The following is a 47,814-nucleotide window of genomic DNA, read 5'->3' as shown; positions in this document are numbered from 1 at the left end:
GGCGAGCCGGTCGACGAGATCTTCGAGTCCCTCGTCGGCCCGCTGGTCGAAAAGGCGGTCCCGGAATGGCAGACCACCCTGGACGCCCTCCTTGCGCTGCCCGAGATCGGCGGCCCGGTCGGGTACTCAGGGTGAACCGCCGTCGGCATTCGGCTGACGGTGGTCGAGCCGCGCATCGCGGCCGCCGGTTTCTTCGCCGGGGGTTACGTGCCCCGCGCCCAGCGCGAGGAGGCCCGGCAGGTCACCATTCCGCTGCTGTTCCTGCTGCAGTGGGACGACGAGGGGAACCCCCGGCAACGGGCCCTGGACCTGTTCGACGCCTTCGGCAGCAAGGAGAAGACGCTGCACGCCAATATGGGCGGGCACACCGGCACCCCGTGGTTCGAGGTGGACGACGGGAACCGGTTCTTCGCCCGGCACCTGAAGTGAGGCCGGGCCGTCAGGCCGGCAGCAGACCGTAGGCGATGCCGGCCAGGATGCCGCTCAACGAGGACAGGTCTCGGCCCTCCTCGATGACGGCGCCCGGCAGACGCACAACCGCCCCGATCGCGGCGGTACCGGCCGTCGGCGGTACCGGCCGGTCGGGGCGGCGCGTCTCCAGATTGACGTCGGTGAAGGTCCCGCTGGTGTTGGTGTCATGATCCGTTCCAGGAGCCGACGGCTGGTTGGCCGAGGTGGATCGGCTCTCGCTGCACGACGCATCTCCTCCACCAACACCACCTTCAGGAAGACGGCCCCCACGGGACCCAGAGATGGTGCAGTCAACAGGACTGGACACAAGAACTCGACAGGGAACGGAACGGTCCGCACGAAGTGGTCGCGTGAGGGCTCCGCCTTCCGCCTCAAGACCACCGTCCCGGCCGGGACGACCGCCGAGATACGCGTACCGGTCCGCTCCGGCACGGTCCGCGCCGACGGCGATGCGCGTCTGCTGCGTATGGAGAACGGAACGGCCGTGTACGAAGTCGGTTCCGGTATGTGGACGTTCGTCTCGACGTTCGCGCCGGACAGGGTCCGAACACCAGCGGGAGCTGAGTGCCCGCGGCCGGCCAGAGCGTGTTTCCCAGACGTGGCGGCGGAGCAGCCCGTAGACCGTCTGCCACGGCCCGTACTCCACCGGCAGGTCCCGCCATGGGGCGCCAGGCCGCACCCGCTGGCGGATCCCGTCGATCAGCCTCCGTCGGCCCGCTGACGGCCTGCCGACCTGCGCGACAGGCAACAGCGGTTCCAGCACTGCCCACTGTTCATCCGAGAGATCCCCACGTCCCACACCGAGATCATCACGGCATCAGGCGCGACAACAAGCCAGCCTCGCGGCCCGCGGCTGACCGAGTCCGGCCGCGCTCGTGTTCGCTGCGGTCAGCCGGTCAGCCGGTCAGCCGGTCAGCCGGTCAGCCGGTCAGCCGGTCGGCACGGTGTGGCGGGAGCGGTTCAGCGCCCGGCGGCCGAGGATCATGGCGATCAGTCCCAACGGGATGGCCGCGATGGCTCCGACGATCCCGTTGCCGGTTCCGGGACCGCCGCTGGAGGTGGCCAGATGCAGCACCGCTAGGACCGTGCCGGCCAGCCCCACCGCCATGGCCGACACGGCGCCGGTGCGCGCGTTGCCGGTGGTGATACGGCCGGCGACGCGGGCCAGGGTCAGCCAACCGATGGCCACGCCGACCAGCCCTGCCCCGAGGGCCAGGTTGGCCCCGGTCCGCCCGTCGCCGATGACTCCGCCCTCGGCAGCCACCATCAAGGCTTCTGCTGCGCTCATGCCGCTGTCCTCCTTTGTACAGAGAAATTCCGAGGTTTCGATGTGACTCGAGCGTGCCTGCCGACCGCACCGCCGGTCGTCCCACAGCCGCAGGCACTTTGCGCTGCCGCCGATGCCGCAGGCTCCTGCTGCGGATGCGGCAGGCGCCGCGCAGATACTGCGGGCGCGGTAGCCGACTGCTCGTCCACGAGCGGGACTTGCCCGCAGCTGCACCCGGCTATGGTGCGCGCATGGACAGAGGACGGTTCCGTGTCCCGGCCGGTGTCGGAGACTGGACGATCGCCGTCGGCGTGGCGGCGCTGCTGCTGGGCACCGGGCTGTCCGGGGAGCAGCCCGACACGGACCCCGGCGTGCTCGGCTACACGCTGCTGGCGGCCGGCGGCCTCGCGTTGGCCGCGCGCCGCCGTGCTCCGCTGGCCGTCCTGGCCGTCACCGGGCTGTGCGCGGTGGGGTATCAGGCGGCCGGCTTCGACGCGCTCGCCGTCTCGTACCTGGTCGCGGTGTACGCAGCCGTGAGGGCCGGGCACCGCGCCCTCACGGTGGCGGCGTCCGTGACCTTGCTCGCCGGTCTTCACCTCACTGCCCTGCTCTTCCGCGACGGGCCTGCGGGCGAGGCGTTGGCACAGGCCCGGCACGTCCTCGAGATGGCCTGGCTGATCGCCGCGTTTGCCGCGGGGGAGGCGCTGCGGCAGGCCGAGCGGCGGGCGGACGAAGCCGAGCGCACCCGGGAGGAGACCGCGCGGCGCCGCGCCGACGAGGAGCGGCTGCACATCGCGCGGGAACTGCACGATTCACTCACCCACCAGATCTCGATCATCAAGGTGCAGGCGGAAGTCGCCGTCCACGTGGCCCGCAGGCGGGGCGAACAGGTACCCGAGGCCCTGCTGGCCATACAGGAAGCCGGCCGAGAGGCGACCCGGGAACTGCGCGCCACCCTGGACGCGCTGCGCGATGACGACACCACCCCGCCCCGCGGCCTCGACCACATCCCGGAGCTGGTGGAGCAGGCGAGCAGGGCCGGCCTTGAGGCGACGCTGACGATCGAAGGACAGCGGCCCGACGTGCCGGCGGCGGTGGGCCGGACCGCCTACCGAATCGTTCAGGAGTCACTGACCAACATCGCCCGGCACGCCTGCGCCGCGACCGCGTCGGTCCGCATCGACTACCGGGCCGGCTCACTCGCCATCCAGGTCGAAGATGACGGCAAGGCCACGCCGGACACAGTACCGACGCCTGGCCTGGGGCTGCTCGGCATGCGGGAACGCGTCACCGCGCTCGGGGGCCGGCTGCGCGCCGGGCCGCGCAGCGAGCGCGGCTTCACCGTCCAAGCCGAACTCCCCGTGGAGCGAGCGTCATGATCCGTGTCCTGCTCGTCGACGACCAGCCGCTCATCCGCAGTGGATTCCGCGCACTCCTCGACCTCGAAGACGACATCGAGGTGGTGGCCGAGGCCGCCGACGGCGAGGCGGGCCTGACGCTCACCAAGCAGCACCTGCCTGACATCGTGCTGATCGACATCCAGATGCCGGTCGTCGACGGCATCGAGGCCACCAGGCGCATCGCCGCGGACCCGGCCCTGGTCCAGGTGCACGTCGTCATCCTGACCAACTACGGCATGGACGAGTACGTCCTCGACGCCCTGCGTGCCGGCGCCGCAGGATTCCTCGTCAAGGACATCGTGCCGGAAGACCTGGTGCACGCCGTACGCGTCGCCGCCCGCGGCGATGCCCTGCTCGCCCCGTCCATCACCCGCAAGCTGATCAACCGGTACCTCACCCAGCCGCTCCCCACCGTCGCCGGCACCGGGCTGGACGAGCTGACCGGCCGTGAACGCGAGGCCGTCACCCTGGTCGCGCAGGGCCTGTCGAACGACCAGATCGCCGACCGCATGGTGATCAGCCCGCTGACCGCGAAGACCCACATCAACCGGGCCATGACCAAACTCCACGCCCGCGACCGCGCCCAACTCGTGGTCTTTGCCTACGAATCCGGCATGGTGACTCCGCGCAACTCCTGACCTCCCAAAGGCCGTCTACCAGCGCGCCCCGATGATCCCCTCGTCTCCGCCCGCATCGTGCCCGCCTGACGCAGCAGTCGCCGCCGTAGGCCGTAGCGCCGTGCGACGCGCCGGTTCGCCAAGGGCGCGAGCTGCGCAAGCTGAGCACCTGTCTCCACTCCCGGTCCCGGAACCGGGGCTGTAGGTGCATCGTGTTCGTCCCGGCTGACCAGTGCTGCAAGCCGAAAGGCCAGGGACGCCGGCCAACAGGGCCCAGCCCACCCTCGACCGAAAGCCCTGTCCTCCTACCGCCCAGGCGGGCCCGGCTCATCGAGCAACAGACCACCCGCCCGGGAGGATGCCTCCCCCCTGCTTCCGGCGCACCGCCGTCTTCGCCGCGACGCGCTCACCGTCTGCGCGGAGCGGCACGTCACCGACTGACGGCCCGTCGAATCCGGTCCCACACCCCACACCCCGGGACAGCCCGTCGAGCTCGCGCGCAGGAGGCGCACGGGCCCGGCCGGGGCTGCCAAGTCCCTTCGACACGGGGCCTGTCGGCTCGCCGGCCCGGAGGAACCGTTCCCCGCGCAGACGAGTGGCGGGCCGCGGAGACGGCCGGGGAGCGGCGGCGCATAGGGTGATCGCATGTCTGCACCTTTGAGCCCTGCGAGAACCCGTGCCGCACTCCGTGCCTCGGCGCGCATATCGGCGGAGCTGCTGCTGGTCCTCGTGGGGACTGCGGTCGTGCTCTGGCTTCTGGGCCGGATGTGGTCGGTCGTCTGGCCGCTTGTCATCGGCTTGCTCCTCACCACACTGACCTGGCCCTTCGCCCGGTTCCTGCGCCGTCACGGATGGCCGCCCGCCCTTGCCGCTTCGGTGGTGACCGTGCTGTTCCTCGTGGTCGCCGCCGGCGCCGTGGCACTCATCGCCGTCCCGGTGGCCTCTCAGTCCGGTGAGCTGACCGACGGAGTGGTCGATGGCATCCAGCGGGTACGAGAGTGGACCGCGGGCCCGCCGCTGAACATCGGCGACGACCAGATCACCACCGCCCTGGACACCGCGACCGACCGTCTCCAGAACAGCGTCGGCAGCATGCTCACCACTCTCGCCACCGGCGTGGGCACCGTGGTCAACGGAGTGGTGACGGCCGTCCTCGCCCTCTTCCTGATGTTCTTCTTCCTCAAGGACGGGCCGCGGTTCCTGCCCTGGCTCGCCCGCCAGCTGCCCGGGCGCCTCGCGGCCGACGTCCCCGCCGTGGCCGAGCGCGGCTGGGACACCCTGGGGGCCTTCGTGCGCTCCCAGGCGGCGGTCGGTCTGCTGGACGCCGTCCTCATCGGCATCGGACTGGCCGTCCTGGACGTCCCGTTGGTCCTCCCGCTGGCCGTGCTCACCTTCGTCTGCGCGTTCGTGCCGATTGTCGGCGCCCTGTTCGCAGGCTTCGTCGCCGTGCTCATCGCCCTGGTGTCGAACGGGCTGACGGACGCCCTGATCGTGCTGGCCGTCATCGTCGTGGTCCAGCAACTGGAGGGCAATGTCTTCCAGCCCATGATCCAGAGCCGGGGACTCGGCCTGCACGCGGCGGTCGTCCTGCTGGCGGTGACCCTGGGCGGCAGCCTGGCGGGCATCGTAGGCAGCCTGCTCGCCGTACCGACCGCCGCACTGATCGCGGTCGTCTGGAACTACGTGCGCGAGCAGCTCTCCGAGCCGCCGCGGGACCCGGAGGGGACCCCAGGCCCCGGCCACGGGACCGACCCGGAGCCCGCAGCCGCTCCGCTCGCTTCCTGACGGGCCTCGCCCGCCCGCTCGGCGGGCGGGCGACCCGATACCCAGGCGCCGGCATGTCCCTGGGGCCTGACTGCTGGACCCCGCGGCAACGCCGTTCAGCCCTGAAGGCAAGGGCCTACGGGTGCACACGATCAACCGTCACATACGGAGCAGCGGAAATTACTCCCAGGGAAGCGCCTGGTGGAAGCTTCGTCGCTGGAGGAACTTCGAGGGATTCTCGGTCCGGGTGCGGTCGTTCCGGCGTCAGGAGCCGCTCGATTCCGGCTCGTGGAGGGTGATCGCCCAGGAGATCAGTGACGGGCTGCGCCTGCAAAGCCAGGCAGCTTCCATCCGAGCGCCCAGGTGATTTTGCCGATGGTCATTGAGAACTTCTGACCATGCAGGCGCCCGGAGTCCCGGCTATTCGACCTCGACCCAGTCGAGGCTGCGTTCCACGGCCTTCTTCCAGCCCGCATAGCCCTTCTCCCGCTGCTCGTCGCTCCACTGCGGCTCCCACCGCTTCGACTCGTGCCAGTGCAGGCGGAGCTCGTCGGTGCTCTCCCAGAAGCCGGTGGCGAGCCCTGCCGCGTAGGCGGCGCCGAGCGCGGTGGTCTCGGCGACGACCGGGCGGCTGACCGGTACGCCGAGGATGTCGGCCTGGATCTGCATGCACAGGTCGTTGGCGGTGACGCCACCGTCGACCCGCAGCACGTCGAGTGTCACCCCGGAGTCCTGCTCCATCGCCTCGGCCACGTCGCGGCTCTGGTAGCAGATGGCCTCCAGGGTCGCCCTGGCGAGGTGTGCGTTCGTGTGGAACCTGGCGAGACCGACGATCGCCCCCCGGGCGTCGGAGCGCCAGTAGGGTGCGAACAGACCGGAGAAGGCCGGTACGAAGTAGATGCCGCCACTGTCCTCCACCTGCCGAGCCAGTGTCTCGACCTCGGCGGAGGAGGAGATGATCCGCATCTGGTCGCGGAGCCACTGCACGGCGGACCCGGTGACCGCCATGGACCCCTCCAGCGCGTACACCGCCGGGGCGTCTCCGAACTGGTAGGCCAGCGTGGTCAGCAGACCCGTGCTGGACCGGACGATCTCCGTGCCCGTGTTGAGGACCAGGAAGTTGCCGGTGCCGTAGGTGTTCTTCGCCTCGCCCGGGCGGAAGCAGACCTGGCCGACGGTGGCCGCCTGCTGGTCCCCGAGGACGCCGGTGATGGGTACGGCAGTCCGCAGCGGACGGGTCGTGCGGGTGGTCCCGAACGCCTCCGGGTGCGAGGACGGGTTGATGGTCGGGAGCATGGCGCGCGGGATGCCGAAGATGTCGAGCAGCTCGTCGTCCCAGTCGAGGGTCTCCAGGTTCATCAGCATGGTGCGGCTGGCATTGGTGACGTCCGTGGCGTGGATGCCGCCGTTCGGACCGCCGGTGAGATTCCACAGCACCCAGGCGTCCGTGTTCCCGAAGACGGCCCGGCCGTCCTCGGCGGCCTCTCGGACACCGTCGACGTTCTCCAGGATCCACTTGATCTTGCCGCCGGAGAAGTACGTCGCCGGTGGCAGGCCCGTCTTGCGCCGGATGAGGTCGCCGTGCTCCCGCTCCAGCGCCGCGGCGATCGAGTCGGTGCGGGTGTCCTGCCAGACGATCGCGTTGTAGTACGGCTGACCGGTGCTGGGGTCCCAGATGACCGTGGTCTCCCGCTGGTTGGTGATCCCGATGGCCGCCAAGTCGGCGGCGGACAGGTCGCCCAGGCGGAGGGCGTTCTGCATCGTGGAGTTCGTACGTTCCCAGATCTCCACGGGGTCGTGCTCGACCCAGCCGGAGCGGGGAAAGATCTGCTCGTGTTCGAGCTGGTGGCGTGCGACCTCGTTGCCGTCGTGGTCGAAGATCATGAAGCGGGTGCTGGTGGTTCCTTGGTCCACCGCGCCAACGAATTCAGGCATGGTCCTCCCTCTCACTCGTCCGGCGCGGGCACCCGGCCGGGCTCCTGCTCGGCGACCGGCAGGTGGGGGCTGATCAACAGGCGGTAGAGCAACGCCCCGACCAGGCCGCCGATCAGGGGTCCGGCGATCGGCACCCAGAAGTAGAGGTCGCCGTACTGATCACGCCAAGCACCTCCGTAGCCCGTGAGGAACGCCGCCAGTCTGGGGCCGAGGTCACGGGCCGGGTTGATCGCGTAGCCGGCGTTGGTTCCCCACGCCATGCCGATGACGACGACGATCAGGCCGATGATGAACGGGGCCATGTTCGCGCCCGGCGGCGTGTTCAGCAGGTCGGTGACCGCGAAGATCAGCAGCACCAGCAGGGCAGTGCCGATGATCTGGTCACGGAAGGCCCCGAACTGGCTGATCGGGAGACCGCCGTTGCCTGGCAGGGTGGAGAAGACGATCTCCGTCTTGTCGGTGTGGCCGGGGTCGGCCTTCGCCAGCACCTCGCTGTAGTTCCAGCGCACCAGCAGGGCAGCGACGAAGGCGCCCGCCGTCTGGGCCAGCGCATACGGCAGGACCTTGCTCCACGGGAAGCCCTTGAAGGCCGCGAGCGCGAGGGTGACCGCGGGGTTGATGTGGGCGCCGCTGACCCGCGCCGCCACATAGACACCGAAGACGACGCCGAGACCCCAGCCCCAGGCGATGCTGTCGTGGTCACCCAACCCACCGTCGGTCAGCGCGCCACCGGCGACGACCTGCGCGACGACACCGCATCCGAAGAGAATGAGGATCATGGTGCCGGCGAACTCGGCGGAGAGTTCGCCGACGAGGCGTGCTTTGGACATAGGTTCCGGCATGTTCAGATCGTCCGCAGCGCGGGCGCGATCGGCCTCCGCAGGCGGGCCAATCGGGTGAACCGGCACCCGGAGCCCGGCGTCCGGAGGTGGAACGGCCGGTCAGGCTTCGGAGGCGCGCAGTCGTCGCCTCCTTGTTCGCGGCGGTTGTCCAGCCAGTGGCTGTGCCGGGCGCAACACCTGCCCGGTCGCGCCGCCGGCCAACGACAATCCGTCAAGGAAGTCCTGAGACCTCGCCCTGACAGCTGAGTCGCTGGGCCCGCGGGCTCGCCGTGCCGCACCGTCACGGGCCATCAGGCAACAGCAGTCCGAACAAATCCCTGCCGTCGGGCGGGCTACGGGGCGCCTGTTCGCACGGTGGCGTCACCGGGGCGGATGTCCACGTCGACCAATCAGTGCGAGCCTGCGGACGATAGGACACTGATGCGCAGCAGCACGGGGTGATCGGCTGGGCGGCGATCCCACTCCTCTTGGTGCCACAGCAGGGCGCGAGTGCGCTCCACTTGGAAGGTGTCGTGCTCTCCCGGATTCAAGGTCGTTTGCTGGACCCGTCGTTCGCGTTCCGTCCAGTGGCTTACGAACTGAGCGGGCCGACGGTGGGCGCCGCTGGGCGGGAAGCTGACTGAAGCGCAAGGCTGCGTGAGATCGTGCGATCATCGCGGATCCGGACCGTGATCGTGAATGGTCCGTCGCGGTCCGCGACGCCTGCATCCTGAGAAATAGCATCTGGAGCGCACCGCCTGCGGCCTCGAGTTTCAAGATGAGTCGAGGGACCTGCTCCGCCGCCCACCGCTGTTTCTCAATCATGGCGACAGACTTCGCCAGGGTCGTTGCCGCTATCCGCTGGACCGTTTGCCTTCACGGCGACCCCAGCCCCGAGCGTTACCCAGCGCTACATGTCCGTCCGTCGTAGCTCTGCGAGAACCGGGCCTCGACCCCCGCGAGTTCGCGAAAACTGAAGATGGTTGAACGGGAACCTACGGGTCGGATGTGTCGGTTTCCGCTCCTGGGCCCGCGGGTTCTCGTGAATACACGGTTGGCTGCCCTGCTCAGGGCAGGGTCGGAATGCGGGGGGACCTCCTCGGTGATGGCGACGGTGTGCTCGATGTGGGCTGCTCGCGTAGCGGATGGCGGTCTTCTCGTCGATGCCGAAGACGAGCGCGAGGTGGAGCGAGTCGGCGCCGTGGATGAGGGCCTCTTCGAGTCGGCGGTCAACGCGGAGCCGTTCGAGGGTGGCGGTGAGGTTGCGGGTGGCCCGGGTGGTCCAGAGCTTGCGCTACAGCTGCGGGAGCACCTCACCGGCGATGAGTTCCAGGTGGTCGAGGTCGGTGAAGTCGATCAGTCGGAGATGGATACGGCTTGCGCCGATCGCGGCGAACTCGCCGAGCCGCTCCACGAGCTGGGCCGGTGATCCGACCACCGGATCCTCCGGCGGCAGCGCGCTCTTGACGTGCAGCGGGGCGGCCCGCCGTTGCGCCTCCGCGTCGGTGCGGCCGATTGCGACCACGACACCGGCCGAGAGCACCAGCGGTGCCTGACCGGCTTCGGCCCGGCCGGTCCGGTCGCATGCCTCGGCAACCCGTTGGTACGCCCGGGCAGTCTCTGCCACCGACTTGAAGGGCATGTTGAACTCGTCGGCATACCGAGCGGCCAGCTCCGGGGTGCGCTTGGGGCCGCGGCCCCCGACGATGATCGGCGGCGTCGGTACCTGTACTGGCTTCGGCAGGGCGGGCGCGTCGACCAGCTGGTAGTGGTCGCCGCGGTAGCTGAAGCTCTCGCCGACCGGTGTCCGCCACAGCCCGGTGATCACCGCCAGCTGCTCCTCCAGCCGGTCGAAGCGCTCCGGGGCGGACGGGAACGGGATGCCGTACGAAATGTGCTCCCGTTCGTACCAGCCGGCGCCGATGCCGAGCTCGACCCGCCCGCCGCTCATCCGGTCGACCTGCGCCACCATCACGGCCAGTGGGCCTGGCAGCCGGAAGGTGGCCGAGGTGACCAGGGTGCCCAACCGGATCCGGGAGGTCTCCCGGGCGAGCGCGCCCAGCGTGAGCCACGCGTCGGTGGGGCCGGGCAGCCCGGGATCGGCGCCCATCGCCTGGTAGTGATCGGCCCGGAAGAAGCCCTCGAACCCGCCGGCTTCGACGAGTCGCACAAAGCGCAGCTGATCCTCGTAGTCCGCGCCGCGGTGCGGCTCGGTGAAGACGCAGATCCGCAGGGTCATCGCCCCTCCGTTTCGGCCGACGTGGACACGTCCCGTTCCATCAGCAGCTCGTGCAGATCGGCACTGCACCGGGCCACTTCGCCGAGGTGCGCAGTTCGGCCCAGCTTCCTCGGCCGGGGAATGGCGATGTCGACGATCTTGCGGATCCGGCCCGGGCGCGGGCTGAGCACCACCACCCGGTCGGCGAGCAGCACGGCCTCGTCTGTCGAGTGGGTGACAAAGACGACTGTGGCCGAGTTCTCGATGTGGATGCGTTGCAGCTCCACCGCGAGGTCCGCGCGGGTCAGCGCGTCGAGTGCGGAGAACGGCTCGTCCATGAGCAGCACCCGGGGCTCGCCCATCAGCGACCGGCACAGTGCGACACGTTGCTGCATGCCGCCGGAGAGCTCGTGCGGCCGGTGCTTCTCGAAGCCGCTCAGTCCGGCCGTCTCCAGCAGCCGGTACGCCCGGTCGCGGTGCTCGGCCTTGCTCCAGCCGAAGATCTCCACGGGCAGCATGACGTTGTCGAGGACGGACCGCCAGGGCAGCAGGGCCGGCCGCTGGAACAGCATGGCGACATCCCGCCGGGCTCCGGTGACCCGCTCGCCGCCGATGGTGATCTCGCCCTCGGTGACCGGCAGCAGCCCGGCGATCAGCCGGAGCAGTGTGGACTTGCCGCACCCGGACCGGCCCACCACCGCCACGAACTCACCGTCGGCGATGTGAAGGCCGATGTCCTGGAGCGCCGTCGTCGAACCGGACCGGCTGGTGAAGCTCCGGGACACACCGGTGAGTCTGATCATCCGGCGGTCTCCCCATCCACTGGCGATCGCCATGTCGGCCGGTTCGTGACGCCCGGTCAGGTTACTGGAGCGATCTGCTCAGCGGTACCTGTCGTGCTGCCGGTGAATTCCCCACACCTGGCCCCACAACTGCCCGGTTCTCGTACGCTGTTGCCCGCACCAAAGTGTCATGCCCTCGGCGGTTCCGTCACGCCGTTCTGTCTCGACGCTCCTCCGTCGGCGCAGCCGGCGGGCGGAAAGGACAACACTGTGCGCATGAACAGGTTCGCCCGTACGGTCGCCGCGGTGGCCCTGGCCACAGCACTGGCGTTGGTGTCGGGGTGTGGCGGCTCGGATTCCGAAGCAGGTGCCGATGCGGACGCCAAGGCACTGGAGAAGGTGACCTACCTGACCTCGTTCGGCAACTTCGGTCGGGACGCCTACGCCTGGGTCGCGAAGGACAAGGGGTTCTTCGAAGAGGCCGGCTTCGAGGTGGAGATCAAGCCGGGCCAGGGCACCGGCGGCGTGATTCCGGCCGTCGTGGGTGGCCGGGCGCAGTTCGGCCCGATCGACCTGACGGGAGGTCTGCTGCACATGGGCAGTGGCCAGGCGAAGGACTTCGTCGCGGTGGCCGCTATCCAGCAGCGCACCATGGCCGCCATCGCCACCACCGAGGGCAACGGCATCGCTGCACCGAAGGACATCGAGGGCAAACGGCTCGCTGACACGCCCGGCTCCGTCGTGCGCAACCTCTTCCCGACGTACGCTCGACTGGCCGGAGTGGACGCCGACAAGGTGACCTGGGTCAACGGCGATGCACAGACCCTGATGGGCACGCTTGCCAGCGGCTCGGTGGACGGCATCGGCCAGTTCGTGGTGGGTAAGCCGACCATCGAGGCGGTGACCAAGAAGAAGGCCGTCCTGCTGCCGTACAGCGACGTGATGCCCGATCTCTACGGAAACGTGCTGATCACGTCGAGGAAGATCGCCGAGCAGGAGCCGGAGATGGTGAAGCGGTTCACCACCGCGCTGCTCAAGGGCTTGGAGTACAGCCTCGCCAACTCGAAGGAGGCCGCCGAGATCCTGAAGCGGAACGTGGACGCCACGAATCCGGCGGCTGCGGCCGCCGAGTTGGAGTTGATGGCCGCGTACGTCAGGCCAGGCGGTTCCGGCACGGCGATCGGGACGCTGGACTCCGGACGGGTCGCGAAGAGCATCGCGATCCTCGACGGCGCGGGTGCGCTGCCGCAACGAATGACCCCTGAGCAGATCATCGACTTCGACCTCGTACCGAAAGCCTGATCGCGCTGGTTGCCCGAACGTCCACTCCCCGCCGGCGGTCGGGCGGGGAGCACCGGCACTGCCGCCCGACTCCGCGCTGAGTGACCTGAGCACAAGGAAGAGCTGGGCGGCCCGAGGAGGATGGGATGACCGAACTCTCGCAGCCGCAGCAGGCCCCGGCGGCGGCCCCGAAGTCGGGGGCCGTGCCGCGAGTGGGCCTCCAGCGCGGGGCGGGTACCGGCGCCGTACTGCTGCCCTCGGCCGGGCTGCTGGTCGCGCTCGGCGTGTGGTGGTTTCTCACGTCGGTGCTGGAGGTGGTCCACCCGGTGGTGCTGCCTCCGCCCGGTGCCGTTCTCTCGGCGTTCACCGCAGCCCCGGCCCAGTTCCTGGAGCACACCGGCGACACCGCGGTGGAGACGGTTGTCGGGTTCGTGCTCTCCAGTGCCTGCGGAGTTCTGATCGGACTGTCACTGGCCGCCTCGCGGGTACTGGAGCGGATGTTCACGCCCCTGCTGGTCGCCGTCAACGCAGTTCCGAAGATCGCGCTCGGGCCGCTGCTGGTGGGTGCTTTCGGCTGGGGGCAGAAGCCGGTCCTGATCATGGTGTTTCTGCTCTGCTTCTTCCCGATCGTGCTGTCCACCGCGACCGGTCTCACGTCGACCCCGGCGGACCTGGCCGAGTTGGCGCGCTCGCTGGACGCCTCACGCTGGCAGGCGTTCCGGAAGGTCCGGCTGCCGGCCGCGCTGCCGCAGATCTTCGTCGGGCTGAAGGTGGCCATGCCGCTCGCCGCGATCGGCGCCGTCATCGGTGAGTTCCAGGCCGGTGAGTCCGGACTGGGCTATCTGATCGTGCAGGCCGGCGGGGTCGGCGACACCGCCACCGCCTGGGCGGCGATCATCCTGATCGGGCTGATGAGCATCCTGCTCTACTTCGCTTTGGTGCTGATGGAGCGGTTCGCGCTTCCCTGGGTCAGGGAAACCACCTCGCGCGGCTGAACTGTGGGACTCTGTCGCCCGATTCTCAGAGAATCCGGCTGGAAGCGGACCTTCCCATCCGCCCCTCGGTGCGGCACCGGGCGCCGGCGGACCTACGCCTCAGCGGGGAGTCGGGAAGGTGGAAGGGTGCAGCCACGCGACCGGGCGCGGTTACTGTTCCAAGTGAGGTTTTCTCAGCGAAATGATCTCTGCGGCGTTGTGCGGTTCGCTCAGCGGGCGGTGCTGGGCTGTCGGCAGGCGTGAAGCCCCTGGTAGGACAGGTCTCACCACAAGATCTTGTCTGCTGAACCAGAGGCTTCACGTTGGTGACCTACGCTGCCACGCTCGACGTCCCGCGCCACATCGTCGAGTTCCTCTCCCGTCTCCTGGCCAGGCACCGCCGCCGCTTGCGGACCCCGCGCGGGTCTCGGGTGCTGGGCCCGTTCCGGCAGACCGTCCTGGTGCTGCGCTGGTTCCGGGAGCACGGCTGTGTCCACTGCCTGGCCCGCGATGCCGGCATCTCGCAGGCCACCGGATACCGCTACCTGCACGAGGGCATCGACGTCCTCGCCGACCAGGCGCTCGCCCTGCACGAGGTCCTGACGCACTGTCAGGCGTCTGGGGATGACGCACGTGGTCCTCGACGGCACACTCATCGAGTGCGACCGCGTCGCCGGAGCGCGCGAAAACGGCAATGACTGGCGGTTCAGCCAGAAGCACAAGGTGTTCGGTGGCAATGTGCAGTTCCTGTCCGCGCCGGATGGCACCCCGCTGTGGGTCTCCGAGGTCGAACCGGGGTCCGTCCCGGACATCACCGCGGCCCGGCTCCATGCCCTGCCTGCCTTGTACAAGGCGGCCACCAAGGGCCTTCCCACCCTCGCGGACAAGGGCTACATCGGCGCCGCCCTCGTCCTCAACGGCCAGTGGAAATGATCTCCGTTGAGAAAACCTTACTGGCTGTCCCGTTCTTCCTAAGGCTCGGCGGACGAGCCGGCTAGCGCGCCACACGGTAGCGGAGGTAGACGACTCTCGAGCTGAAGGTGCGGGTCTCGACGAGTTCGAGATCCACCCGGCGCTCGCGCTGGGGAAAGAACGGAATGCCACCGCCAACCAGCACCGGGTAGACCCTGGCCCGGTACTCGTCGATCAGACCCAATGCGGCCGCCTCGGCGGCGAGAGTCGCGCCGCCGATCGCGATGTCGCCCTCTTCCGGCTCGGCTCGCAACCGCTCGATCTCCTCCGCCAGGCCGCCGGAGGCCAGGCGGGCATTGCCCTGCACCGCCGACAGCGTGGTGGAGAACACCACCTTCGGGAGCGGCTTCCAGATCGCGGCCCACTCGAGCATTGAGTCGTCGAGCGAGGGATCCTGGTCGGCGGTCTCCCAGTACAGCATCGTCTCGTACAGCCGTCGTCCCAACAGGTGGACGCCGACCTCTCGGATCTCGTCGATCCAGGAGCGAAAGATCTCCTCGTCGGGCGCCGTCCAGTCGAAGCCGCCGTCCGGCCCGACGATGTAGCCGTCAAGTGAGACGCTCATCGAATAGGTCACGCTGCGCATCAGAAGTCCTCCTCTGTAACGGGTTCGACAGTACGACCGCCGGACGCCGCAGGACTCATCGCGGCTCGCGGGATCCCCTGGGCCGAGTCACCTCACGAGATCGTTTCGTTGAGAAAACCTCACTGAGCCCGGTTGCTGGTTTGCTGACATGCTGTTGTCCCCTTCACCTTTCGGATCCAGGTAAGTCATCAGGCCCAGAAACCTCCTTCCGAGTCCCTCCCGGCTGAGCCGGGGATACAAACAGAGCGCCTCGTGGCGCACATGGTGCGTTCAATCGTCCACCTGTGTCGGCCGAGTCGTTTGACATCCTCCCCCTCTTAAAAGAGGGGGATTCCAACCCGGTTGGGTTGAGGTTCACGGACGCTCGACCGCTGTGTGGGCGGTGTCGTCCCTCCGGCACCGGCTGAGCGCCGGGGGCGGGGGATTCCGCCCTGTCCTGCCGCGACGTTGTTGGCTGCGTTCTTGTCCGCGTTGCAGGTGAAGCCGCAGGACACGCAGATGAACTCGGCTTGGCTCTTGCGCGAGTTCTTCTCGATCCATCCGCAGGCGCTGCACCGCAGACTTGTGTACGGGGCGGGGACGTCCTCTACGCGGCCGGGGGCCTTCTCCTCGGTCCTGCGCCTGAGGATGCCCCAGCCCTGGGCGAGAATCGCCCGGTTCAGCCCGGCCTTCTGCCGGACGTTCTTGCCCGGCGCCTCCATGGTTCCCTTCGCGGAGGCGGTCATGTTCTTGATGTTCAGCTTCTCGAACCGCACCAGGTCATACGACCTGGCCAGCATGGTCGAGGTCTTCTCGCACCAGTCCTTGCGCCGGTCCGATTCCCGGGCCTTGAGCTTGGCGACCTTGGCGTACTCGGCGGTCTTGGCCTCGCTGCCCTTGGACGCGCGGGCGGCCCGGCGCTGGTGCTTGCGGATCTGGGTACGTTCCTTGACGGTGAGCTGCGGGCAGTTCAGTGTGCGGCCGTCCGACAGCGCTGCGGTGATCTTCACACCCCGGTCGATACCGATGACCTCCCCAGTGCCGGGTGTGTCAATCGGGACAGGGACGACGGCGAACGCGATATGCCATTGCCGGTTGCGGTAGGTGACACGGAACGTCTTCGCCGCCGGGAGTTCCGGCCGGGTGAGGCGGAAGCGCACCCAGCCACAGCCGGGCACCTTCACCTGCGCCCACTTGCGGTTCAGCTTCTGCACCACGGCCGAGCGGCCCATGACCTGCTTGCCGGTCTTCTGGTTCAGCTTCGGCGCCCCGTCCGCCTCGAATTCAGGAATCCGATCGGTACCGATGACCCGGAAGCCCTCGTGCCGGTATTTCTTGCGCCACGTCGGCTCACCGAAGCCGGAGGTGAACTTGGCGTTCTTGGCCTTGGCGAAGTCCTTCAGCGCCTGCTGCTGCACGTCTACGTTGCCGGCCCGCAGCCACTCGTGGTCATGCCGGGCCTCGGTGAGTTGGCGGCACTGCTCGGCGAACCCGGGCGCGGACTTACGTCCGGGCTTCCAGTGCGCGTGCTGCTCGACGGCGAGGTTCCACACATACCGTGCGTGCGCGCAGTGCAGTGTGGATTTCAGCGTTAGGTGTCACCGACGTCGCTGGCTGACCTGGGATGCCCTGTTGAGATCTCAGCGGTATTCGTCACCGAATGCGCGAGCTTGTTGTCACCAGTCGCGTGTTCGCAGCCGAGTTGTCACCGTGTGTGCCGTGTGGAGGCACAATGCGGGGTCATGGGTGAGCAGGACACGAGCATCAAGACGACCAAGGCTGTCCGAGATCGGCTGAGGGTTCTGGCTGCGGAGCGGGGCGTCAGCATGAATGAGGTCCTGGAGGAGCTGGTGAACCGGGAGCTCACGATGGCGGAGAGGGAAGAGCGGGGGCGGTACGCCATGGAGGAGATCCGTCGGATGACCGGCGTGACCGTCTCCGAGGAGGCGCGGGCCAGGGCACGGGCCTTTCTGCGGGGACTCGGAGGGGATGGCAGTGCTGCGTGAGACGGTGATCGTGGTTCTCTGTTCCGGGCAGTAATTTCCGATGCGGCCTGCCACTGCTGCGTGGTGGGATGCGCCACATGAGTGACTCACTGCGTGCCCATATCGAGCACCGCGCGGCATACATCGCCGAGTACGGCGAACCCGCGTAGTCACTCGTCGTCGGCGGCGACTGACGCGGGTCTCGGTCACCGGGCGGTTGTGGCCGCCACCGAGTGGGCGATGTCGCGATGAGCCTCGTGTTCGGCGAGCCGGCCGGTGAGGGCAGCGCGGACGTCTTCGTAGGTGTCGGGGCCGAGCGGGAGGCGGAGCGGGGTCGCGCCGGAGTCAACGAGGTCGATCATCGCGTCAGTGAGCTTCTCCGCGCTGTTGGGCACCGGGAAGTGCCCGCCGAGGAACGCCTGCCGGGTCTGGGCCGCGGGGGTGTTCTCGTACTCGGGCAGGGGCGGTGCGATGTCGAGCGACGTGCCGAAGTTGGTGGGGGTCGCACCCGGCTCGATGATGGTCAGGGCCAGGCCGAACGGCGCGATCTCGTGGGCGACGGTCTCGCAGAACCCCTCGATGCCCCACTTGGAGGCGTGGTAGTAGCTGAGGCTGGGGTAGGTGGTCTGACCGCCCGCGGTGGATACCTGCAGGATGCGGCCTCGGCCCTGGGTGCGCAGGTGCGGGAGGGCGGCACGGATGACCTGGATCGAGCCGAGCAGGTTGGTGTCGATGACGCGTCGGATCTGCTCGTCGGATGCCTCCTCGACGGAGGCGAGGACGCCGTAGCCGGCGTTGTTGACGACGACGTCGATCGTGCCGAGGGTCTTGAACGCCTCGGTGACGACGCGACGCACTTGCTCGGTGTCGGTGACATCGAGCTGGGCGGTCCAGAGCCGGTCGCCGTGCTCGGCGCGGAGGTCGTCGAGAGCCTCGGGCCGGCGGAGCGTGGCGGCGACGCGGTCGCCACGGGCCAGGAGGCGTTCGGTGAGCAGTCGCCCGAAGCCTGAGGAGGTGCCGGTGATGAACCAGGTGGTGGTCATGGTGTGTCCTTCGCTGTGTGGTGCGCGTAGCTGGTCGCGGTGTCGCTGATGCGGGCAGGGGTCATCGATGCGACGGCCTGGGCCTGGGCATGAGTCGGCCGAGCTGCTCGCGCTGCCGTGAGGCAACTCGGCCGGACTCGTGAAGGGGTGCCGTCGTCAGCGGGTGCCCGCCTCGGCGCGCGCGTAGAACGCGGCGAGCTCGTGGGGGTTCTTGGTGTAGACGTCGATCTTGCGCACCGTTCCGTCCTCGACCTGGTGGATCTCGACCATGGTCAGCGGGAATTCCTCACCGGTGGTGTGGGCCGTGAGCGTTCCGGTGAGCGTTCCGATGACGCCGGCCGGGCCTTCGAACACCTCGGCATCAGTGATGGCGACGTTGGCGTAGCCCATCATCGCGCCCAGGATCGACTGCACGAACACCTCGCGGCCCTGGTGCACGCCGCCGTAGGGGAGCTGGGTCGGCTCGTCGACGATCACCTCAGGGTCGAGCTTGGCCAGGACACCCGGCACGTCGCCCTTGCTCAGCGCGTCATACAGCCCTCGCACGACATCCGCGGGGCTCTCCGTCACCGTCTCGATCTGGTTACTCATCTCGCGTGCCCTTCAGGTTTGTTCCGGTACTGGGAAGGTCGGCCGGCCAGGGGGCGCATACGTCCTCCCACCGGTCGGGCCCCGGGAATCGGGGCACGCACCATGCAACGGCAGACGGCCGTGACGGGGGAGTTTCTGCTGTGAGGGGTACTGGCAGGGACCCCCACCCCTCGCGCGGCCTGCCTACCCTGGTCGGCATGGACAACCGGGACGCAGTCAGCTCATTCCTCCGCTCCCGACGCGAGAGGATCACCCCCGAGCAGGCAGGTCTGCCGACGTATGGTCAGCGGCGGGTGCCCGGACTGCGCAGGGGCGAGGTCGCCACGCTCGCCGGGGTGAGCGTCGAGTACTACACGCGCCTGGAGCGCGGAAACCTCCGAGGCGTCTCCGACAGCGTGCTGGACGCCCTCGCCCAGGCCCTGCGGCTGGATGCCACCGAGCGCATGTACCTGTACGACCTCGCCCGCGCCGCCGGACCGGCGCCCGGGGCGCGGGCACGGAAGCGGGAGGTGCGGCCGGCGGTGCGGCCGAGCGTGGCCCGGATCGTCGAGGGCATGTCGGGGATGGCGGCGTTCGTGATGAACAACCGCCTCGATGCGCTGGCCGCCAACCCGCTGGGCCGGGCCCTGTACTCGGAGATGTACGCCGATGCGACATGCGGGGCGAACGTCGCCCGGTTCGCGTTCTTCAGTCCGGCGGCCAGGCGGTTCTACACCGACTGGGAGCGCATGGCCCGCTTCGCCGTGGGTGCGCTGCGCGTCGAGGCGGGGAAGAGCCCTTACGACCGGGAACTGTCGAATCTGATCGGTGAACTGTCCACCCGCAGCGACGCCTTCCGCGTGATGTGGGGATCCCACGACGTGCATGTCTTCCGCGACAGCACCAAACGCCTCAACCACCCGCTCGTCGGCGACCTGGAACTCGACCAGGAGACTATGAGCCTGCCGGACGAAAGCGGCCTGAGCGTGGTCGTCTACAGCGCGCCCCCCGAAACCGCCGCCGAGGACGGCCTGAAACTGCTCGCCAGCTGGTCCGCCACGACCGGACAGGAACAGCACGCGCAATCCACGAGCAAACCGTCGACCCGGCAGCCCTGACGGGCGACACCTGCCCAAAGAACCACTCCAACCACCTGCGGCCACCTGCGAAGTCCCATGTCGCCCAGCCCCGGTGACCGGGGCTGGGGAATTCCAGGCTCTGTCGGAGATCTCGTTATGCGCACCGCCGGACGTACCTCCTGGCCATAGCTCCAGGGTCCTCCCATTCGGCGGCGCGGGACCGGGTCATTCCTCGTCGGTGGCATCCGGATCGCGCAGCGGACGCAGGCCTCCGGGCAGGTCGGGAAGCTGGAAGGAGTACCGGCCGAGCATGTTGACGTGATGCCGCACGAACGGCGAGAGGCGGGCCACGTCCTCGTCACGGACGTCGAAGCCGTCCGCACGCAGCTGGTTCACCGCGGCGTCCATGTACCGCGTGTTGAACAGCACCAAGGCGTTGAGGACCAGGCCCAGGGCGCCGATCTGGTCTTCCATGCCGTCCTGGTAGCGCTGGTAGAGCTGCCCGGACCGGCCATGGAAGATCTTCCGGGCGAGGGAGTGGCGACCCTCCTGGAGGTTCGCCTGGCTCTTGATCTGCCGCCGGTAGCCGGGCTCGTCGGCCAGGCGCAGGATGTGCAGGGTCTTGGCGATCCGCCCGTAGTGGGCGATCGCGTCGCCGAGCGGGGTGGGGCGGCCGTCGCGGGACAGCATCCGGATCACGTCGTACGCGCGCACGGCGCCGGTGTGGATGGAGCCGATGATCCGAAGGATGTCCTCCCAGTGCCGTTCGATCCTGGCGAGGTCGACCCGGCCGCGGGCCGCGTCCTGGAAGGCGCCGTAATCGGCGGCGCGGTCGATGCGCCACATCTTCTGATCCGGCAGGTCAGCGAGCTGCGGCGCGTACGCGAACCCCGCCAAGGTGAGCAGCCCGAAGACAATGTCGCTGTAGCTCGCAGTGTCGGTGACGATCATTTCGGGACGCTTGCCGCCGTCCCGGTCGTAGAGGACGTCCAGCACGTACAGCGAGTCGCGCGGGGTGCCAGCCACGACCTTCCCGCCCAGCCCCGCCGCCTGGTCGTTGATCATGTTCAGCCAGGTCGCCCCGCCCCGGCGCCCGAAGTACTTCCGGTTCGGCCGCGCGTACACCGACGGCACGGGGACGATGAACCGCATGCCGTCCACGGAGGCGACCAGGCCGCCGCCCCACGCCTGCGCGAGCGGGATGGCCGCCTGGTAGTCATCAGCGTGGCGTTCGCGGCCCGGTACGTCGCCAGCCGCAGATACGTCTGGTCGACATGGGACAGGCGCGCGTACTTCAGGGCGTCCGCGGCCCCGATGACCGGGGTGTAGCCGACGTTGCAGCTATGCGCGACCAAGAGCGCGGCGATCGTCACGTTCAGGTCCTTCAGCCGGGCCTCGCCGCCGGTGACCGAGGTGAACGCCTGGTCGGCGCCGGTCCAGAAGAACACCTCCAGCAGGGCCTCCGGCAGGTCGACCCGGGGCAGCATCGCCTCCACTGCCTCGCGCAGCTGGCGCAGGGAAGCGGGTTCGGGCTCCGGCTCCAGGGCGGCGAAGTGCAGCCGGCCGTCGTCGTCGAACACGATCTGGGAGTTCGCCGGCACCCGCGCGGCGACCTCGCGGTAGGTGCCGTCCAGCAGCGCGGCCCGCGCTGCCAGGTGCTCGCCCGCCTCCGCGGGCAGGTTGAGCGAGGCGAGCACGGTCGGCTTTGCCTGCTCCCACACCTCCCCGTCCAGCAGCTTCGCCCTCGGGTCACTCCACTTGGAGGAGCTCTTCGCGAACACCTGCTTGCTTCGGAGCATCCGGTGCACCTGCTCCAGCACGCAGAACGCGTACGCCTTCCAGTCGACCGTGCCCGGCTCCAGGTGCGGCGCGGACAGCACCAGCCGCCGCCACGACCCGGTGAGCAGGCCGGTGTCGATCTCCGCCGGGCCGACCTTCTTGCGTCCCATCAGGTCCGGCAGCGACTTCAACGCCTTCAGGACCGGCAGGCCCTCCGGGGTGGCGCCGAAGTCGACCACCGTCACCAGGAGCTTCAGGAACGGCCGCACGGTGCCAAACCGGGTGACCAGCTGGGCCCGCCATGCCTCGTCCGCGTCCGAGTCGAGCGGCGGCGTCAGCTCGAACAGCGCAGCCATCGCCGCCGCCAGCTCGTGCCGGGGCACGACCTGCTCGATCCGCTCCCACATCGCCTCCAGCGTCTCCACCTCCAGCGGGCTGATCTCCCCAGTGTCGGTGTCGACCTGCTCGCTGGTGGTGTCGAGAGCATGATCGACAGAGGGCTCAACGGGAGGCAGATCTGGACAGATCTCCTGGACCAGCACGACTGCTTGATCACATACGGCGCCATCCGCCACTACATCAGATACGCACGATCCCGAACGGCGCCAGCACGAGCAGACAATCAGGAGGCCAACGGATCAGCATCTCCTTGACATCCAACCCAGTCAGCCCAGATCAGCGCACTTCATACGACTGACTTCGCCGCCGAAGGACAGCTCGGCGTAGGGCGGGTCATACCGGATCGTGCGGTCCCGTGCCGATGCAGCCGATCAGCTACCTCTAGACGACTGGTCTACTCGACTGCTATGGTTTCACCCATGCCGGTCACCACACGGAACACAGACACCCGTCGGATCATCCTCGACACCGCCCAGCGGATCATGGCCCGCAAGGGCTACTCGGCTGTCGGTATCAATGAGGTGCTCGCGGAGGCCGGCGTACCGAAGGGGTCCTTCTATCACTACTTCGCCTCGAAGGACGCCTTCGGTGAAGCGATCCTGCAGAGCTACTTCGCGGACTACGTCACGGACATGGACACTGTCCTTGCCCGCCCCGGTCGGTCGGCGGCCGAGCGGCTGATGGCCTACTGGCAGCAGTGGCGTCAGGCGCAGAGCGTCGAGGAGTGCCAGGGCAAGTGCCTGGCCGTGAAACTCGGCGCCGAGGTCGCGGACTTGTCCGAGTCGATGCGCCTGGCTCTGAAGGAAGGCACGAGTGCCATCGTCGACCGCATCGAGCGGACGATCACCGAAGGCTTGGAGGACGGCTCTCTCTCGGTCGACGGTGAGGCTCGCGATGTCGCACAGGCCCTGTACGACATGTGGCTCGGGGCAAGTGTCATGGCCAAGATCCACCGCAGCCTGGCCCCTTTGGACACCGTCACAGCGACAACTCGCAGGCTGCTGCACCTGTAGAAGCCCCGCGCCCCATGACCGGTCCGGTCATGGGGACCCCTTTCACCCATTGATAGTAGACTGGTCTACTCACTCACCAAGGAGTGTGTCATGAAGGTTCTGATCGTTCTCACCTCGCACGACGAGCTGGGCAACACCGGCCGCAAGACCGGGTTCTGGCTGGAGGAGCTGGCGGCGCCGTACTACCGCTTCAAGGAGGCCGGCTGGGAGATCACGCTGGCCTCGCCCAAGGGCGGCCGACCGCCGCTGGACCCCAAGAGCAACGAGCCCGGCTTCCAGACCGACGACACCCGCCGCTTCGAGGCCGACGCGGAGGCGACCCAGGCACTGGCCAACACCGTGCGCCTCAAGGCGGTCTCGGCCGGCGACTTCGACACGGTGTTCTACCCCGGCGGGCACGGACCGCTGTGGGACCTGGCCGAGGACGCCGACTCCGCGCGGCTGATCGAAACGACCCTGCGCTCCGGCAAGCCGGTCGGACTGGTGTGCCACGCCCCCGGCGTGCTGCGGCACGTCGTCAACGAGGGCGGCACCCCGCTGGTGCAGGGCAAGAACGTCACCGGCTTTGCCAACTCCGAGGAGGATGCCGTCCAGCTCACCGACGTCGTCCCCTTCCTGGTCGAGGACGAACTCACCAAGCTCGGAGGCGTCTACTCCAAGGCCGGCGACTGGCAGCCCTATGTCCTGCAGGACGGTCTGCTGATCACCGGGCAGAACCCGGCCTCCTCGGCCCCCGCGGCCGACGCCCTGATCGAGCTGGTCACCAAGGCCAGCTGATGAGCGCCTACGTCGTCATGCTCCGCGAGCGCGTGACCGACCCGGACGAGCTGGCCCTCTACGCCAGCTCGGCCCGGGCGGCCCGGGCCGGCCACGACTTGACACCCGTCGTGGGGTACGGGGCGATCGAAACTCTGGAAGGCACCGCGTTCGAGGGAGTGCTCATCCACCGCTTCCCCAGCGCCCAGGACGCGCGGGCCTGGTACGAGAGCCCGGCCTACCAGGCAGCACTGCCCCACCGCCAAGCCGGCGCCGACTACCGCGTCTTCATCGTCGAAGGACTCGACGACACCCAAGGCCGCTGAGACTGCTCGGCCAGAGGTGCCGGTCTGCACCGCAGTGCGGCGCAGACCGGCACCGTCGAGCCTCAGGCACCGCACAAGTCAGCGGCGACCTGATCACCAACTCCAGCACCGGCCTCACCCGGCTGATCATGAGGCACAGCACTCTGCTCGACACGCACCACACCAGCCTCATCACCGCTGGATCGGCGGTCGAGTACGGCGATGTGCCCCGTGGCGACGCCGCCGCGTTCATCGCTGCCGGGCCGCACCAGCCCCTCCCTCAACCGCGTGATGGTCGAAGTTCCTCGACGGTGACACCCCCGTCACCGGAGCCGTCACCCCACAGATGACGCCGTGACCTGAATGTCAGAGATCCCAGCTCTCAACCCTGCTTCAGGCCACCCATGGGCCGCGAAGGGTCTTTCGTGGCGATGCCGCCGCGGACCTGGCGCCGAAGATGCCGCCGCCCGATCCGGCCGCACAGTGCCAGGACTACGAGAAAGACAGGACTCTCCGTGACTCTCACCCTTGAACGAGCTTCGGCCGAACGCCTGCTTATTGGACCCGCACCCTGGGTCATAGCCGCCCAGGGGGCTGCTGCGCTGGCCGCCAGTACCGGGGTCGGCCGCTTCGTCTACACCCCGATCCTGCCGCTGATGCACGACCAGGCCGGCCTCTCCGCCACGAGCGGGGCGAACCTGGCGACGGCCAACTATGTCGGCTACCTGGCCGGCGCGCTGGCCGGCAGCTTCGCACCCCGACTGGTCCGCTCGCGCCTGGCGATGCGTGCCTCGCTGATCGTGATGGCTGCTTCTCTCGCCCTGATGCCGCTAACCCAGGACGTCACCCTCTGGTCGGGGTTGCGCCTCATCGCCGGGTTCACCAGCGCGCTCGCCTTCGTCTACGCGGTCGGCGCACTGCTGTCCGGACTGCGCCGATCGGCCCCGCATCTGATCGGCTGGGGATTCGGCGGTATCGGTGCGGGAATCGTGCTTTCGGGAGTGCTGGTCCTGGCCGTCCGCGAAATCTCGACCTGGCGTACGGCGTGGTGGATCGCGACCGTCCTCACGCTGCTGCTGACCGCAGCCTCCTGGAAACTCGACCCGCCCGCCCCGCAGGCCCCGCAGACAGCAGGCGGCCCGGCGAAGACCCGCCCCCGTACACACCGGTGGTTCACCGCACTGGCGCTCAGCTACACCCTCGAAGGCATCGGCTACATCATCGCCGGCACCTTCCTCGTCGCCTCGATCACCCAGGACGCCCCCGGCTGGGTCGGCGCAGGAGCGTGGGTCGTCGTCGGACTGGCCGCGATCCCCGGTTCGGCACTGTGGACGTCCCTGGCCCGACGCTGGAGCCGCCCCACCCTGCTGGCCTCCGCCTTGATGCTCCAGGCCGCGGGTATCGCCCTCACCGCACTCATTCCCGGCAGCGTCAGCGCGCTCGTCGCAGCGGCCGCCTTCGGCGGCACATTCGTGGGCATCGTCTCCCTGGCACTGGCCCTCGGTGAACACCTCCAAGTCCCGCGCGCGATCGCACTGCTGACGGCCGGATATGGAATCGGGCAGATCATCGGCCCCCTGATCTCCCAGCCTCTGCTGGGAACCGGCTACTCAGCCTCCCTGCTGCTGGCAAGCGTCATCCTGGCAGCCGCGACCGCGGCGGCCGCAGCGCTCAGGGTCCGCTACCCCCACCGGCTGGGCCACATGACCGAACCCTCCCGCCTGACACACAAGCTGCCCACGCCGCGCCCCTCACACACTCATGCTCCCCGCGCCCTCCAAAACCGGAGCAACTGAGGAGGAAGCACAGCTCTGGCCGAATCCAGGAAGTCCCATCAACGCGGAGAGGGTTGCCCACGGCGTGCAGCCCGACCTGCTCTGGGGCGATCTGCGCCCGCTTGTCCTTGAGGAAGTCTCCGAGCTCAACTCACGCCCTTAAGTGTCACATCCGGCCAGTGCGGGGTTCCTGGGGCTGCCCCCCAAGGAACGTTGCGGCCAGCCACCGCATGCAACGACTCACCCCAACGAAAGGATTCACTTTGTCTACTATCACCCTGGATATCGCAACTCGCCTCGCTGCCGCCGGTCAGAGTGCAGCTGAGGAGATAGGAACCGCGATGAACATCGCCATTGTCGATGCCGGCGGCCACCTGCTGCACTTCACGAGGATGGACGACGCCTGGCTCGGCTCGATCGACCTGGCCCTGAAGAAGGCCAAGACCTCGATACTCTTCTCGAGGCCCAGCGGAGCCGTGGGGGAGATCTCGCAGCCCGGCGGTCCTGTCTACGGTATCGAGCACAGCAACGGCGGTCTGATCTCTTTCGGTGGCGGGGTGCCGATCGTGGACGCGGACGGCCGCGTGGCCGGGGCTGTCGGCGTCTCCGGCGGCACCGTCGACCAGGACGTCCGCGTTGCCGAAGCCGCCGTCCAGGCGTACTGACCCGTCCACCTTCCAGGGCCCGGGCCCTGGAACGGCGGCTACGCCCGCCGGTCCTTGCTTCGGCCGCATGCGCGGTGACTCAATGTCCGCCAACCGGAACGCTCAGAAGCCGCATCTCAACCGATCATGGAACGTGCGGGTCGAACAGGTCTCCCGCCGGGGTGATCTTCTCGTTCGACTGCACCATCGTATAAGTGCCTCGCGCACGTGTAAGGCAACGCGGCCGATCATCCCGATCGGGTGCGCCGGTACCCAGTCGGACATGACGGACGGTGTCCGTCCAGGCGTAACATGACGCGCTGGTTCGCCAGTTCGTATCCGATCGTCACCGCGACCTTGCCGAGGCTCGCGATGCCGCTCTGGTCGACCTTGCGGTCGACCTCGATCACCGTGCCCGGCTCCAGCCGCCCCAGCCGGCCTGCAGCCGGGGTGGCCGGTGGAGGCCCCAGACCCTCGTAGCCTGCGAAAGGTGCCACCAAGACATCCACGCGGGACGGAGTGCAGCAGCCGCTGCCAGTGGATGCGTACTGATTGACATTTCTGGGCGGTTCGCGGTCCTGCTGTCACCAACTCTGGACAACCGCTTCCTCTTCGCCGTGTTGCCGATTATCTGGTCGTGTGGGCGAAGTACGTGCTGGTGGGCAAGGGTCTGCCGGTTCCGCGGCCCTGGGTGGGGCCTTGTGGTCGCACCGCTGCCGGTGGGACGAGTTGCTTGTTCCTGTGTCGGTGGCCGCGGGACGGGATGCCTTGGTTCTGGGACCGGGGTGGTCCCGCCGCTGGACGGCAACGTTGCGGACGGCGGGCGAGGAGGTGTCGTGCGCAATCCGGGATCTGGCGCAGGCGGCGATGGTGCCGGGCGGAAGCCCGATGCGTGGATTCTCGTGGCGCCGGGCTCAGCGCCATCGCCCCGGCCTGCATTTCCTGGTGAGCACGGGGCGCCATCATGGGGCTGAGAGCCTGGAAGAGGCGCGTGTGCTGCTGGCGATGGACTTCGCGGCCGACCTGGTGGACGTCGTCTCGCAGCCCATGCGACTGCGGTTCGATACCGAGACCGGTCGGCGGGCGCACATCCCGGACTTCCTGGCGGTGACCCGGACAGGCATGTGGCTGGTCGACGTCCGGCCGCAGCCGCTCATCGGACCGGACGATCTGGTGGCGTTTGCCGCGGCCGCCGAGGTCGCGCTGGCCTGCGGCTGGCGCTATGTGGTCGCGGCTGGCTGGAGGGAACACGTCGCCGCCGCGGTGGATGTGTACTCCTCTCAACGGCGGCCGCTGTCAGATCCGTTCGGGTTGCGTCCGGTTCTGCTGGCGGCCGCCTGCGGCGGCGGGACGTTCGGTGAACTCGCGGAGGCCGCGCCGTTTCCCCCGCTGGGCCGGGCCCAGCTGCTGCACCTGCTTTGGCACCGCACGCTCGGAGCCGATCTGAGCCGGCCGTTCGGCGACCGCTCGATGGTGATCAACCCTGCGGGACGGACGCGGTGAGGGCGGCCGCGGTCCTGGACCTGTCGCCCGGGGCCGTACTGGTGCTGGACGGCGCTCAGTGGACGGTCGAGCACCGGGAGCCGGAGCTGGGCCGGGTTCAGCTCGTCGGGGAGGATGGCAACCGGCAGCGGGTGAGTTTCCGGTTCCTGGCCAACCACCCCGGCTGCCGCCCCGCTTCGACAACGGCGGCTCGTGGCGCCGACCGGGGCCGTCAGCCGAAGACGTTGCGGGATCTGGAACCCGGGCAGCGGGAGATCGCCGCCTTGCGGCTGGCTCATCTGCTGGAGGTGGAGACCGGCTTCCGCAGCGGGGACCCGCTTCGGCCTGCCCCGGGTGAGCCGAAGCCGCAGTACGACCCGGCCACTACGACCCTGACCGCCCGGCGGAAGGCCAAGGCTGTCGAACTGGCCGCCATGGATCGGCAGCAGGCCCGGTTGCTGGGCCTGGACCGGGTCGGCTATCGCACGCTGATCCGCTGGGACGCCCGCCGGCGGGAGGCGGGTGTGGTGGGCTGCGCGGACGAGCGGTGGCTGCGTGAGAGCGGTGGGCACCCCAGTGTCACCGAGGAGATCCGGGAGGCGGTCTTCGCGGTCCGCGCGGAGACCCTGCACCGATCGAGGGTGACCATGCGGACCCGCGAACGCATGATCCACCAGCACGTACGCGAAACCTTCCCCGACCGCGATGTCACCGTCCCCAGCTACAACACCCTGCGCACGGTATGGCGCGAGTGGTTCGGCCCGGGCGGATCCCGCCAGCGTTATGCGCGCTCGGCCGAACTGCCGGTGAAGAACGGGCATGTGCTCGTCCACCGGCCCGGCCAGGTGGTCGCGCTCGACACCACGGTGCTGCCGGTGATGGTCCGGGAGAGCGTGTTCGGTGACCCGGTCAAGGTCCACCTGACCCTGGCCATGGACGTCCACACGCACTCGCTCTGCGCCTTCCGGCTCACCCTCGTCTCCGACACGTCGGTGGACGTCGCGATGCTGCTGCGGGACGTGATGCTGCCGCTGCCCATGCGGCCCGACTGGGGCGCGGACCTGGAATGGCCCTATCCCGGCCTGCCCGCCGCGGTGGTCGCCGAGTTTGCCGGGCACAGGGTCGCCGGCCTGCCGTTCTTCGCCCCGGAGACGGTGACCACCGATCACGGCTCGGTCTACCGCAACCACCATCTGGTCGACGCCCAGCGAGTCCTGGGCTGCAACGTCCTGCCCTCGCGGATCCTGCGGCCGACCGACAAGGCCGCAGTCGAGCGCGCCTTCGGCGCGGTCAGGACGCTGCTGTTCGAGCAGCTGCCTGGCTACACCGGCATCGATCCCGCCGACCGCGGCGCCGACCCGGACGGCGACGCGGTGCTGACCATCGACGAGATGGAACACCTCATCGCCACCTGGATCGTGTCCGTCTGGCAGCGCCGCAGGCTGGGCCAGTACGCACCCAGCTGGGACCCCGGCGGCGACCACAGCCCGAACTCACTGTTCGCGGCCTCGTTCGCCCAGGCCGGTTTCGCCATGGAGATCCCCTCGCCGGAGCTCTTCTACGAACTGCTGCCCGTCCACTACGTTCAGAAGATCGATCCCCGGCGCGGGGTGAAGATCCGCGGACTTTGGTATGACGGACCGGCCCTGGACCCCTACCGCGGCCAGCGCTCCGCACGCGGCGGCCGGCGCAAGGGCTCCTGGGTCGTCCGCCGGGACCCCAGGGACCGCCGCACCGTGTTCTTCCAGGACCCGCTCAGCCACGACTGGCACCCCCTGCCCTGGACCGGGCTGCCGCCCGGAGGACAAGCACCCGCCTTCGGTGACGCACGAGTACGCGAACTGCTCCAACAGGCCGAAGCCAGTGGCCTCAGGCCCCGCACGGACGACGAACTCCTCCCCGTCCTCATGGAGTTGCTCGGCTCCCGCATCCCGGTGAGCCAGTGGAAGACGCAGATGCCGAAGTCCGCACGGACCGAGCACGCCCGCGAGGTCACCCAGGCCAGCGCCGCCCAGGCCGACCGCCCCCACAGCACGGCCCGCCCATCCCCGGCCGGGGCGGTGGTGACCCCGCTGCGCTGGCCGGAACGCGCCCGGGAGGCGGACGCCAGCATCGCCGGCGCCCGGCGCCACCGCCGGGAACAGGCCGTCCGGGCAAGGCCCACGCCGCCGCCTTCCCTTGGCGCGTCCTTGCGCGCGCGTGACCTGTTCCTGCTGCCCGAGGACGACGAGGAGGAGCCGCCCGATGGCGGATGCACCAGATGAGAGCGGCATCGTCCCCTTCCTGCGGGCCGGGCCACCGCCGGACCGCACCCACTACGAGGGCTGGCGTCAGTGGCGCGACCAACGGGACCAGTTCATCCCGGCCCCCAGACTCTCGGTCGAGGAATACACCGCCCTCAGCCCGCGTCGGCAGGCCCTGCACGACCTGCACCGCACCGCCACCCACATGAACATCGGGCTGCTGGAAACACCGATGAGCGCCAAGGTCACCCGGCTCATGCGGACCGGCTGCGGAACAACGCGCTGAACTTCGAGCCCGGCACCCGCGACGGCCTGATGATCAGCGGCGGTGGTTACCTCGGCAAGACCGAAACCGCCTGCGCCGCCGCGGCCGCCTTCGAGGACGTCTGGCGTGATCTGCATCGCCAGCTCCTGCCTCCGCCCGTCGAGGGCACCCGCGACCTGTTCGTCCCCGTTGCCTACTGCCGCACCCCGGTTCGGGCCACTCCCAAAGGGCTCTGCACGGCCGTCCTCGACTACTTCGGCGCCCCGCACCCCAAGACCCTCAACGGCATGATCCGCGCCGTCCGCGACTCCCTGCGCGACCACCGCACCACCGCCCTGTTGCTGGACGACATCACCCGCCTGCGCCTCCACCGCGAGGACGACCAGGACACCCTTGATCTCATCCGCGAACTGATGGACCTGAACGTCACCCTGGTTCTCGTCGGTGTCGACATCCCCAGCTCCGGTCTAATCAGGGGAGGTTATCCAGACCCCCGGACCGGCCAGCTGATCATCCCGCCGGTCAGGTCCGGCAAGAGCTTCAACCCCACGGCCGCCACGCAGACCGAGCGCCGCTTCGACCTCGTCGATCTCGACCCCTTCGACTACGACACCACCGAAGGCATGACCGCCTTCCTCGACCACCTGGCCGGGATCGAAGACCGGCTCCGGCTGTTCCGTTCCTGGGCCGGCATGCTCACCGATGGCGAGATGCCCGAGTACCTCTACGACCGCACCCGCGGCATCGTCGGCCTGCTCAAACGGCTCATCGAGGACGGCTGCGCCGACGCGATCGAGTCCGGCGCCGAGCAACTCACACCCGAGCAACTGGCCACGATCCCCATCCGGCTGGGCAACCTCGCCGACCGTGACCCGGACGCCGGCGAAGTCCCCGAGATCCCCAAGGACGTGTCCCCTCCTCAAACGCCGAAGAAGCCCTCAAGGGGCCGCAACAAGGCCTTCGACGACCAGGGCACACCACCAGCAGCCGACGCATGAGTACACCTCACAACGAGCCCCGGCCACTGCCCCGCAGCCTCGCACCACTCCACGACGAATCGGTGGCCGGCTACCTGCTGCGGCTCGCGCACCGGCTGGGCACCTCGCCCGGCCAGATCACCAAAAGGACCGGACTTCTCCCCTCCGGGAGCGGCCATGCTCCCGCGTACCCCGGCCGCAGCCTGCCGATTAACCTCCTCTATCGCCCTGGCGAGGACCGCATCCGCACCTTCGCCCGGGTCACCCGGCTCACGCCGGACGAGGCCGACCAACTGTTCCTCGCGGCCCTGGGGCGGCACTACGGCCCACTCAACGAGGACCTCACCCGCCGCGGCAACTCCGCCAGGATGCTCCACAACAATCCAGGGCTCTACTCCCGCTGGACCCGATACTGCCCGCAATGCCTCCGCGGCGACGACAACAGCCCCATCCAGCAGCGGCACGGAGGAAGCTGGAGACGCTCCTGGAGACTCCCGCCCGTCTTCGCCTGCGTGGAACACCAGCGGCTCCTGATCAACCACTGCCCCGCCTGCGGCCAGGCCGCGCTCGGCGGCAGCAGATTCAGCTTCATCCCCAGCCCCGGGGAGGAAGGCATCCACCCCGCCCAGTGCCGAGCATCCCGAATCGGCACCGGCCCGAACGACCGCCCCCTCCTCTGCGGCGCCGACCTCGCACAACCCGCGCGTCTCACGGCAGCTCACGACGAGCAGACCATGAAGGAACTGCTCGGCCTGCAGCAGCAGATACTCGACCTCCTCGACCCCCACCGCACACAGAGCATCGGCTGGCTCGTGCCCACCGTCCACTACTTCATGGACCTCCGCGTCATGAGCGCACTGGTCCTGCTGTCCTGGCCGGCCACCCAGGACCTCGCCGCCACCGCGGAGATGAAGAACGCCGTCGACCAGGCCGCCACAGACTGCCGCACCACTTGCAACGAGCTACGGGCCAGAGGAGGCAAGCGCCACACATCCCGCGCCTTCAGCACCCTCCCGGATGACCCATTCGCCGCAGGGGCGGTGCTGCATATCGCCGATCGCCTCCTCGCCACGGAAGACGACGACGTCTTCGACGCCATCCGACCGGTCTTCCAAGCAGCACAGACTAGAGAGCCCGAAATGGCAGGCACGCTCCGAAACTCACCGGCCATGCCCCTGTCGCAGCCACTGCGACGCCTTCTGGCCGTCCGCGACAAACCAAGATGGAGAGGGAGCAGGACCTACATCGCGAGCGCCACAGACCTCGTCCACGTCACAGGGAAGACGATCTGGTGACAACCAGCACTGCGAAGTGACAACTATCGCGAGCAGTCACATGCAGCAGCATCTGCTGCTCCTGCTCATGCGTGGGGTACATCCGAAACCTGGACATGGCCCCATTGTGGGGCCATACTTGACGTGTGATCAAGTTCAACTTCCGCATGCCCGACGACCTGTACGAGAGCGCCAAGGTTGCTGCCGCCGCTGATGACCGCTCCCTGAATTCCTGGCTGGTCGCCGTCGTGCGACGCGCCGTCCAGTCGGGCGAGACGCCGAATCGCCCTGAAGGTGATTCGGCTACTCCTGCCCCGCTACGCGGGAGCGGGAATTCCCCCCGGCCCTGAAGGACCGGGCTCCCTGCCCGGAAAGACCGGCGGAGCCGCGGCCGGCCGGGCCGGGCAGAACGGTGTGGTTCGAGTGCCTGGGACAGGCCGAGGGCACGGGGTGAGGGTGTCAGTTCAGCGCGCTCTTGGCCCGCCATTCCTCCCACGGCACGTTCCACGCGCCGTAGCCGTTGCCTGGTGCCACCGTCCCCTTCGTGTCCGCGCCGCTGACCTCGAACGGGTCGCCCGGCCGCAGTTGCCCGTAGAGCCAGGCCGCGTCGGCGTCGCTCATACCGATGCAGCCCGAGCCGCGGTTGGCCGTGCCGAAGTACCGCGCGTTCCACGGCGCTGCGTGCGCGTACATCCCGGACCAGGTCAGCCGCATCGAGTAGTCGACCATCTTGTCGTAGGCATCGCCGAGGCCGACCGTCTCGGAGTTCATCCGGATCGTGCCCTCCTTCGCCATCAGCACGGCCGTGCCCCGCCAGGAGCGCTTGTCGCCGCCGGGCGTGCCGCCGGAGACCGGGATGTCCCGTACCGCCGTGCCGTTGCGCTCCAGCGTGAGCCGGTGGCGGTCGAGGTCGACCTTGACGATCTGCCGCGCGCCGACGGCGAACGAGGCCGTGTAGTCGCGGACGAACCAGCCGCCGTCCGGGCCCGAGTCCGTGCCGTTCAGCTCGGCGTGCAGTCTCACGCGGGTGCCCGGCTTCCAGTACTCCTTGGGCCGCCAGTCCACTCTGTCCCTGCCGGACCAGTCCTTGAGCCAGCCCCACGAGCCCTCGGTGCCGTCGGACGTGGTGACCTTCAGCTGCTTCTCCACCTCGGCCTTGTTCGCCACCGGGTTGTCGAAGACGAGCGAGACCGGCTGGGCGACGCCGACCGTCGTGCCGGTGCCGGGCCGCCAGTCGACCTTGTTGACCGTGCGAGCCTCGGCCGTCGTGAACGACGCGTGTGTCGAGGAGGCCCTGCCGCCCTTGGTACGGGTCGCCGCCGTGACCGCGTACGTGGTGCCGGGCACCGCCTTGCGGTACGAGGTCCATGCCGTGCCGCCCTGCGACATCCGGCCGGCGAGCGGACGGCCGTCGGCGTCCGTGACCGTGACCGAGGTGAGGCTGCCGCCCGATGCGGTGACCCTGACCGGCTCGCCCGCCCTGGCGCGCTTCCCGTTCGGTGTGACGGAGACGGTCACAGGGCGGTCGTCGCGGTCGGCGACCGCCTGCGCGTCGTCCGTGCGCGCGGGGCCCTCGGTGGAGGGGGAGCAGGCGGCGAGCGAGGCCAGCACAATCGCCGCGGCCACCGCACGTACATGTATCCGGTGCACAACAAACCTCCGTCGAAAGCAGGGGAGTTGCCGCGACTCTAGGACCGGGGAACCGGCAGGTGAGCGCCATAACGGCCATGTGACGGCGACTGGAGCGGCACGGTCATGGTCCGGTCACATTCGCCGCGCTGGACGGTCACGTGCGGCTGTAAGCATCCTCCGCGTTCCCCAGAGAGAGGCTCACACCGTGTCAGCGCTGCTTGTGACGGACGCCGGTCGCGGCCAGGACACACGGCTGGCTGTCATCACCGCCGTGACCTACCGCGCCTTCCTGAACTCCCCCGCCGGATCCGCACTCGGCGCCGGATTCCTCCAATACCCGTCCTGGGCCCGGGTCAAGGAGGGCTGGCGGGCCCAGCTGCTGGGCTGGGGCCCGGACCCGCAGGCCGGGCGGCTGTCCGGGGTTGCGCTCGCCTTGCTGCGCCAACTCCCCGGCACCCGCAAGTACTTCGCCTACCTCCCCGAAGGGCCCGTCGCCGACTGGGCCGACCCGGACATCGACGGCTGGCTCACCCCGCTGCTGCACCAGCTGCGCGCCGCGGGCGCGTTCGCCGTGCGCATCGGGCCCTCGCCCGCCTACCGCCGCTGGAACGCCGCACGTCTGAAGTCGCTCACCGGCCCCGGCAGACACCTCACCGACGTCCTCGCCTGCGAGGTCGACCCGCTCGGCACGGCGGTCGCCGAGCGGCTGCGGGCGCGCGGCTGGCGCCGCTGCGGCGACGACGGTGCGGGTGACGGGGACGCGCAGCCGCGCCATGTCTTCCAGGTGCCGCTCGCCCGACGCACCCCCGACGAACTGTGGACGGGCCTCAACCAGGAGTGGCGCCGCAACGTCCGCCGCGCCCGGAAGTCGGGCGTGGAGGTCGTCGTCGGCAGCGCCGCCGAACTCCCCGAGTTCTACCGGCTGCTGCGGATCACCGAGGAGCGCGACGGCTTCCGGCTCGGCCGCTCGCTCGCGTACTACCAGCGCCAGTACGAGGCCCTCAACGCCGAGGAACCCGGCCGGATGAAGCTCTACCTGGCCCGCCATCAGGGCGAGGTCCTCGCCGCCCACACCATGATTACGGCGGGCCGCCGGGTCTGGTACCAGACCGGCGCCTCCGCCGACCACCGCCGCGAGGTCCGCCCGTCCAACGCCCTGCAGTGGCGGATGCTGCTCGACGCGCACGCGCTCGGGGCCGACGTGTACGACATGCGCGGGGTACCCTCCACAGTCGACCCCGCCGAACGCGCGTACGGGCTGCTGCGCTGGAAGCTCGGCACCGGCGGGCAGGTCGTCGAGACGCTGGGGGAGTGGGAGAGACCTTTGGGCGGCACCGCCAACCACACGCTGTACCGCGCCTTCCAGACGTACCTGGCCCGCCGATGAGCGCGACCTCCGTCGCCTCGCGGGCCACGGACGGGGGGCCGTCCACGCTGCGCAGCAGCGCCGTCATGGCCGCCGGGTCGGTCGTCTCCCGCGCCACCGGATTCGTACGGTCCGCGGTCGTCGCCGCCGCCCTCGGCGTCGGGCTGACCGCCGACGGGTACGCGGTCGGCAACACCGTCCCCACGATCGTCTACATGCTCCTCATCGGCGGTGCGCTGAACGCCGTCTTCGTGCCCGAACTGGTCAAGGCCGCCAAGGAGCACGACGACGGCGGTGCCGCGTACACCGACCGGCTGCTCACCGTCTGCGCCGCCGCCCTGCTCGCGCTCACCGCGGCCGCGGTCCTGGCGGCGCCCGCGATCGTCGCCGCGTACACCGACTACACGGGCGGCCAGCAGGCCATGACGGTCGCCTTCGCCCGCTACTGCCTGCCGCAGATCTTCTTCCTCGGACTCTTCACGCTGCTCGGGCAGGTGCTGAACGCGCGCGGCCGGTTCGGGGCGATGATGTGGACACCGGTCCTCAACAACGTCGTCGTCATCGCCGTGTTCGGGCTGTACCTGGCCACCGGGTACGGCGGCGGACTCACCCCCGGCGAGACCGCGCTGCTCGGCTGGGGCACCACCGCCGGCATCGCCGTCCAGGCGCTCGCCCTCGTCCCCGCCCTGCGCTCCGCCGGCTTTTGCTGGCGGCCCCGCTTCGACTGGCGCGGCAGCGGACTGACCCGCCCGCTGCGCTCGGCGGGCTGGCTCGTGCTGCTCGTGCTCACCAACCAGGCCGCGTACTGGGTGACCACCCGGCTGGCGACGGCCGCGGGCGCACGGGCGGCGGCCGGGGGCATCGACGGCGGCGCCGGCTTCAGCGCGTACAACAACGCCTATCTGGTGTGGGCCGTACCCCACGGCATCGTCACCGTCTCGCTCGTCACCGCGCTCATGCCGCGAATGAGCGGCGCCGCGGCCGACGGCGACGCGGCGGGCCTGCGGCGCGACGTGTCGTACGCCCTGCGCACCAGCGCGGCCGCCGTCGTGCCCGCCGCTTGCGCGCTTCTCGCCCTCGCAAGGCCGGTGATGGCCCTAGTCTTCGGCCACGGCAGGACCGACGCCGCCGACACCGCCGCGATGGCGGGCATCCTCATGGCCTTCGCGCCCGGACTGATCGCCCTGTCCGGCCAGTACGTCCTCTCGCGCACCTTCTACGCCCTCACCGACACCCGCACCCCCTTCCTGCTCAACCTGGTGATCGCCGGGCTCAACGCGGGCCTGTCCACGGCCGCGTATCTGCTGCTCCCGGCGCGCTGGACAGTGACGGGCATGGCCGGGGCGTACTCGCTGGCGCTGGCGGCGGGCTGGCTCATGACGGCGTACGCCCTGCGCCGCCGGCTGGCGGGTCTCAGCGGCACGCGCCCACCGGCGCCGCGGCTGTGGCGCTCCGCCGCCGGCGCGCACGCCCGGCTGCTCCTCGCCGCGGTCCCGGCCGGACTGCTCGGCCACCTCGCGGCGCGCGGCGCCGACCCGCTGGGGCCCCTGGCGGCGACAGCAGCCGGTGCGCCGGTCATCGCGCTCACCTTCGCCCTGCTGGCCCGGCCCTTGCGGCTCACCGAACTCCACGCCCTGATCACCGGCGCCCGACGGCGCCTCACCCGGCGCTGACCCGAACCCGGCCGACACGAATCCGAGGGGAAATCCACTCATGCCACGCGTGCTCCTCATCGAGGACGACGCCTCCGTACGCGAAGGGGTCGAGCTGGGCCTGCGGCGCCGCGGCCACGAGGTGCGCTCCGCCGCCACCGGTGAGGCGGGGCTCGCCGCGCTCGGCGAATTCCGCCCCGACCTCGTGCTGCTCGACCTGATGCTGCCCGGGATGAACGGCGTCCAGGTCTGCCGGCGGGTGCGCGAGGACACCCAGCTGCCGATCATCATGCTCACCGCGCGCGGCGACGACTTCGACGTGGTCGTCGGACTGGAGGCGGGCGCCGACGACTACATAGTCAAGCCGGCCCGCACGGAAGTGATCGAGGCGCGGATCCGGGCCGTGCTGCGCCGGATCGAGGACCCGGCCGGCGGGCGGCCCGCCGTCGAGCACCACGGGGAGCTCGCCATCGACCGGGCCGGACTCACCGTCGCCAAGTCCGGGCGGCGGCTCGCGCTGGCGCCGTCCGAGCTGAAGCTGCTGCTGCACCTGTCCGCCGCGCCGGAGCAGGTGTTCAGCAGACAGCAGCTGCTGGAGCACGTGTGGGAGCACAGCTACCACGCCGACGCCCGGCTGGTCGACGCGTGTGTACGGCGGCTGCGCAACAAGATCGAGGACGAGGCGGGGCGTCCCCGCTACATCCAGACCCTGCGGGGCTTCGGCTACCGCTTCGGACCCCTGTGAACGGCAGCGCCGGCCGACGGCGTATCGCCGCGTTCGGGCTGCGCACCCGGCTCGTCCTCGCGTTCCTGCTGGTGGCCGTCGTCAGCGCCGGGACCACCGCCGCGCTGACCTTCCGAGAGGCGCGCAACGCCGTCCTCGAGACCGCACAGGACACCGCAGTCGCGTCGTTCCGCGAGCAGGTCCAGCAACTCGGCTTCTCGCTGCCCGTGGAAGGCGGCCCATCGCTCCAGTCCGTGTTGCGCGACATCGCCGGCAGGGGCAAACCGCACCCGTGGGTCGTCTTCGCCGAGTACGGCTCGATGCGGGTCTCGTCCGGCACCAGCCCCGCCTCCACCGTGATCACCCCCGAGCTGCGCCGCGCCGCCCACAGGCAGCCGAACGGGAGCTTCGAGCGGATCGTCAAGGACGGCGTCCCGTATCTGACCATCGGCATGCCCGCCGTCTTCAAGATCGGCGTCAACGGTGTGCTGCCCAGCGGACTCGTGCTGTTCGCCGTGATGCGGATGAGCGACGAGCAGGCCAACGTCGAGGCCCTGCTCACCGCGGCCAGGGACGGGGCTCTGCCGGGCCTCGCGATCGCCCTGGTCCCGGCGCTGCTCTCCGCCCGCAGCGTGCTGCGTCCGGTACGCGAACTGCGCAAGGCCGCCGGCAACATGGGCAGCGGCCGCCTCGACACCCGGATCCAGGTCCGCGGCAGCGACGAACTCGCCGACCTGGCCCGTACGTTCAACGAGTCCGCCGCCGAGCTCGAGCACTCCGTGCACGAACTACGCCAGGCCGAGGCCCGCGCCCGCCGCTTCGCCTCCGACGTCTCGCACGAGCTGCGCACCCCGCTCGCCGGAATGCTCGCCGTCACCGAACTCCTCGACGAGGACGCGGGCCGTCTCGACCCCGACACCGCCCGCGCCGTACGGCTGATCAGTACCGAGACCGTGAAGCTCGCCGTGCTCGTCGAGGACCTGATGGAGATCTCCCGTTTCGACGCGCGCGCGGCCGAACTCAACACCGACGATGTCGACGCGGCCGAGACCATCCGCAAGACCCTGGAGAGCCGGCACTGGACCGACGACAGGATCCGCACCGACCTGCCCGACGGTATCCGGGTCCGGCTCGACCCGCGCCGCTTCGACATCGTCGTCGCCAACCTCGTCGGCAACGCGCTCCGGTACGGCGGCGCGCCCGTCACCGTACGGCTGCGCACACAAGTACGCACGGACGGCGGGCACATGCTGGTCACCGAGGTCGAGGACAGCGGTCCCGGCATCCGGGACGACGTCCTCCCGCACATCTTCGACCGCTTCTACAAGGCCGACGCCGCCCGTACCCGCTCGGCCGGCAGCGGCCTCGGGCTTGCGATCACCCAGGAGAACGTGCGGCTGCACGGTGGCACGGTCCGCGCCGCGAACACCCCCGGCGGCGGCGCGCTCTTCACCGTGGAGATGCCCCTGTACCCGCGAGGGACCGCCCGATGAGACGTCAGCGCGCCGCCGCCGCGGCACTGAGCGCCCTGGCCGCCGCGGTGCTCACCGGCTGCGGCATCCAGGAGACCGACGTCATCGAGGCGGGCGGCCCGCCCACGATCCAGGTCTTCCCGCACGGCGGGGACGGCCTGGTGCTGTTCTTCCGCACCCCGCAGCAGGAGCTGGTTCCCGTGATCCGCGACCCGAAAGGGGACGCAGAGGAGATGCCGCAGAACGGGCCCGCCGGAACGAGGGATCCCGAGGAGCCGGAGGATGCGACCGCCCGGGCGGTCACCGAACTCTTCGGCGGCCCGTACGGAAAAGAACGCGCTGCCGGACTCATCGACGGGCTGCCCGCGCTCGGCCCGGGGGGCCCGGCCGTCCGCACCCTGCCGCCCGAGCAGGGCGGGGTCGAGGTCACCCTGCCGGTCGCGCTCGCCACCCTCGACGACCTCGCGATACGGCAGCTGGTCTGCACGATCGCGTTCTCCCGGGACGCCGATGGCCAGACCTCGGTGTACCTCAGAGGGGACGACGGGGCGCTGGAGCGGACCTCTTGCGACGCCGATGTCGACCACGGCGTCCTGCCGCGGCCGACCCTCCGGCCCTCGCTGCCTCAAGCCACCGGCACAGGAAGCCCGCACGTTTACGCGTGGGGGGAGTCACGAAGCGACGGAAGTCCTCCGTGGAGACCTCGGGCCGCTTTCGGATCACTGTCATGAGCGTCAGCATCGTGCCGCTCATCCCGCATGCCGGTGCCACCGACGACACCGCTCTGGTCATCCTGCGCCTGTGACGGAGGCGGCCACCACGGCGTTCACCGCCGGGCAGCGAAGCACCGGGCCCGCTTTGTCGACTCTGACGAGGTGCGCCGTGGCCTGATCACCGACGTCGCAGAAGGCGGCGTCTCGGGTGTCATGGGGAGGTGGTCCACCGGTGGGCGGTTTGGGCCCATGACTTGTCCCATGCGGCGAGATTGCGCCGCTCCAGCCTGCGGCCGGCGTAGCCGTAAAGTGCGGCGCCGATCAGGGGGACGGCCATTGCGGCAAGGAGAGCGCAGCCCATGGTGCGGCTGCGGACCTGTTCCGGGGTGAGGGGCGGGTCGGTGATCTTTCCTTCGTCGCTGATCCATACGCGTAAGGTGTCTCCGGCGGGCAGGCCGGGTTCGACGTCGGTCTTTGCGGTGCGGGTCTGGCCGTGGGGGTCGGTGAAGCGGACGGTGACCGGGTACGTGGTCTCCTTTGCCTCGTCGGATCCCGGTTCGGGGTGGCGGGGGGCGTCTTGGACGAGGACGGCGAGGGTGTCGTGCCGTGTGCCGGCCTCATGCCGGGCGGTCTGCTGGAAATGGCGGTAGGCGCCGTCGCCGACCAGGAACGTGGCGGCGGGTGTGGTTGCCAGGACGGTCAGGAACAGGCCGAGGGCGATCCACGTCTGCGCAAGGTCGGAGCGACGGCGCAGGGGGTTGCGGCGCCATCGCCACAGCAGGAGGCGGGGGAGTTCTTCGGGGGGCGGCTGTGCCGGGGGGATCCTCTGGGCCACGGTGTCTCCTTCAGATGGCAGCGTGTGCCAGGGCCGATGGTGGGGACGAGGGCGGCTGATCAGTGGGGGTGCGCGGTGGGTTCGGGGGTCCTGGTGGTCGAGGGATGGGTGCGGGCGGCCTCCAGGAGTCTGGCGGCGCCGCGGACCGCTGCGGTGTGGGGAGCGGGCACGGGCCGGACGGGGGCGTGCAGCTGTCGGGTGAGGCGGTAGGTGAGGTCGGGGCGCAGCGCGCCGCCGCCGGCCAGGAGCACGCCCCGCTGGAGGGCGTCGAGCGTCTGGGTGGTGTGGTCCTGTTCCAGCATGGTGGTCACCATCGCGACGACTGCGTCGGCGATCTGTGTGGGCGGGGTGAGGCTGTCCAGGTCGCTGATGCCCAGGGCGGTGTGGCGGGCGTCGGTCACCGCGCCGTCGGTGAGGAGGGTGACCTCGGTGAGGTGGGCGCCGATGTCGACCACGAGCAGGGGACGGGTCAGATCGGCGTCGGCGGCCATGGCGACGGCGCGGGCGGTGGGGATGGTCAGCACGGCGTGCGGCCGCAGTACCTCGACTGCGGTTCGTGCCTCGGTCCGGAAGGCGACTCCTCCGAGTACGGGGGCGGTCAGGACGATCAGGCGGCGGCCGAAGCGGGGCAGGTGGTGACCGAGCAGCCGGTCGAGCATCTGTGCGGTTCCGGGGGTGTCGACGATCGTGCCGCGCTGGATGGGGTGGATGACGCCATCACCGGGGAAGGTCACCGTGGGCACGTCGAGGAGGCTTCTTCGGCCGGATATCCAGGCTCGGGTGCGGGCGCTGCCGAGGTCGAGGGCGATGCCGGAGCACTGACGGTACAAGGGCCAGGGCCGGTGCGGGGCAGTCACGGCATGGGAGCGGGGTGTGGTCACCGGCCGGCCTCCCTGACCTGCTGGCAGCGGGCACAGTAGCGGGCTTGCGGCACGATCATCAACCGCTCCCGGGTGATGGGCCTGCGGCACAGGTGGCAGGCTCCGTAGCGGCCCTGGTCCATGCGTGTGAGGGCCGCTTCGACGTCGGCGAGAACCATGCGGGCGGAGGCGGCGAGCTTGACACGGACCTCGGTCTGGGAGGCAGCCCTCCGGTCGAGCAGTGCCTGAGTGCGATTCATGGCGGCGGCCGAGAGCTGCTGCAGCTGTTCGTGGCGGAAAAGGCGCTGCTCGTGCAGGTTCTCGCGCAGCGCGGCGAGCTCCTCGACCGACAGGGTCGTGTTGCGGTCGTCGATGATCTGGTGGTTCACCACTTCACCCCTCAGGCAGGGCAGCGGACGGAGACGGGGCGGGCACTGGTCAGGTGGCGTTGTGCCGGCAGGGGACGCAGAACCGTGTGTAGGGCAGGATTTCCAGGCGTTCGACGGGGATGGGCTTGGAGCAGCCCTGACAGATTCCGTAGCTGCCGTCCTGGATGCGGGTGGAAGCGGCGTCGATCTCGTTGAGGACCCGCGCGATGGTGTCTTTCTGCGCAGCCATCACCTGTTCCTCCGCGTTCTGCCTGGTCTCGTCGATGGCCTGCAGCTGCGTCAGCCGGGAGTTGCGTTCGTGTTCGAGACGCTGACGGGCCTCGTGCGCCGTCATGCGCTCACGACGGGGTTCGGTCCGGGGCGTATCGAGCGACATGGTGTGTCCTTACTTCGACAAGGCGGGTGGCGTAGGGAACCGATCTGAGGCGCGAAGCCTCAGGGCCGGGTGGAGGTGGGACCACGGTGGGTGGGTCATGCCCTCACCGTGGTCGATGCGCGGGGCGAAACCCATCGGGCGCGATACCCATCTGCGGCGCATCCCGGAGCCCATCGGGGCATGGGCAGGCCAGGGTGCGGAAATGGGCATTGGAACCCATCGACGGGTCGGGCGGGATGGAGGAGGGTGGCAGCAGGCCGGTCCAAAGCAGTGGCAGCAGCTCATGCACGGGGTGCGCGGTGACCGACAGTGGAGATACAGCCGTGTCCCACAAGGAAAGGCGTTGTTCCGGTGTCCCTGTTCTGGCGGATCTTCGCGCTCAACGCAGTGGTGTTGGGCACTGCGACCGCGCTGCTGCTGTGGGCCCCGGTGACCGTTTCCGTGCCGGTCCTGCTGACCGAGGCGGCCATCCTCGTGGCTGGCCTGGCCGTCATGCTGGTCGCCAACGCGGCCCTGCTGCGGATCGGGCTGACCCCCCTGGACCGGCTCACGAAGCTGATGACCACCGTCGACCTCCTGCGCCCCGGCCAGCGGCTGCCGGAGCACGGCCGGGGTGAGATCGCCGAACTGATCCGCACCTTCAACGCCATGGTCGAGCGCCTCGAGCACGAGCGGGCCGCCAGCAGCGCCCGCGTTCTGCTCGCGCAGGAAGCCGAGCGGCGCCGCATCGCCCAGGAACTCCACGACGAGGTCGGCCAGAGCATGACCGCGATTCTGCTGGTGCTGAAGCGGGCGGCGGACGAGGCGGCCGAACCTTTGCGCGGTGAACTGCACCAGGCGCAAGAGATCACCCGGGGGAGCCTGGACGAGGTCCGCCGTCTGGTGCGCCGACTGCGCCCGGGTGTGCTGGACGATCTCGGCCTGGTCAGTGCCCTGACCTCGCTGACCACCGAGTTCGCCACCCACACCGGACTGCGCGTGCTGCGCCGCTTCGAGACCGACCTGCCCGCGCTGGATCAGCAGACGGAACTCGTGCTCTACCGCGTCGCCCAGGAGGCCTTGACCAATGTCGCTCGGCACGCCGAGGCCGGCCGGGTGGAGGTGAGCCTGCGCCATGCCGATGGCGCGGTGGTCCTGGCCGTCGCGGACGACGGCCGCGGGGCCGGCATCGTGCGCGAAGGCGCCGGGATCCGCGGGATGCGCGAGCGGGCCCTGCTCATCGGGGCGACGCTCGACATCACCTCCCGGCCGAAGGCCGGTACGCAGGTCCGACTGACCGTGCCCGTCCCCAGAAAGTCATGGCCATGACCGAGACACCGACGATCCGGATTCTCCTGGCCGACGACCACGCCCTGGTACGACGCGGGGTACGGCTCATCCTCGACCGTGAACCGGGCCTCGAGGTCGTCGCCGAAGCCGGGGACGGCGCGGAGGCCATCGCCCTGGCCCGCACCCACCAGGTCGACCTGGCCGTGCTGGACATCGCCATGCCCCGGATGACCGGTCTGCAAGCTGCCCGCGAACTCCTCGCACTCAAGCCCGGCGTGCGCGTCCTGATGCTGACGATGCACGACAACGAGCAGTACTTCTTCCAGGCGCTGAAGGCCGGCGCCAGCGGATACGTGCTGAAGTCCGTGGCCGACCGCGACCTGGTCGCCGCGTGCCGGGCCGCCATGCGCGACGAGCCCTTCCTCTACCCGGGCGCGGTCACTGCCCTCATCCGCAACTACCTCGACCGCGTCCGCGACGGCGAGGAACCCCGCGACCAGGTCCTGACGCCTCGAGAAGAGGAGGTGCTCAAGCTCGTGGCCGAAGGCCACTCCTCCAAGGAGATCGCCGAGATGCTGTTCATCAGCATCAAGACCGTCCACCGGCACCGGGAGAACCTCCTGCACAAACTCGGCCTTCGCGACCGCCTGGAGCTCACTCGCTACGCCATCCGGGCCGGCCTCATCGAACCCTGACCGCCGACCCCTTCCCGACTGCCTCAAGGCTCCGGCTGCCCACTCCCCAGCCGAGGCCTTGAGGCCCGCAGCCGCTCCCGACCAGCCACCACGACACAAAGAAGGGGACGGCGCATGGCACGCTCCTCGCACACCGTCCCGTGCGCGCGTGGCCTCGGGCCGGCAGCGGTGATCGCTGTCCTTCTTGCCGTCCTCACCGCTCAGCTCAGCCCACCAGCACACGGCAGCACACCCCCCGGCAGGCCCGACGGCGTGGCGGCTCCCGCGGCCGTGCAGGCCGGCAGCGGATGCTGCTCCGCAGACGACGGGCATCCCGCCGTCTGCAGTGCCGCGGCACGTATCGAGCGCGACACCCCCGGCGAGCATCCTTCGCCGTCGCCCGCCACCCTCGCGCTGGGCCACATGACCGACAGCCCGCCGCGGTCGACCTCCACGCCACCCACCGCGGTGCGCCCGTCCGCCTCCGCACAGCCGACGGACCGCCACCGAATGCGGGCACCGCCTCAACGTCCAGGCACCTGAGCCCCTCATTCCTCTTCTTTTCTTCTCTTCCCCGACCGCGGTCACATGCCCCTGGCCGCGGCGTGCCTGCCGGAGGCCCCCTGTGAACCGAACCCTGCACATCAGAGGGCTGATCGCTCTCGCTGCCGTCGCCCTGTCGCTGTACGTCGCGCTCACGGTACCCGTCCACCTCGGACTTGATCTGCGCGGTGGCACGCAGATCGTCCTGGAAACCCGCCCCACCGCCACGGCCGACGCCGACAGCGACGCCACCGACCGCACCGTCGAAGTGCTGCGCGGCCGTATCGATGCGCTCGGTGTCACCGAACCCACCATCGCCCGCTCCGGCAGCAACCGCATCGTCATCGAACTGCCCGGCGTGCAGGACCCGACCAAGGCCGCCGACGTCCTCGGCCGCACTGCCCAGCTCACCTTCCACCAAGTCCTCGGCACCGCATCCAGCACCGATGACATGCCCAAACCGCTGCCCAAACGGCCCCGCCAGCAGGTTCTGCCCGACGAAGCCGGCCAACTCCTGCGCCTTCAGGCAGCCTCGCTGACTGGCAATGACGTCAAAGAAGCCGCCGCCCGCTTCGACCAGCAGGGCGGCGCCGGATGGCACGTCACCGTCGACTTCAAAGGCCCTGGCCGCGACGGCTGGGCACGCCTGACCAGCGAGGCCGCCTGCCACCCGGCGGGTGATCCGTCCCGCCGGGTCGCCATCGTCCTGGACAACAAGATCATCTCCTCGCCGCAGGTCGACCCATCGGTTGCCTGCGGCTCCGGCATCACCGGCGGCTCCACACAGATCACCGGATCCTTCAGCGACAGCGAAGCCAGAGAACTGGCCTTGCTCATCAACGGCGGCGCCCTGCCCGTGCCGGTCGAGACCGTCGAACAGCGCACTGTCGGCCCCACCCTCGGCGCGCAGGCGATCACAGCCAGCGCCTGGGCCGCCGTCGTCGGAACCGCGCTGACCTCGCTGTTCATCATCGCCGCCTACCGGCTCATGGGCGCCTTGGCCACCATTGCCCTGGCCTGCTACGGCCTCATCTCCTACGCCGCCCTGGCCGCCCTCGGCGCCATCCTCACCCTGCCCGGACTCGCCGGGTTCGTCCTGGCCATCGGCATGGCAGTCGACGCCAACGTGCTCGTCTTCGAACGCGCCCGCGAAGAGTACGCCTCCCACCACAGGCCCACCCCACGCTCGTCCCTGACCGCCGGATTCCGCAACGCTTTCAGCGCGATCGCCGACTCCAACATCACCACCCTCATCGCCGCCGGCCTGCTGTTCTTCCTCGCCTCCGGACCCGTCCGCGGCTTCGGCGTCACCCTGGGCATCGGCGTCCTCGCATCCATGCTCAGCGCCCTGGTCATCACCCGCGTGCTCGCGGGCTACGCCGCCGCCCGCCCCTGGGTACGCCGCCGCCCCTGCCTCTCCGGCATCGCGCACACCGGCACCATCCGCGACTGCCTCACCCGCACGAGCCCCAACCTGATGCGCAACCCCCGCCGATGGCTTGCCGCCTCCGCCGCCGCCCTCGTCCTGGCCGCTTCCGGGATCGCCCTGCGCGGCCTCGACTTCGGCATCGAATTCACCGGCGGACGTCTCATCGAATACACCACCGCCACCCCCGTCGAGCCCGACCGGGCCCGCGCCTCACTCGCCGACGCCGGCTTTCCCCGCGCCGTTGTCCAGACCTCCGGTGACAACCAACTCACCGTACGGACCAGCCCGCTGACGAACGCGCAGGCGGCTGAGATCACCGAAGCCATCCGTGATCTGACCAGTCGTGCCGACAAGCTCCGCGACGAGACTGTCGGCCCCAGCCTCGGCGATGAGCTACGCCGCGGCGCCCTCATCGCCCTCGCCGTCGCCCTCGCAGCCCAGCTCATCTACCTTGCGACACGCTTCCGCTGGCTGTTCGGAACCGCCGCGGTCGCCGCCCTGGCCCACGACGTCGTGATCCTCATCGGCATCTTCGCCTGGCTCGGCAAACCCATCGACGGCGTCTTCCTCGCCGCGCTCCTGACCGTCATCGGCTACTCCGTCAACGACTCCGTAGTCGTCTTCGATCGCATCAGGGAACTGAGCCGGCGCGCCCGCAAGGCGCCGCTCTCCCGCATCAGCAACCAGGCACTTCTGCAGACTCTGCCCCGTACCGTCAACACAGGCATGGGAGCGGCATTCATCCTCACCGCGCTGGCCGTCCTCGGCGGCGACACCCTCACCGACTTCGCCCTCGCCCTCCTCATCGGCCTTGCGGTCGGCACCTACTCCTCCATGTTCACCGCCACACCCCTCGCCATCGAGATCCACAACCACACCCATGCGCCTCATCCCGCCACGCGGTGACCCATGCGGCGGGCAGGCTGCCGGCGATGCAGCGGCGCACGATGTCCCGGGCCAGCTCGCCCTTGGTGCAAAGCCCCGCTCGTCAGGAACCTTCGCCGCCCGGCACCGCTGCGGGTCGGATGTCCAGGCTTTTGGCAGGTAGAGCTCCCGGTCAACCAGGGCCCGGCCCGAGCGGGTGGCGTAGGCGGCGAACACCCCGATCTGGCAGTTGTCGATCTTTCCTGGGACCTGTATTTCAATTAGTGCTCGGTTAGCGGGAGTTGGCGGAACACTGAGGGTATGGCTGCGCGTACGGTCGACCGGATCTCCGTTGTGGCT

43 protein-coding genes and 5 pseudogenes are annotated in these 47,814 nt (G+C 69.6%); 30 read left to right on the top strand and 18 right to left on the bottom strand.

Annotation, left to right across the window (positions count from 1 at the left end):
* Both ACFVJQ_RS40195 and ACFVJQ_RS40190 read left to right on the top strand, forming a co-directional pair.
* A pseudogene (locus tag ACFVJQ_RS40195) lies at window positions 1-429 on the top strand (alpha/beta hydrolase); the annotation flags it as partial.
* Between the two features lie 208 nt (window positions 430-637).
* Window positions 638-892, top strand: a pseudogene (locus tag ACFVJQ_RS40190) (alpha-L-rhamnosidase C-terminal domain-containing protein); the annotation flags it as partial.
* A 192-nt stretch (window positions 893-1,084) separates the two neighbouring features.
* Here the strand turns inward: ACFVJQ_RS40190 and ACFVJQ_RS40185 are convergent.
* Together ACFVJQ_RS40185 and ACFVJQ_RS40180 are read right to left on the bottom strand one after the other, a co-directional pair.
* Window positions 1,085-1,270: pseudogene (locus ACFVJQ_RS40185) on the bottom strand (transposase); the annotation flags it as partial.
* Between the two features lie 129 nt (window positions 1,271-1,399).
* Window positions 1,400-1,759 (bottom strand): DUF6223 family protein, encoded by a 360-nt coding sequence (locus tag ACFVJQ_RS40180; RefSeq protein ID WP_385790786.1) that lies wholly within the window; start codon window positions 1,757-1,759, stop codon window positions 1,400-1,402.
* 230 nt (window positions 1,760-1,989) lie between these two features.
* On the opposite strand from ACFVJQ_RS40180, the gene ACFVJQ_RS40175 reads away from it, so the two are divergent.
* The 3 genes from ACFVJQ_RS40175 to ACFVJQ_RS40165 all read left to right on the top strand — a co-directional run bounded on the left by ACFVJQ_RS40175 (window position 1,990) and on the right by ACFVJQ_RS40165 (window position 5,540).
* Window positions 1,990-3,117 carry a sensor histidine kinase gene (locus ACFVJQ_RS40175; protein ID WP_385790784.1) on the top strand — a complete coding sequence of 376 codons (1,128 nt, stop codon included), beginning with the start codon at window positions 1,990-1,992 and terminating at the stop codon, window positions 3,115-3,117.
* The gene (locus ACFVJQ_RS40170) at window positions 3,114-3,776 is read left to right on the top strand and encodes a response regulator (protein ID WP_385790782.1); all 663 of its coding nucleotides are present in this window, start codon (window positions 3,114-3,116) and stop codon (window positions 3,774-3,776) included. Before ACFVJQ_RS40175 ends, ACFVJQ_RS40170 begins: the two co-directional genes overlap by 4 nt.
* Window positions 3,777-4,400: 624 nt before the next feature.
* Window positions 4,401-5,540, top strand: a complete 1,140-nt coding sequence (locus tag ACFVJQ_RS40165) for an AI-2E family transporter (RefSeq protein WP_385790780.1) — start codon at window positions 4,401-4,403, stop codon at window positions 5,538-5,540.
* Window positions 5,541-5,939: 399 nt separating this feature from the next.
* On the opposite strand, the gene glpK is transcribed toward ACFVJQ_RS40165, so the two are convergent.
* The 4 genes from glpK to ACFVJQ_RS40145 form a co-directional block, all read right to left on the bottom strand.
* Window positions 5,940-7,454, bottom strand: a complete 1,515-nt coding sequence (gene glpK, locus ACFVJQ_RS40160; protein WP_385512202.1) for a glycerol kinase GlpK — start codon at window positions 7,452-7,454, stop codon at window positions 5,940-5,942.
* 11 nt (window positions 7,455-7,465) lie between these two features.
* Window positions 7,466-8,284 (bottom strand): MIP/aquaporin family protein, encoded by an 819-nt coding sequence (locus ACFVJQ_RS40155; RefSeq protein WP_385512204.1) that lies wholly within the window; start codon window positions 8,282-8,284, stop codon window positions 7,466-7,468.
* A gap of 1,285 nt (window positions 8,285-9,569) precedes the next feature.
* Window positions 9,570-10,514: an LLM class F420-dependent oxidoreductase gene (locus ACFVJQ_RS40150; RefSeq protein ID WP_385512205.1), complete on the bottom strand. Its 945-nt coding sequence runs from the start codon at window positions 10,512-10,514 to the stop codon at window positions 9,570-9,572.
* Entirely contained in the window at window positions 10,511-11,296 is a 786-nt protein-coding gene (locus tag ACFVJQ_RS40145; RefSeq protein ID WP_385512208.1) for an ABC transporter ATP-binding protein, read from the bottom strand. The genes ACFVJQ_RS40150 and ACFVJQ_RS40145 overlap by 4 nt, the downstream gene beginning before the upstream one ends.
* Before the next feature lie 255 nt (window positions 11,297-11,551).
* Here ACFVJQ_RS40145 and ACFVJQ_RS40140 point away from each other — a divergent pair, with 255 nt between their 5' ends.
* The 3 genes from ACFVJQ_RS40140 (at window position 11,552) to ACFVJQ_RS40130 (ending at window position 14,463) form a co-directional block, all read left to right on the top strand.
* Window positions 11,552-12,577, top strand: coding sequence for an ABC transporter substrate-binding protein (locus tag ACFVJQ_RS40140; RefSeq protein WP_385512210.1), 1,026 nt, complete (start codon window positions 11,552-11,554; stop codon window positions 12,575-12,577).
* Window positions 12,578-12,702: 125 nt separating this feature from the next.
* The gene (locus ACFVJQ_RS40135) at window positions 12,703-13,551 is read left to right on the top strand and encodes an ABC transporter permease (protein ID WP_385512212.1); all 849 of its coding nucleotides are present in this window, start codon (window positions 12,703-12,705) and stop codon (window positions 13,549-13,551) included.
* A gap of 603 nt (window positions 13,552-14,154) precedes the next feature.
* A complete protein-coding gene (locus ACFVJQ_RS40130; protein ID WP_385790776.1) occupies window positions 14,155-14,463 on the top strand; it encodes a transposase family protein in 309 nt (102 codons plus the stop codon).
* A 61-nt stretch (window positions 14,464-14,524) separates the two neighbouring features.
* Here the strand turns inward: ACFVJQ_RS40130 and ACFVJQ_RS40125 are convergent, their stop codons facing one another.
* Together ACFVJQ_RS40125 and ACFVJQ_RS40120 are read right to left on the bottom strand one after the other, a co-directional pair.
* Complete coding sequence (locus tag ACFVJQ_RS40125; RefSeq protein WP_385512214.1) at window positions 14,525-15,088, bottom strand: dihydrofolate reductase family protein; 564 nt, start codon at window positions 15,086-15,088, stop codon at window positions 14,525-14,527.
* A gap of 317 nt (window positions 15,089-15,405) precedes the next feature.
* Window positions 15,406-16,620, bottom strand: a complete 1,215-nt coding sequence (locus ACFVJQ_RS40120) for an RNA-guided endonuclease InsQ/TnpB family protein (RefSeq protein WP_385790774.1) — start codon at window positions 16,618-16,620, stop codon at window positions 15,406-15,408.
* Between the two features lie 189 nt (window positions 16,621-16,809).
* Here ACFVJQ_RS40120 and ACFVJQ_RS40115 point away from each other — a divergent pair, with 189 nt between their 5' ends.
* Window positions 16,810-17,073, top strand: a complete 264-nt coding sequence (locus ACFVJQ_RS40115) for a hypothetical protein (protein ID WP_385790772.1) — start codon at window positions 16,810-16,812, stop codon at window positions 17,071-17,073.
* Window positions 17,074-17,258: 185 nt separating this feature from the next.
* On the opposite strand, the gene ACFVJQ_RS40110 is transcribed toward ACFVJQ_RS40115, so the two are convergent.
* Both ACFVJQ_RS40110 and ACFVJQ_RS40105 read right to left on the bottom strand, forming a co-directional pair.
* Window positions 17,259-18,095 (bottom strand): SDR family oxidoreductase, encoded by an 837-nt coding sequence (locus ACFVJQ_RS40110; protein WP_385790770.1) that lies wholly within the window; start codon window positions 18,093-18,095, stop codon window positions 17,259-17,261.
* A 156-nt stretch (window positions 18,096-18,251) separates the two neighbouring features.
* A complete protein-coding gene (locus ACFVJQ_RS40105; protein ID WP_385790768.1) occupies window positions 18,252-18,686 on the bottom strand; it encodes a nuclear transport factor 2 family protein in 435 nt (144 codons plus the stop codon).
* A gap of 197 nt (window positions 18,687-18,883) precedes the next feature.
* On the opposite strand from ACFVJQ_RS40105, the gene ACFVJQ_RS40100 reads away from it, so the two are divergent.
* Window positions 18,884-19,783 (top strand): helix-turn-helix domain-containing protein, encoded by a 900-nt coding sequence (locus ACFVJQ_RS40100; protein ID WP_385790766.1) that lies wholly within the window; start codon window positions 18,884-18,886, stop codon window positions 19,781-19,783.
* A gap of 186 nt (window positions 19,784-19,969) precedes the next feature.
* On the opposite strand, the pseudogene ACFVJQ_RS40095 reads toward ACFVJQ_RS40100, so the two are convergent.
* Window positions 19,970-22,002, bottom strand: a pseudogene (locus ACFVJQ_RS40095) (Tn3 family transposase); the annotation flags it as partial.
* A 339-nt stretch (window positions 22,003-22,341) separates the two neighbouring features.
* Between ACFVJQ_RS40095 and ACFVJQ_RS40090 the strand changes: the two are divergent.
* The 5 genes from ACFVJQ_RS40090 (at window position 22,342) to ACFVJQ_RS40070 (ending at window position 26,436) form a co-directional block, all read left to right on the top strand.
* Complete coding sequence (locus ACFVJQ_RS40090; protein ID WP_385790764.1) at window positions 22,342-22,935, top strand: TetR/AcrR family transcriptional regulator; 594 nt, start codon at window positions 22,342-22,344, stop codon at window positions 22,933-22,935.
* A gap of 90 nt (window positions 22,936-23,025) precedes the next feature.
* Window positions 23,026-23,712 carry a type 1 glutamine amidotransferase domain-containing protein gene (locus ACFVJQ_RS40085; protein ID WP_385790762.1) on the top strand — a complete coding sequence of 229 codons (687 nt, stop codon included), beginning with the start codon at window positions 23,026-23,028 and terminating at the stop codon, window positions 23,710-23,712.
* Complete coding sequence (locus ACFVJQ_RS40080; protein ID WP_385790760.1) at window positions 23,712-24,017, top strand: DUF1330 domain-containing protein; 306 nt, start codon at window positions 23,712-23,714, stop codon at window positions 24,015-24,017. Before ACFVJQ_RS40085 ends, ACFVJQ_RS40080 begins: the two co-directional genes overlap by 1 nt.
* 494 nt (window positions 24,018-24,511) lie before the next feature.
* Complete coding sequence (locus ACFVJQ_RS40075; RefSeq protein ID WP_385790758.1) at window positions 24,512-25,792, top strand: YbfB/YjiJ family MFS transporter; 1,281 nt, start codon at window positions 24,512-24,514, stop codon at window positions 25,790-25,792.
* Window positions 25,793-26,001: 209 nt separating this feature from the next.
* Window positions 26,002-26,436: a heme-binding protein gene (locus ACFVJQ_RS40070; RefSeq protein WP_385790756.1), complete on the top strand. Its 435-nt coding sequence runs from the start codon at window positions 26,002-26,004 to the stop codon at window positions 26,434-26,436.
* A 227-nt stretch (window positions 26,437-26,663) separates the two neighbouring features.
* On the opposite strand, the gene ACFVJQ_RS40065 is transcribed toward ACFVJQ_RS40070, so the two are convergent.
* On the bottom strand, window positions 26,664-26,912 hold the full coding sequence (locus tag ACFVJQ_RS40065) for a hypothetical protein (RefSeq protein WP_385790754.1): 249 nt from the start codon (window positions 26,910-26,912) through the stop codon (window positions 26,664-26,666).
* A 244-nt stretch (window positions 26,913-27,156) separates the two neighbouring features.
* On the opposite strand from ACFVJQ_RS40065, the gene ACFVJQ_RS40060 reads away from it, so the two are divergent.
* The 6 genes from ACFVJQ_RS40060 (at window position 27,157) to ACFVJQ_RS40035 (ending at window position 33,006) form a co-directional block, all read left to right on the top strand.
* Window positions 27,157-27,918: a TnsA-like heteromeric transposase endonuclease subunit gene (locus ACFVJQ_RS40060; protein WP_385790752.1), complete on the top strand. Its 762-nt coding sequence runs from the start codon at window positions 27,157-27,159 to the stop codon at window positions 27,916-27,918.
* Window positions 27,915-30,161 (top strand): transposase, encoded by a 2,247-nt coding sequence (locus tag ACFVJQ_RS40055; RefSeq protein ID WP_385790750.1) that lies wholly within the window; start codon window positions 27,915-27,917, stop codon window positions 30,159-30,161. The genes ACFVJQ_RS40060 and ACFVJQ_RS40055 overlap by 4 nt, the downstream gene beginning before the upstream one ends.
* A complete protein-coding gene (locus ACFVJQ_RS40050; protein ID WP_385790748.1) occupies window positions 30,142-30,426 on the top strand; it encodes a hypothetical protein in 285 nt (94 codons plus the stop codon). The genes ACFVJQ_RS40055 and ACFVJQ_RS40050 overlap by 20 nt, the downstream gene beginning before the upstream one ends.
* Before the next feature lie 29 nt (window positions 30,427-30,455).
* Window positions 30,456-31,403 carry an AAA family ATPase gene (locus ACFVJQ_RS40045; RefSeq protein WP_385790746.1) on the top strand — a complete coding sequence of 316 codons (948 nt, stop codon included), beginning with the start codon at window positions 30,456-30,458 and terminating at the stop codon, window positions 31,401-31,403.
* Complete coding sequence (locus ACFVJQ_RS40040) at window positions 31,400-32,677, top strand: TniQ family protein (protein ID WP_385790744.1); 1,278 nt, start codon at window positions 31,400-31,402, stop codon at window positions 32,675-32,677. The genes ACFVJQ_RS40045 and ACFVJQ_RS40040 overlap by 4 nt, the downstream gene beginning before the upstream one ends.
* 125 nt (window positions 32,678-32,802) lie before the next feature.
* On the top strand, window positions 32,803-33,006 hold the full coding sequence (locus ACFVJQ_RS40035) for an Arc family DNA-binding protein (protein WP_385512217.1): 204 nt from the start codon (window positions 32,803-32,805) through the stop codon (window positions 33,004-33,006).
* Window positions 33,007-33,115: 109 nt separating this feature from the next.
* Here ACFVJQ_RS40035 and ACFVJQ_RS40030 read toward each other — a convergent pair whose 3' ends face one another.
* Entirely contained in the window at window positions 33,116-34,306 is a 1,191-nt protein-coding gene (locus ACFVJQ_RS40030) for an Ig-like domain-containing protein (RefSeq protein WP_385790742.1), read from the bottom strand.
* Between the two features lie 187 nt (window positions 34,307-34,493).
* Here ACFVJQ_RS40030 and ACFVJQ_RS40025 point away from each other — a divergent pair, with 187 nt between their 5' ends.
* From ACFVJQ_RS40025 to ACFVJQ_RS40005, 5 genes are read left to right on the top strand one after another with little or no spacing between them, the layout of a single operon-like run.
* Window positions 34,494-35,675, top strand: coding sequence for a lipid II:glycine glycyltransferase FemX (locus ACFVJQ_RS40025; protein WP_385790740.1), 1,182 nt, complete (start codon window positions 34,494-34,496; stop codon window positions 35,673-35,675).
* Window positions 35,672-37,327, top strand: a complete 1,656-nt coding sequence (gene murJ, locus ACFVJQ_RS40020; RefSeq protein WP_385512223.1) for a murein biosynthesis integral membrane protein MurJ — start codon at window positions 35,672-35,674, stop codon at window positions 37,325-37,327. Before ACFVJQ_RS40025 ends, murJ begins: the two co-directional genes overlap by 4 nt.
* A gap of 40 nt (window positions 37,328-37,367) precedes the next feature.
* On the top strand, window positions 37,368-38,051 hold the full coding sequence (locus tag ACFVJQ_RS40015; RefSeq protein ID WP_385512224.1) for a response regulator: 684 nt from the start codon (window positions 37,368-37,370) through the stop codon (window positions 38,049-38,051).
* Window positions 38,048-39,523, top strand: a complete 1,476-nt coding sequence (locus ACFVJQ_RS40010; protein WP_385790737.1) for a sensor histidine kinase — start codon at window positions 38,048-38,050, stop codon at window positions 39,521-39,523. Before ACFVJQ_RS40015 ends, ACFVJQ_RS40010 begins: the two co-directional genes overlap by 4 nt.
* Window positions 39,520-40,233 (top strand): hypothetical protein, encoded by a 714-nt coding sequence (locus ACFVJQ_RS40005; protein ID WP_385790735.1) that lies wholly within the window; start codon window positions 39,520-39,522, stop codon window positions 40,231-40,233. The genes ACFVJQ_RS40010 and ACFVJQ_RS40005 overlap by 4 nt, the downstream gene beginning before the upstream one ends.
* 193 nt (window positions 40,234-40,426) lie before the next feature.
* Here ACFVJQ_RS40005 and ACFVJQ_RS40000 read toward each other — a convergent pair whose 3' ends face one another.
* From ACFVJQ_RS40000 to ACFVJQ_RS39985, 4 genes are read right to left on the bottom strand one after another with little or no spacing between them, the layout of a single operon-like run.
* Window positions 40,427-41,050: a hypothetical protein gene (locus ACFVJQ_RS40000; protein WP_385512229.1), complete on the bottom strand. Its 624-nt coding sequence runs from the start codon at window positions 41,048-41,050 to the stop codon at window positions 40,427-40,429.
* A 59-nt stretch (window positions 41,051-41,109) separates the two neighbouring features.
* Complete coding sequence (locus ACFVJQ_RS39995) at window positions 41,110-41,931, bottom strand: rod shape-determining protein (RefSeq protein WP_385790733.1); 822 nt, start codon at window positions 41,929-41,931, stop codon at window positions 41,110-41,112.
* The gene (locus ACFVJQ_RS39990; protein ID WP_385790731.1) at window positions 41,928-42,302 is read right to left on the bottom strand and encodes a TraR/DksA family transcriptional regulator; all 375 of its coding nucleotides are present in this window, start codon (window positions 42,300-42,302) and stop codon (window positions 41,928-41,930) included. The genes ACFVJQ_RS39995 and ACFVJQ_RS39990 overlap by 4 nt, the downstream gene beginning before the upstream one ends.
* 46 nt (window positions 42,303-42,348) lie before the next feature.
* Complete coding sequence (locus tag ACFVJQ_RS39985) at window positions 42,349-42,675, bottom strand: TraR/DksA family transcriptional regulator (protein WP_385512235.1); 327 nt, start codon at window positions 42,673-42,675, stop codon at window positions 42,349-42,351.
* Between the two features lie 351 nt (window positions 42,676-43,026).
* Here ACFVJQ_RS39985 and ACFVJQ_RS39980 point away from each other — a divergent pair, with 351 nt between their 5' ends.
* From ACFVJQ_RS39980 to secD, 4 genes are all read left to right on the top strand, one after another.
* On the top strand, window positions 43,027-43,983 hold the full coding sequence (locus tag ACFVJQ_RS39980) for a HAMP domain-containing sensor histidine kinase (RefSeq protein ID WP_385512236.1): 957 nt from the start codon (window positions 43,027-43,029) through the stop codon (window positions 43,981-43,983).
* The gene (locus ACFVJQ_RS39975; RefSeq protein ID WP_385512238.1) at window positions 43,974-44,639 is read left to right on the top strand and encodes a response regulator; all 666 of its coding nucleotides are present in this window, start codon (window positions 43,974-43,976) and stop codon (window positions 44,637-44,639) included. Before ACFVJQ_RS39980 ends, ACFVJQ_RS39975 begins: the two co-directional genes overlap by 10 nt.
* A gap of 114 nt (window positions 44,640-44,753) precedes the next feature.
* Window positions 44,754-45,161 (top strand): hypothetical protein, encoded by a 408-nt coding sequence (locus ACFVJQ_RS39970; RefSeq protein ID WP_385790728.1) that lies wholly within the window; start codon window positions 44,754-44,756, stop codon window positions 45,159-45,161.
* An 82-nt stretch (window positions 45,162-45,243) separates the two neighbouring features.
* Entirely contained in the window at window positions 45,244-47,496 is a 2,253-nt protein-coding gene (gene secD, locus ACFVJQ_RS39965) for a protein translocase subunit SecD (RefSeq protein ID WP_385790726.1), read from the top strand.
* An 81-nt stretch (window positions 47,497-47,577) separates the two neighbouring features.
* On the opposite strand, the pseudogene ACFVJQ_RS39960 reads toward secD, so the two are convergent.
* Window positions 47,578-47,718: pseudogene (locus tag ACFVJQ_RS39960) on the bottom strand (transposase); the annotation flags it as partial.
* Window positions 47,719-47,814: the final 96 nt, after the last annotated feature.

The organism is Streptomyces sp. NPDC127197, assembly GCF_042672405.1.
Classification (GTDB): Bacteria; Actinomycetota; Actinomycetes; order Streptomycetales; family Streptomycetaceae; genus Streptomyces; species Streptomyces flavusporus.
Note: the sequence above shows the minus strand (reverse complement) of the source record. Positions and strands in the feature narration are given on the sequence as shown.

Coding starts and splice junctions, on each gene's coding strand:
- ACFVJQ_RS40130 (WP_385790776.1), top strand. CDS start 14,155: ATGACGCACGTGGTCCTCGACGGCACACTCATCGAGTGCGACCGCGTC.
- ACFVJQ_RS40135 (WP_385512212.1), top strand. CDS start 12,703: ATGACCGAACTCTCGCAGCCGCAGCAGGCCCCGGCGGCGGCCCCGAAG.
- ACFVJQ_RS40140 (WP_385512210.1), top strand. CDS start 11,552: ATGAACAGGTTCGCCCGTACGGTCGCCGCGGTGGCCCTGGCCACAGCA.
- ACFVJQ_RS40015 (WP_385512224.1), top strand. CDS start 37,368: ATGCCACGCGTGCTCCTCATCGAGGACGACGCCTCCGTACGCGAAGGG.
- ACFVJQ_RS40125 (WP_385512214.1), bottom strand. CDS start 15,088: ATGCGCAGCGTGACCTATTCGATGAGCGTCTCACTTGACGGCTACATC.
- ACFVJQ_RS40170 (WP_385790782.1), top strand. CDS start 3,114: ATGATCCGTGTCCTGCTCGTCGACGACCAGCCGCTCATCCGCAGTGGA.
- ACFVJQ_RS40090 (WP_385790764.1), top strand. CDS start 22,342: ATGCCGGTCACCACACGGAACACAGACACCCGTCGGATCATCCTCGAC.
- ACFVJQ_RS39975 (WP_385512238.1), top strand. CDS start 43,974: ATGGCCATGACCGAGACACCGACGATCCGGATTCTCCTGGCCGACGAC.
- ACFVJQ_RS40080 (WP_385790760.1), top strand. CDS start 23,712: ATGAGCGCCTACGTCGTCATGCTCCGCGAGCGCGTGACCGACCCGGAC.
- ACFVJQ_RS40070 (WP_385790756.1), top strand. CDS start 26,002: ATGCAACGACTCACCCCAACGAAAGGATTCACTTTGTCTACTATCACC.
- ACFVJQ_RS40115 (WP_385790772.1), top strand. CDS start 16,810: ATGGGTGAGCAGGACACGAGCATCAAGACGACCAAGGCTGTCCGAGAT.
- ACFVJQ_RS40150 (WP_385512205.1), bottom strand. CDS start 10,514: ATGACCCTGCGGATCTGCGTCTTCACCGAGCCGCACCGCGGCGCGGAC.
- murJ (WP_385512223.1), top strand. CDS start 35,672: ATGAGCGCGACCTCCGTCGCCTCGCGGGCCACGGACGGGGGGCCGTCC.
- ACFVJQ_RS39985 (WP_385512235.1), bottom strand. CDS start 42,675: ATGTCGCTCGATACGCCCCGGACCGAACCCCGTCGTGAGCGCATGACG.
- ACFVJQ_RS39970 (WP_385790728.1), top strand. CDS start 44,754: ATGGCACGCTCCTCGCACACCGTCCCGTGCGCGCGTGGCCTCGGGCCG.
- ACFVJQ_RS40175 (WP_385790784.1), top strand. CDS start 1,990: ATGGACAGAGGACGGTTCCGTGTCCCGGCCGGTGTCGGAGACTGGACG.
- ACFVJQ_RS40085 (WP_385790762.1), top strand. CDS start 23,026: ATGAAGGTTCTGATCGTTCTCACCTCGCACGACGAGCTGGGCAACACC.
- ACFVJQ_RS40155 (WP_385512204.1), bottom strand. CDS start 8,284: ATGTCCAAAGCACGCCTCGTCGGCGAACTCTCCGCCGAGTTCGCCGGC.
- ACFVJQ_RS40045 (WP_385790746.1), top strand. CDS start 30,456: ATGATCAGCGGCGGTGGTTACCTCGGCAAGACCGAAACCGCCTGCGCC.
- ACFVJQ_RS40105 (WP_385790768.1), bottom strand. CDS start 18,686: ATGAGTAACCAGATCGAGACGGTGACGGAGAGCCCCGCGGATGTCGTG.
- ACFVJQ_RS40145 (WP_385512208.1), bottom strand. CDS start 11,296: ATGATCAGACTCACCGGTGTGTCCCGGAGCTTCACCAGCCGGTCCGGT.
- ACFVJQ_RS40050 (WP_385790748.1), top strand. CDS start 30,142: ATGGCGGATGCACCAGATGAGAGCGGCATCGTCCCCTTCCTGCGGGCC.
- ACFVJQ_RS40100 (WP_385790766.1), top strand. CDS start 18,884: ATGGACAACCGGGACGCAGTCAGCTCATTCCTCCGCTCCCGACGCGAG.
- ACFVJQ_RS40005 (WP_385790735.1), top strand. CDS start 39,520: ATGAGACGTCAGCGCGCCGCCGCCGCGGCACTGAGCGCCCTGGCCGCC.
- ACFVJQ_RS40180 (WP_385790786.1), bottom strand. CDS start 1,759: ATGAGCGCAGCAGAAGCCTTGATGGTGGCTGCCGAGGGCGGAGTCATC.
- glpK (WP_385512202.1), bottom strand. CDS start 7,454: ATGCCTGAATTCGTTGGCGCGGTGGACCAAGGAACCACCAGCACCCGC.
- ACFVJQ_RS40165 (WP_385790780.1), top strand. CDS start 4,401: ATGTCTGCACCTTTGAGCCCTGCGAGAACCCGTGCCGCACTCCGTGCC.
- ACFVJQ_RS40040 (WP_385790744.1), top strand. CDS start 31,400: ATGAGTACACCTCACAACGAGCCCCGGCCACTGCCCCGCAGCCTCGCA.
- ACFVJQ_RS40110 (WP_385790770.1), bottom strand. CDS start 18,095: ATGACCACCACCTGGTTCATCACCGGCACCTCCTCAGGCTTCGGGCGA.